Raw genomic sequence first — 56,449 nt, forward strand, 5'->3', positions numbered from 1 at the left:
TTTTCTCCCCGTGTTGTTTTCTTTTTTGCCCCCGGTGCCCCCGCTTTGTTTCGCGGCGGTCCCCCCCCCCGGGGGGGGGGCCCCCGCCCCGGCGCGGCGCCCGGCCCCCACCGGGATCCTGAAGGCGGTTTCCCGCCCGTCCTCATACACCCACGGGGCCGGTCCCGCCGAACAACGCCGACGCGGTCCGGAGCGGAGTGGGAACACCCACGCCCACGGGCGCGGCCTCGGGGCAGTCGTGGCAGGTGAAGCCGAGGCGCGCCATGGCCCGGGTGACTTCGCCGACCGTGAAGTCACGGCGGTCCTGTCGCGTGATGACCTGGCCCACCTGCTTGACGGGGTAGCGGCGGCGGCCGATGGTTACGGACTCACCCGTGACGAGCTCGGGTCTGACGCCCTTCATTGAGGCCAGCACCCCGGCCTTGGTCAGGTCGAACGGGTACCGGGCGATGACACAGCGCATGATGCCTCACAGGAGAGAAGTCACGGAGAGAAGGAGAACGGGCTGTCCGGGGCGAGGCGGATCAGCGGAAGAGGGCGAGGAGACGCCCGGAACTCGGCCGTACTTCACCGGCGCCGCCGGGGCGGGCGACGGGCGAGGGCAGCGATCCGCCGAGGACGTCCCGCAGACGGATCCGGTCCGTGTACGTGGAACTGTCGCGGAGAACGGTGAGCCGGACCAGGGTGATCAAGCCCGTGCTCTGGTCGTCCCTGTCGCACACGGTCAGGTACTCGACACGGGCACCCGCCATGACGGCCAGAGCCACCTCGACGGTCATGTCGTCACAAACCCGAGGCCCGTACGCTTCGATGTCGTCGACCACGGTCACGGGGGCGGGGTCCGGCATGCGGTACTGCGTCTGAGCTGGCGTCAAGGGTGCCTCCTGCGGTAGGGGTTGATCGGCTTGGTGGCCATTGCGGCTCCAGGGAGACCACGGCGGCCCCGGGGACCGCGCCGGGCCTAGGCAGCCGAGTTGTCGCCGGGCTGCCGCTGTGCCCTGCGGCGCACCCCCGCGCCGACGGATCGGCCCTTGCCGGTGCGGCCCCGGCGGTCCCAGGACGGCGAAGACGCGCGGCGGGGGCGTTCCACGACCGGCGCGGCGATGACCACCGGGACGCCGGAGGGCGCCTGGGCACCTGTGATGCGGCTCAGCTCCGCCTCGCCCGAGCGGACCGGGGTGATGTGCGGGGTAATTCCGGCCGAAGCCATCAGCCGGCTCATGGCGCGGCGCTGGCCGGGGGTCACGAGGGTGACGACACTGCCGGACTCGCCGGCGCGGGCCGTACGACCGCCACGGTGCAGGTAGTCCTTGTGGTCGCTGGGCGGATCCACGTTGACGACCAGGTCGAGGCTGTCGACGTGGATGCCGCGGGCCGCGACGTTGGTGGCCACCAGGACCGTGACGTGACCGTCCTTGAACTGCGCCAGGGTCCGCGTGCGCTGCGGCTGGGACCTGCCACCGTGCAGGGCCGCGGCGCGGACACCGCTGTTCAGCAGGTGCTTGGCCAGCCGGTCCACGGCGTGCTTGGTGTCCAGGAACATGATGACCCGGCCGTCCCGGGCCGCGATTTCGGTGGTCGTGCGGTGCTTGTCCGCGTCATGCACGTGGAGTACGTGGTGCTCCATCGTGGTGACGGCACCGGCCGACAGGTCGACGGAGTGGACCACCGGGTCGGTCAGGTAGCGGCGGACCAGCAGGTCGACGTTGCGGTCCAGGGTGGCCGAGAAGAGCATCCGCTGACCCTCGGGGCGCGCCTGGTCGAGCAGGGCGGTGACCTGGGGCATGAAGCCCATGTCGGTCATCTGGTCGGCCTCGTCGAGAACCGTGATGCCGACGTCGACGAGCCGGCAGTCGCCCCGGTCGATGAGGTCCTTGAGCCGACCGGGCGTCGCGACGACCACCTCCGCGCCGGCGCGCAGCGCCCCGGCCTGCCTGCCGATGGACATTCCGCCGACGACGGTGGCGAGCCGCAGACTCACGGAGCGGGCGTAGGGAGCGAGCGCGTCGGTGACCTGCTGGGCCAGCTCACGGGTGGGGACGAGGACCAGCGCCAGTGGCCGGCGCGGCTCGGCGCGCCGACCCGCCGTACGGGCCAGTACCGCGAGGCCGAAGGCGAGGGTCTTGCCCGACCCGGTGCGGCCGCGACCGAGTACGTCACGGCCGGCCAGGGAGTTCGGCAGGGTCGCCGCCTGGATCGGGAACGGTACGGTCACGCCTTCCCGTCCGAGCGTGGACAGCAACGGCGCCGGCATGACGAGATCGGCGAACGACTCGACGGCGGGCAACGCGGGCGTGACCGTCTTCGGCAGCGCGAACTCGCCCTGCGCGGCCTGTCGGTTTCCGTAACCGTTGGAACGGCGCGGAACGCCGGAGCGACCTGCGGCAGCACTTCCTCCGAAGCGGCCATATGTGCGAGTGGTACGGGTGCGGTTCATGCGGGACCTTCCTCGACGTGGGCACGTATCAAGGAATTTCCGCAGCAAACCGAGCGGCGCAGAGAATCGCGAGAACGAGCCGGAAATGACAGGGTCGAATCACCCTCAAAATAAAGCGAGCTGGGGCCCGCACCCCAAGGTGCGGGCCCCAACTGCGAAGTATGCGTCAGTGCCGGTGCGTCAGGCGGGAACGATGTTCTCAGCCGTCGGGCCCTTCTGGCCCTGCGCGATGTCGAATGACACCTTCTGGCCTTCCTGCAGCTCACGGAAGCCCTGGGCGGCGATGTTCGAGTAGTGGGCGAAGACGTCGGCGCCGCCGCCGTCCTGCTCGATGAAGCCGAAGCCCTTTTCCGCGTTGAACCACTTCACAGTGCCAGTAGCCATTTGTTTCTCCTTCGGAGGCGGTGTCAGAAATACGCACCCTGTGCGGATTCCGTGTCGCCGTGATGATCAGCCGTCGGAAAAATCTTCTGGCAACCACACCTGCAACTGATGCCGACAGTAGCACGTCGACATCGGCCCTGCGTAGTGAACAATTCCGCACCGCCTGCCGCCTCAGGAATATTTCTCGCGCGCCGCGTCGATTTCTTACTTCGCGACCACAGATATTGTTCTCCGGGGTGGCGGTGTTGCCGTCGAGCGTTTCCGCTCACAGCGCTGTGACCTCCTTCGACGGCTTGTACGCGCCGCTGTCGTCATCGGCGGACGAGAGGCCGACGAACGCGCCGAGACCCCAGAAGCGAGACGAAGGCCACATGGCGATTCCGGCGGATACGGCGTACGCGTTCTCGAACTGGACCCGCCCCGGCGGCGGGTGCGTTTCCGCGTCTTTGTCGTCTACTACAACGACCCCGGTGATCTCCTGCCGGATGATCCGAGTTTCTTCTTCCGGGTGCGGTGGGAGGGCGCGTACGGGGGCGGCGGCGATCAAGACGCTTTCACCGCCGTCTGGGAACGGGCAATCCCGCACGAGGAGTACTCGATCCGCTGACACTTCTGCCGCTCCGGGACCGCCGCCTTCATGAACGCCTCGCCCTCGTCCTCAGCCCAGGCCGCCCGCGCATCCGTCGCCGCCCGCCTGGTGGACATGAAGAGGGCCCACGGTCAGGATCGCGGATGTGGCCAGCCAGGCACGCCGGGGTCTCGCCCAGCACCGTCAGCTACGCCCTGAGCGGCAAACGGCCCATCTCCACGCCACCCGGCGCCGCATCCACGCCAGCATCCGCGAACTCGGCTACCGCCCACACGCCGGAGCCCGCGCCCTGGCCAGCAGCCGCACCCGGGTCCTGGCGCTGGTGACCCCACTGCGCGAAGGCGGCGACGTCACGACCGCGATGCGGTTCGCCGCCCACATCGTCGCCGCCGCCCGCCGCCACGACCACGACGTTCTGCTGCTCACCCAGGAGGAGGGCGAGGAGGGGCTGCGCCGCGTCGCGGACAGCGCCATGGCGGACGGCATCATCATCGTGGCCACCCACCCGCACGACGCCCGCCTGCCGCTGCTGCGCAGGCTGGGCCGGCCCTGCGTCCTCGTCGGCTCCCTGAGCGGCGCCACCGGCCCGGCCGAGCCCGCCTGCGCCGGCCCCCCTCATCCCGGGGATCCCGTCGACCCGGACGACGGCCGCCCCGGGGCCTGACTCGGGTCGCCCGAGCCGGGTGACCTCGCCGAGCGGTGCGTAGCGCTTCTGATGGCGAGGCTGGGCGCATTCCCACAGCGCGACAAGGGCCCTTCGGTCGGCCGACAGCCCTCGCCATTTGCGCGGCCACCCCGCGGTCAGCCATATCATCACCCGCGCTGCTCCGATCGGAGCAATCCGGGCAGCTGAGGACGTGTCGCCCGGCCGACCGTGCCCGTCGCAGGAAAGCTACCGGCGCAACATGTCCACTGGTGTGGCAGACGGGCGAGGAGCATCGTGGAGCAGCAGTCTGATCGTGCCCCGGCGGTGCGGCATCGTTCGTCCCTGGCCGCGCTGGGGGTGTTCGGAGCCGTCCTGCTCGGCGCTGTGGGCTGGCACTTTGCCACGATGGTCCTGGCCACCGTGCCCCCGAACCACGTCAGCCACCGCTACGCGCCGCTGGTCAGCAGTTACGTCGATCCTGAGCTGGACCAGAACTGGAAGCTTTTTGCCCCCGACCCGCCCCAGGCGACCATCCGGGTCCAAGCCCGCGTACGGACGACCGGAGGCAAAGGCTTTGCCCGAACGGGACGGTGGCTGGACCTCACCGCCTCCGACCTGGCGGCGATGAGGGGCACGCTGCCGAGCCACGCGTACGAGGACGTCCTTCCGATGGCATGGTCCTTCTACCAGGTGTGGCACACCCCGCACGAGAAGCCCTTGGGCTCGGAAGGCCGACTGTCGACCGCACATCTCAAACGGGCGGTGCTGCAACGCCTGATGGGGCGGTACAAGGGAGAGCACATCACCGGCCTCCAGGTCCGGTGCCGCACCGACCAGGTGCCATCGCCGCCGTGGGACAGGGGGCCGGTCACGGCTCACCGCCCCGACTACCGGGTACTTCCCTGGTGGCCGGTGCGGGGCCGGGACTACGAGCGGTTGTGAGCCCAGGGAGCCACCAGGGAGCCACCCGGCCCCATGCCGCCGTCCGGGTGAACGCACCGCCGCCTCAGGTGTCGTTCCCCCGTCTGGCCGCCTGCCAAGTGGACGCTACGACGGCAGAGATCCCCCTTTCCCGACAAAAGGCTGTCCCATGAAGAAGTGCTTCCGCGTGCTGAGCGCACTCGTCGTAGCCGTAGGAGCGCTGGCGTACGGAGGCGTCGCCAGCCACGCCGAGACATACCGGTGGCCCTTCTCCGGGGCGGGCACCGTCTTCTCCCCCTTCCCCACCCACGACCCCGCCGACGGTGTCGGCTCACGTTGCGTCAACCTCGGCTCCGGCGAGGCGCGTCAGCGCAACGACTGCGACAGCCGCAGCAGCGTTCCCGCACCGGCACCCGCGCCCGCACCGGCGCCCGCACCCGCAGGGCAAAAAATCCCGGTGCCGAAGCCGGTCTGAAGCAGCGAGCAGAGATTTCAAGGAGCAGGGTGAAGCAGCAGGACAACCGCGCCCTGGGGGCGTGGTCCCGTTCCTCGACGGCCGTGCTCGCGGCCGTCGCCATCGCGCTGTTCGGCGCGGCCGCGTGGCACTTGGGAACGGTCGCGCTGAGCGTCGCGCCGCCGAACACGCTCAGCAGGCACTATCCGCGGTGGATCGCCGACCACATACACCCGGAGCTGGAGCAGAACTGGAAGTTGTTCGCCCCGGATCCACCCCAGGGGAACGGGCAGATCGAGGCCCGGGTGAGGACGGTCAACGGCACAGGTGCCCGCCACACCGCCGGCTGGACCGACCTCTCGGCCTCCGACATCGCCGCCGTCCGAAGCAACCTGCTGCCCAGCCGCACGGACCAGGATCTCCTCCTCTACGCCTGGGACTACTACGCGCTGTGGCACGACCAGTTGCCCGGCCACCCCCGGGAGGCCCGGCTGATGGCCGCGAACCTGAAGCGCACCGCTCTACAACGCCTCATGCCGCAGTATCAAGGGCAGCGGATCACCGGTCTGCAGTTCCGGTTCCGGTTCGACCGCGTGCCGCCGCCCTCATGGGCTTCCCCGACCACCACCGACCGGCCCGTGAACCAGGTGTTGCCCTGGTGGCGGGTACAGAACAAGGATTGTCAAGGGCTCTGACGTGCACCCCGAGACCACTGAGCGGGCTTCGGCCCTCCCCGCGCCCTCCGGCCCGGCCCGGGTCCCCGGCCCCGCCGCCCCCGCGGCCCCGCCCGGGAATGCCACCGCCCCGCCCGACACGGGTCTCCCCGGACGGCCGGCGGCACTCATCGCCTGGGCCGCCCGGGTCCACGTGCCCCATCAGGCCGCGGTGCTGCGGATCGGGCTTGCCTTCGTCGTCGCCGCCGGGCTGCTCCGCGAGTGGCCCCACCGCCGGGTGCTGTTCGGCGACCGCAGCCCCTGGTCGTGGGACATGGCCGGCTCGGTGCTCGCCGAGAACCACGCCTTCTCCGTGCTGATCTGGTGGGACGGGCGGTGGTGGTTCGAACTGGTCTACCACGCCACGATCATCGTGGCCGTGCTGCTCATGCTCGGCTGGCACACCCGCGGGACATCCGTGCTGTTCATGGTCGGCGTCCTCTCCATTCACGCACGCAACCCCTTCGTCATGGACGGCGGCGACAACGCCGTCCACCTCCTGGCGATCTACCTGGTGTTCGTCCGCTGCGGGGCGGTCTGGTCACTCGACGCGCGCCGCGACCGGCGATACGGACCTCAGGCCCGCTGCCGGCGGGCAGGCGTGGCGATGTGGCAGCTGCTCGGACTGCTGCTGCTCTGGGTGTACGGAACCCGAGTGGAAGCCTGGTCCGTGTTCTTCTGGACGCTCTGGGGCGCCCAGGGACTGTGGTACGCGGCGAACCGCTGGTTCCCCTGGCACCGGACCCGCGCCCTGCTGAACGGTGCCACCGCCATGGTGCACAACTGCGCCATGCTGGTGGTGGCCGGCCAGATCTGCCTGATCTACCTGACGTCGAGCTGGTACAAGATCCAGGGTTCCCGCTGGCAGGACGGCACCGCCGTCTACTACGCGCTGCACCTGGACTATTACCGCCCATGGCCCTGGCTCAGCGACCTGCTCTCGTCCAACATGCTGGTGGTCTTCCTGCTCACCTACGGCACGGTGCTGGCGCAGGCGTCCTTCCCCTTCACCCTGCTCAACCGCAGAGCCAAGAACATCATGCTGGTGCTCCTGACGCTGGAGCACGCGGGGATCGGGATCCTCATCGGCATCCCCTTCATGTCGCTGACCATCATCGTCTGCGACGCCGTCTTCCTGCCCACCTCTTTCCTGGCCCGCGTCGGCGACGGCTGCGCCCGTGCCACGCACAAGCTGCGCGGATCCCTCACCGGGGCTGCCAAACGGCCGACGAGGCGGAAACCGGTGGCGGCGGCTGACTGACGCCGCTGCGCGGCGGTGACCACCTCGCGCTTCGCCTCCCCAGCCCCAGTCCGCCCATGAGAGCCGAGCCCTGGGGCTGGGGCTGGGGAGCGATCTCAGAACCGCGTGAAGCGGTCCGGGTTGTTACGGTCGCGGTGGCGGGGGCACTGGCACGGCGGCCAGGCTTGCCCCACCGAGTAGGGGTCGCTCTTCTCCCCGGCGAGGACGGCCACGATCGCGCGCCGTGCGGTGACGATCCCGCCGTGCGCCACGGTGTAGACGCGCATCGTCATCTTCGGCCGCTCGCCCCGGTCCGGCCGGCTGTCGGCCATCAACGGCCTCCCTCTCCCCCGACCGGGGCGTAGAGCTGGAGCAGGCTGCACAGGCTCCGCTTCACCGCGCCCAGGTGGTAGGCCAGCTCTTCCGGCGCGGCGTCGGCAAGGTCGAGGGCTTCGGCTCCGGCGAGAGTCTGTCCGGCGACGATCACCACCGCGCACTCCAGACCTTCGCGGGTGGGCTTCGCGGCCGTGACACACGCGGGGCACAGCCCCGAGCGCGGCACGGCGTGGTCGTGGGGCCCGAAGTCGCCAGGGGCGGCGCACAGAGCGCACCCGGGGGACGGGACGGGCCTGATCCGGCCGTCGGCGGTCACCGGATCACCACCATCCCGTGTGGCGCACACACCAACTCCACCCGCGGGCGGCGCTTGCTCCGCTGCTCGTCGGCCACGGCGTAGGGCCGCACCATGGCGGCACTGTGACCGTCCGGCGGACCGGAGACCGGGCTGAACGCCGCGGCGGAGGCGTTCACGTGCTCCGCCGCCCTGGGTCGGGCAGGTGCGTCGGGCACGCGTGCTGTGCGTGTCGTTGACGCGTGCTGGTGCTGCACTGAGGGTCGGCCGCCCGCAGTACGGGCCGCGCGGTGACGACCCGACGGCGGTAACAACAGCCGTAGCAGTGCTTCGAAGATCCACGCGATAGCGTGTGTCATGTCGTCAACCTCCGTGGGGTTGATGGCCACCACCCCCGGACGCACCCTCCCAAGTCGCGTCGCGGGGGTCCTGCATGTGGCCGGTGGTTGTGTGGTCAGTGCCTGACGCGCGGTTCAGGGACCCGTACGAGATGCGATAGGGCCTGGGCATCCGTCACCGCCGCTCCTTCGCATCTCGCCCTGATTGCGCTCCAGGGCTCAACCACCGTGCCCGCGTGGCAGAGTTGAGCGCAACAGAATCTGCTCGAAATCAGCCTTGGCAGCAGAAATGGCACATGCCAAAGCATGCGTATGGCTTCTGCCGTATGCACAACGGATGCCAGGCTGAACACAAGGCAGCCGACGGCGCGCACGTGCGCCAGGATGGAGGGCACATGGCCGCAAAACCGCAGCCAACCGCAAGGCGTATCGGGCTCGGGCACGAACTGCGTCAGCTACGGAAGGAGGCCGGTCTCACCATCGCGCAGGCGGTCGAGGGCCTGCACTTCGACGAGAGCACGCTGCAGCGCGTCGAGACCGGCTGGAAGTCTTTCCGGCAGGCCGGACACCTGCGAGAGCTGCTGGAGCGCTACGGCATCAGTGACGAAGAGCAGGTGGACCGGCTGGTCGCCCTCCAGCGCGAGGCATCCAGCCGGGAGTGGTGGACCGGTCCCAGCACCGCCATGCTGTCGGGCATGCCGCGATTCCTCGGCGTTGAGTCCGCAGCCCGGGAAGTCCGCATCTTCCACCCGGTCCTCGTTCCGGGCCTGCTGCAGACCATGGCGTACGCGCAGGCCGTGCACGAACTGCACAAGCCCATTGACGAGATCACCACCGAGTTCATGCAGCGGAGCGTGCAGCTTCGCATGAAGAGACAGGAGGCCCTGACCCGCGACGATGACCCGCTAAAGGTTTGGGCGGTCCTGTACGAGCCGGCGCTGCGCTACGCCATCGCTGACGCGGACACCATGCGCGAGCAGTATGCCGCCCTCGCCGAACTGGCCGCCCTGGAGAACGTGACCCTACAAGTTCTCCCCCAGGCGAGCAGCGGTTACGTTGCCCTCCATCATGTCAACATCATGATCCTCGGCGACGGCCTGCCGACAACGGTTCAGACCGATACCGCCTGGAGCACCGTCGCCGTCACGGACAAGCCGCGCGATGTCGGGCGGTTCTCCCGCATGTTCGAGGCCATGGCGGCAGCCGCTCTGTCTCCTCAAGACACTCCGAAGTTTCTGCACCAACTATCGAGAGAGATCACACAATGAACACTCGCCCTGCCACGGTGATGGCATCGGATCTGAAGGGCGCCAACTGGTTCACGTCGTCCTACAGCAATGCCGGGGGCGAATGCGTCGAGGTCGCCGACCTGTCGATGTCCGCCCACAGCGGGATAGCGATCCGCGACTCCAAGGACCCCAACGGCCCGGCGCTCCTGGTGTCGCCGGACGGTTGGGCGTCCTTCATCACTGCCGTGACCGATGGAGAGTTGCCCGCCGCCTGACCCACACAAGTAACGCCCATGACGGCGGCCCCTGCGATCACAGGGGCCGCCACGTGGGTACGCCGCCGCGCCCCGTGATGTCGTCCCCAAACCCCGACGGCCGCGCCCGGTGATTCGCCGAGGGCCCCGCAGGACTACTGCGGGGGTGGCCGAAACCATCCGTGTTTGTCGCCTTGACTCGAACCCGTATGTCACGGAACGTGGTTGGCTGGGTAGATCCGAGTGTAATGGGTGCGCAACATAGCGCAACCCACTCGACGCTGGAGGCGGTCATGGATCTACAGTTCGTCGGGATCGACCCGGAGACCGGCGCAGGCAACTGCCCGGCGGTCTGGGTCGACACCGATACGAAGTCCGAACCCGAAATCGTGCTTCAGGGCTGGGTCGCGGACGAGGCCACCGAGGCCGAGTGCGCGAAGCGGAGCCCGAAGCCCGACACCGAGGCCGTCATCCGCATCCCGGCGCGGATGGTGCCGCTGATCAGGGAGGCGTGCGATGCCGCAGAACGTGCCCAGCTTTGACGAACTCCTGGACTCGGCCCAGTATTCGGCGCTCCACCTGGAGATGCGCGACCACTACGGTGTGGACGAGGAGCGGTACGTCGTAGAGGCGTGGCGGAAGGAAGGCGCCCTGCCCGCCTACGGCTCGGACTACTGGCGCCCCTGGGTTTCGTTGGTTGAGCGGACCGTGGCGCGAGGTGTGTCCGTCCGCCGCGCCCGGATCGTCTCGGAGCCCGTGACCGACTACATCCGCTTCGAGCACGCGATCACCCCGGCCAACATCCGAGCCGGCGAGCACGTACGGTGGCTTCCACGGCGTCGTGCGTCAGATCTCGCCCTCCCCGGCAACGACTTCTGGCTGATCGACGACCGGATCGTGCGGTTCAACCTGTTCTCCGGCAACGGCGCCGCCATCGAGCCCGACGCATCGGAGGACCCGGCAGTCATCAAGCTGTGCGCTGACGCGTTCACCGCAATCTGGGAACGGGCAACCCCGCACGAGGAGTACTCGATCCGCTGACACCTCTGCTGCCCCGGGACCGCCGCCTTCATGAACGCCTCGCCCTCGTCCTCAGCCCAGGCTGCTCGCGAAGCCGTCGCCGCCCGCCTGGTGGACATCCGCAAGACAGCAGGGCTCAAGGCCCATGAGGTGGCGGCTCGGTGCGGCTGGCACAAATCCAAAGTCTCTCGGCTGGAGAACGGTCATACACCGCCCTCGGACGACGACATCCGCAAGTGGTGCCAGGCATGTGACGCGCCCCGGCACGCCCCCGACCTGATCGCGGCCAGCCGGGACGCGGACCAGATGTATGTCGAGTGGAAGCGGATCCACCGGACAGGCATCCGACGCCGCCAAGAGGTTGACGTCCCGTTGTACGACCGCACCAGCCTGTTCCGCGTCTACTGTTCCAACGTCGTGCCCGGCCTCCTCCAGACGCACGGCTACGCCGAAGCGCTGCTGTCCACCATCAGCCAGTTCCAGGGAACCCCCAACGACGCCGCCGACGCCGCGACCGCCCGCCTGGACCGCTCCCGCGTCATCCACGAAGGTCGCCATCGCTTCGTGCTCCTGGTCGAAGAGACGACGCTGCGCTATCGCATCGGGTCCCCTTCCGTCATGGCCGGACAGCTCGGATACCTCCTGGAGGTGCTGTCGATCCCGTCGGTGGCCTTTGGAGTGATCCCGTTCACCGCGCAGCGCCGCATATGGCCCGTCGAGACATTCATGATCTTCGACGATGAGCGGGTACAGGTGGAGACCTTGTCGGCGGAGATCAACATCACCTCGCCCGGTGAGATCGACGTGTACGTGAAAGCGTTCGCCCGGCTGCAACGCATGGCCGTCTACGGCACGAAGGCCCAGTCGCTCATCACGGCGGCCATTGACACTCTCAGGTGATGTCGCGCAACTTCATAGAACTTTCTTGAGGCTCAAATCTCGCCGACCGTACGGTCGTTGGCACCCGACTCCACCCTCCCCCGAACGGAGAAGCCATGACCACGTGCACCGCTCCTCGCCAGCTCGCCTCGGTCCGCCCCTGGGGTCTGCGCCGACTCGGCCCGTACCCCACATCGGCGCACATGCCGTTCACCACCGTCACCATCGACCCGGACACCCAGACCGGCGTGTTCCGCGATGGTGATGGCCTAATCGTCGAGATGGACAAGCACGGCACCAGCTCCGCCACCTCGACATCGACCGTGACGAACCTGGACTCCCGCAACGACGCGGGCCACGACCAGGACTCCCAGCAGGACTGACCCCGATGGCCGACACGAGCCCCGTCCTGGTGGTCACGGAACTGCTGGACATCACCGCCGACATGGTGATCACTCACCTCAACGAGCGCGGTATTCCGGTGGTCCGCTTCAACCCCGAGGACCTCCCGGCCGGGGAACTGACGGTCTCGGCTCGGTTCGGTGACCGCCCGGCTTCCGCCCCGGTGGCCGGGCGGTTCCGTACCCCGTCGAGGACCGCCGACGTGGAGCACGTACGGGCGGTGTACTGGCGTCGCCCCGTCTGGCCCACCTTCGAGGACCTGGGCCCGGACGACGCGCGCTATGCCGCAGCGCAGGTCCGCTACGGACTCGCGGGCGCCCTCTATGCACTCGACGGCCCTCTGTGGATCAACCATCCAGCCCGCAACACGGCAGCCGACTACAAACCCGCTCAACTCGCCGTAGCCGTACGTTTAGGTCTCACCGTGCCCGCGACGCTGGTCACCAACGACCCCGACGAGGTACGACGGTTCATCACCGCGCACGGCCAGGTGATCGCCAAGACGCTGCGGGGGACGCCGTACGAGCGAGACGGCATCGGCCTCACGAGCTGGGCCGAGCCGGTCACCGCCGACGAGGTGGACGACAGCGTGGCCGTGGCTCCGCACCTGTTCCAGGCCCGTGTGGACAAGGTGGCGGACCTGCGGGTGCTGGTCGTCGGCCGGCAGTCGTTCGCCGTGCGCATCGACTCCGGCCTGTTGGACTGGCGCAAGGACTACTCCGCCCTGTCGTACAGCGTGATGGACCTGCCGGGTCGACTGGAGAAGGCGCTGTTCGACTACCTCGACCACTTCGGCCTCTCCTCGGGGAGCTTTGCTCTCGCCCTCGACCGCGACGGTGAACCCCACTGGCTGGAGCTGAACCCGAACGGCCAATGGGGGTGGCTGGAAGAGAAGACCGGCCTGCCGATGGCCGCCGCCTTCGCTGACCTACTCGCCCAGGGAGACAACCCCGGATGACGCCCGAAACCGCCCCTGAACGGCGCGCCCTCGCAGACCGGCTCCAGGAGGCCGGAGTCCTCACCCACCCGAAGTGGCGGGCGGCGGTCGAGGCCGTGCCGCGTGAGCTGTTCCTCCAGCCCGGCGTGTTCCTGCCCGCCGACGGCGGGCGCTGGCGGCCCGTGACGGCGCTCGGCACCGACCCCGGGGAATGGCCGGGATCGCCTACCGCGACGAGTCCCTGGTGACGCAGCTGGACGGACACCTCACCGCCGACCAGACCGCCGAACCCGTCCCCGGCGTGCCCACGTCGTCGTCCACCACGCCCGTCACGGTCGTCAGCATGGTCGAAGCCCTGGACGTCGAGGACGGTCACACCGTGCTGGAGATCGGCACCGGCACCGGCTACTCCACCGCCCTGATGTGCCACCGGCTCGGCGAGGACAACGTCACCACGGTCGAGGTGGACCCGGGCGTGGCCACCCGTGCGGACGCCGCCCTGGAGGCCGCCGGATACTCGACATGGACCCTGACCGGTGACGGACTCCTGGGCCACCCCCGCCGCGCCCCCTACGACCGCACCATCGCCACATGCGCGGTACGCCGCATCCCGCACACCTGGGTACGCCAGACCAAACCGGGCGGCATCATCCTCACCACCCTCGCCCCCGGCTCATGGGCGTACGGCAGCGGTCTCGCCAAGGTCACCGTGAACGACGACGGCACGACCGAGGGACTGATCATCGGGGAGTCATCGTTCATGCAGGCCCGCTCCCAGGCCGCCACACCGCTCGCGGGGGACCTGTCGGCGCGCACCGCCTACGCCGACAGCGAGCGCGAGACGAAGGTCTCGCCGACGCTGCTGGAGGAGTGGATGCCCGCCTTCCTCGCCCAACTCGCCGCGCCCGGCGCCCAGCTCGTACGCGCCGCCCGGAGCGATGGCAGCCAGCAGCTCTACGTGTTCGACGCCGACCGTGAATCCTTCGCCGCGTTCATCGAGGACGGCTCCGGCTGGACCGTACGGCAGGGCGGGCCGATGGCACTGTGGGACGCCATCGAACAGGCGCTCATCGCCTGGCAAGACGCCGGATGCCCGGACATCAGCACCGTGCGGCTCCGCGTCACCGCCCGCTCCCACACGTACTGGATCGGTGGCCAGAAAGTCAGCTCCGCGTTGCACTGGGAACACCGCCTTGTCTGAGCTCAGCGAGACAAGGCCGGCCGAGTGTCCGGTCATGTCACGGCCAGGTGGCTGCGGTGGTGCCGTGGGGTCTCGGCCTCGTCGAGCAGGACGAGGGCGAAGTCCGCGTAGGAGATGCGCGCCGCGAGGTCACCGTGTTCGCGGATCTCATATTGGCCGGTGCGCTCCCCCTCATGGTCGAAGTCGCCGACTGGGCTGACATACACCCAGTCCAGCGCGGCGCCTTCGGCCCGAAGCGCCTCGAGTCCGTCGGCGTGGGCCAGGCAGAAGGGCCGGAACTCGGCGGGGAAGCCGGGCATGTCGAGCAGGCGGGTCCCGTCGGGGCCGGGCAGTAGCGTTGCGATCCCGACCGCGACGAGCCGGTCCACCCCGGCCTGCCGCAGGCCCTTGATGAGGGCGTGTGCGGCGCTGGTGAAGAATGCCCTCGCGTCGATTACCGCCGCCACGTTGATCGCGGCGTCATGCCCGGCCGCGAGGGCGGCGACATCCGCCGCGTCGGTGACATCCCCGGCGGCGATCCGTACGCCGCCGTCCGCCAGGCCGCCGTAGCGGGACGGGTCGCGGACCACCGCGGTGACCTGGTGACCACGCCGACGCGCTTCAGCGACGGCCTGCCGGCCGGCCCGGCCACCGGCTCCGAAAATCACGAACCTGCCCATCGTCGGAATACCTCCCGTTGAGTCGATGCTCCGGAAGGTATCCGCAAGGGCAGTTACCTCCTGGATACCGAGACCGGAAGCCGAGACCGGCTAACGACCCCAGCCCACAGGCAGGAGAGAGAGCATGACACGCCGCCAGCCGCTGCCCCCGGACATGTTCGACGAACTGTGTCCGTCCTCGCTGTTGCCATTCCGCTTCGGCGACAAGTGGGCAGCTCTGGTCATTCGCTGTCTGGAAGACGGTCCCCGCCGATTCTCCGAGCTGCGTGTGCCACTGCACCGCGTCACCCCGAAGGTGCTCACACAGTCACTACGTGGCCTGGAGCGGAACGGGCTCGTCTCACGCACGGTGCACACCGACCCGAAACTCGGGGTGGAGTACGCGCTGACGCAGCTGGGTCGCAGCATGTTGGAGCCGCTGTATTTCGCATGCGCGTGGGCAGCGGAGCACTGGGACGAGCTGCTTGACGCACGGGACAGGTCCTAGCGGCCGTGCGCCCGAGCCCGAACGCGACGAGGGCCCCGCGGTCTGCTGACCGCGGGGCCCTCGTCGTACATGGGATGAGTGGAGATGGCGGGAATCGAACCCGCGTCCAACGGTGTGGAACCAGGACTTCTCCGAGCGCAGTCCGCTGTGATTTTCTCGGCCCCGGAGATCACGCGGACAAGTCTCCGACGGGCTCAGTCACTGTTTGATTTCCCACCAGGCCCCGTGACCGGGTCTAGTGGTTTAGTCCCCTAGCTGATGCCAGGATCCGGGTCGGGAACAGCCCCGGGCTGACACTTCGCAAGTCGCTACTTAGGCAGCGAGGGCGAAGGAATCGCGCTTGGTGTTGGCGATTATAGGTTTCGGCATATGGTTTACGAGATCATTGCCGCTTCCTCGGCTCGCTTCCCCTGCTTCGACAGCCGCTGTCGAAACCGATCATCCCCATGTGGTGTTATCAAGGTGGTGCCGCACCCCTCTGCGGGGGTGCAGCCCTTATCGTACGTGAACAACGCACGATAGTGCCAGCGTATTCCCGCCGGTCAGGCCAGCGCGACGGTACGGCCCACCCAGTCAGGCCCCAGTCAGGCCCGCTGCCGCCGCCGCGCCGCGGAGATCGCCCGCTCGGACTCGCGGCGGTCCTGCTTCTCGCGCAGGGTCTGCCGCTTGTCGTACTCCTTCTTGCCCTTGGCGAGGGCGACCTCGACCTTGGCCCGGCCGTCCTTGAAGTACAGCGCCAGCGGGACCAGGGTGTGGCCGGTCTCCTGGGTCTTGACGACCAGCTTGTCGATCTCCGCGCGGTGGAGCAACATCTTCCGCTTGCGCCGGGCGGAGTGGTTGGTCCACGTCCCCTGGCTGTACTCCGGAATGTGCACGTTGTGCAGCCACGCCTCGCCGCCGTCGAGCTGTGCGAAGCCGTCCACCAGCGAGGCCCGACCCTGCCGCAGCGACTTGACCTCGGTACCGGTCAGCACCAGACCGGCCTCGTAGGTGTCGAGGATGTGGTAGTCGTGCCGCGCCTTCTTGTTCTGCGCGATCAGCTTGCGCCCCGTCTCTTTTGCCATAGCGCTGTCATTCTCGCACTATGACCCGCCCCCGAGGCCACTCAATACTGTCCGCGCGCGCGTTTCGGCGCTCTTCTCGTCGTCGCCGCGTACGGACAGGTCGGGGGTGATCCCCTTGCCGTCGACGCCGCGCCCGGTGGGGGTGCGGTAGTGGCCGACGGTGAGCTCGGCGACCGAGCCGTCGGGGAGCTCGCTGGGCATCTGGACGGAGCCCTTGCCGAAGGTGCGGGAGCCGACGACCACGGCGCGGCGGCGGTCCTGGAGGGCGCCGGTGAGCATTTCGGCGGCGCTCATGGTGCCGCCGTCGACGAGGACGACGAGCGGGGAGTCGGTGTCACCGCCGCGCCGGGCCTCAAGCACCCGCTGCTCCCCCCGTACGTCGTACGTGGCGACCAGCCCGCCGTCGAGGAAGGTGGAGGCGGTGGTGACGGCCTCGGAGACCAGGCCGCCGGAGTTGCCGCGCAGATCGAGCAGGATGCCCTGGCCCTCGGGGATGGCCCGCACCGCGCGGCGGACCTGGTCGCCCGAGCCCCGGGTGAATGCCTCGATCTTGATCCGGACGGCGGCGGGGTGCTGATCGGTGAGGCGGTCGACGGTGACCGGCTCGGTGGCCAGCCGCGCCCGCCGCAGGGTCTGCCGCCAGCTGTGGTCGCCGCGCTGCAGGCCGACCTCGACCTGGCTGCCCACGGCCTCGCCCGCGCCGCCGCGCAGCCAGGACACCACCTGGGTGACGGGGCGGCCGGTCGTCGTCCGGCCGTCGACGGTGCGCAGCCGGTCACCGGCGCGGATGCCGGCCTTCGCGGCGGGGCTGCCGGGCTGGACGCGGTCCACCGCGATCCGGCCGCCGGTGCTCAGGCGGGCGGAGATCCCCACGCCCACGTACTCGCCGTCGAGATTGCGGCGGAAGCCCTCGTACTCGCGGGCGCTGTACACCGCGCCCCATCGGTCACCGCTGCGGCTGACCACTTCGCGGGCGGCCTTGGAGCCGGACTTGCCGTCCTCCTCGGCCTGTGCGGCGGCCGCTTTGACCTCGTCGCTCTCGACGGTGCTCGATACCGAACGGGACGCTATCCGGGCATCGGCCGGGTCCCGGCCGTCCTCGGCCTCGGCGCCCCAGGAGCCGACGGCGGCTCCCGTGGCCAGCACGCTCACGAAGACCACCGTCAGGGCGGCCCCACGGCGAATGCGGCGGGGCGGGACGAACAAACACGGGCCCGACATGCCGGTGAGTGTAGGGCAACACAGGGCGCCGTACCGGTGGTTGTGAGGTACGGCGCCCTGGACGAATGTCACACCTTGAGGTACTTGCGGAGCGCGAAGAACGCCGCGAAGGCGGGCATCAGCAGCCCGATCGCCAGCACCAGCGGCAGCTTGGACAGCACCGCGTCCCAGCCGATGAAGTTGATCACGTCGATCCGGTCCACCAGCCAGTTGTTGACCAGGAAGTACTGTCCGCTCACGAGCAGCACACAGGCGAAGCCCGCGCCCAGCAGACCCGCGATGGCGGCCTCCATGATGAACGGAATCTGGATATAGAAGCTGGACGCGCCGACCAGCCGCATGATCCCGGTCTCCCGGCGGCGGGAGAACGCCGACACCCGCACCGTGTTGACGATCAGCATCAGCGCGACGACCAGCATGAGCGACATCACCCCCCACGCCGCGTATTTCATGCCGTTGAGGAGGTTGAAGAGGTCGTCGACCAGCTTCTGCTGGTCCTGGACCTCCTGCACCCCGGGGCGGCCGGCGAAGGCGGTGGTGATCACCTTGTACTTCTCGGGGTCCTTGAGCTTGACCCGGAAGGACTCCTGCATCTGGTCCGGGGTCAGCGAGTTGGCCAGCGGCGAGTCGCCGAACTGCTCCTTGTAGTGCTTGTACGCCTCCTCCGAGGTCTCGAACTCGACGCTCTCCACGATGCTCATCTGCTTGAGCTCGGAGCGGATCTCGTTCCTCTGCGCGTCGGTGACGGCGCCCTTGGAGCAGTTGGGCGAGGTCTCCTTGTCCTGCTTGTTGCACAGGAAGACGGAGACGTTGACCTTGTCGTACCAGTAACCCTTCATCGTGCTCACCTGCTCGCTCATGAGCAGGGACCCGCCGAACAGGGCGAGCGAAAGGGCGACGGAGACGATCACCGCGAAGGTCATGGTCAGATTGCGGCGGAGACCGACGCCGATCTCCGACAGGACGAACTGGGCGCGCATGGCGTCCTTTCAGTGCTGGTAGCCGTAAACGCCGCGGGACTGGTCGCGTACGAGACGGCCCTTTTCAAGTTCGATCACGCGCTTGCGCATCTGGTCGACGATCTGCTGGTCGTGAGTGGCCATCACGACCGTGGTCCCGGTCCGGTTGATCCGGTCCAGCAGCTTCATGATGCCGACGGAGGTCTGCGGGTCCAGGTTTCCGGTCGGCTCGTCGGCGATCAGCAGCAGCGGCCGGTTGACGAACGCGCGGGCGATGGCGACGCGCTGCTGCTCACCACCGGAGAGCTCGCCGGGCATACGGTCTTCTTTTCCGCCCAGTCCCACCAGGTCGAGCACTTCGGGGACGGTCTTGCGGATCGCGCCGCGCGGCTTGCCGATCACCTCCAGCGCGAAGGCCACATTCTCCCCGACCGTCTTGTTGGGGAGCAGCCGGAAGTCCTGGAAAACCGTGCCCAGCTGGCGGCGCATCTGCGGCACCTTCCAGTTGGACAGCCGCGCCAGGTCCTTGCCCAGCACATGGACCGCGCCATGGCTGGCGCGCTCCTCGCGCAGCAACAGACGGAGAAAGGTGGATTTGCCCGACCCCGAGGAGCCCACCAAAAAGACGAACTCCCCCTTCTCGATCTCGAGCGAAACATCCCGGAGTGCGGGACGGTTCTGCTTGGGGTAGGTCTTGGATACGTTGTCGAATCGGATCACTGAAGCACCACGGTCGACCTGGGTAGGGGTACGGGTGGCCGCGAGGGCTCCCGTCGGTGTGCGTGACCATACGCGAACCGCGCGCGACCTCGCAGTCGCCGTTCGGGGTTGGTGCGCTTATTCACGGCACTATTGGGGGCAAACGGTTGACAACCTGCCCCGCCGAGCTGTCCGAAACAGCCACGGAACCGGTACGGATGCGGTACGGAATCGTGCGGGGCGCGCCGAACCGGGCGGAAGCTGGCACAGTGGAAGGGGAACCAACACATTTCCCAGAGCGTTGGCCCCGTGTCTACTGCGGCATCGCCGCGCGGGAGGAGAAGAGCGCATGACGTATGACAGGCTTGTCTGCGCCAACTGCGCGAGCCCCGTCAGCGAGGGCCGGTGCCCGGTCTGCCGGGCCAGCAGGGAGCGTCTGCAGCAGGCCGGCGGCTTCGGCGGGCTGACGCCGACCGCCCTGATAGCGCTGCTGGTGGCGCTGATCGCGGTGGCCCTGCTCGCTCACCAGGTCGCCACGGTGTAACGGACCGTAGCGGCTCATAGCGACCCATGGCGCTATGTCGAGCGGCGCCGTACGCACGGTGACGGTCGACTCGCGATCCACGCGATGTGTTTCATTTCTCACAAGCACAGCACAAGCACGCACGAACACGCACGAGGGGCCCGGAGTGACGCCGCACTCCGGGCCCCTTCGCGTCGCTGCGCCGCACCCGGTCCGGCCGGGTGCGTGATCAGGCCGCGGTGTTGCGGTTGACCAGACGCGGCATGAGGCGGAAGCCAATGCCGCCCGCGATCATCGTCGCGGCGCCGACCAGCAGGAAGGTCGTCTCGGAGGCACCGGTCTCGGCCAGCTCCTCCTTCGGCTTGGCCAGCTCTTCCTTGGGCTTGCTCTGCTCGACCGGCTTGGTGCCGGCGCTGTCGGTGTCGGTGTTGTCCTGGCACTCGGTGCCGTCGAGCTCCACCGTGCAGGTGTTGGAGTCGTCGCTGCCGCCGCCACCGCCGGTGCCGGGCGACTTGGTCGGCTCGGCGGTCGGCTTGCCGGTGGGCTTGCCCGTCGGCTTGCCGGTCGGCGGCTTGGTCGGGTCGTCCGTCGGCGGGTTGGTCGTCGGCGGGTTCGTGGTCGGGTCGTCCGTCGGCGGGTTCGTCGTCGGCGGGTTGGTCGTCGGGTCGTCCGTCGGCGGGTTCGTCGTGGGCCCGGTCGGGATCGTCGTCGGGTCGTCGGTCGGGTCGTCGACACCGACGCCGACGGCCACGCCCTTGTCGTCCGCCTTGACCGAGGCCTCCACGCCGCCGATGCCGACGTCGATACCCACGGCCGATGCGGCACCCGCCGCCGTCAGCGAGGCGCCGGCGGCGATCACGGCGCTCGCCGCGATCCGTGCGACGCGCAGCCGCGTCTTCTTCGTCATCTGCCTGCTACCCCCAGTAGCTGTACTCGTCAATGGAGCAGCTATGCACGAGGCAACGGTCTGCGGGGAGTTCTGATCCGCGGGACCGGCCACACAAGGCGGCCCGCGAGCCCCCGTTCACACGCGCCCCAGTCATACGCATGCCGCGCGTCAGCTTTCCCATTTTTCATATGACCGTCAAGGTCATTGCGCACGACATGTCCGCTATGGCGGTGGTTGGCGGATGCATGGGTACAGGACTGTGACCAACTGGCCGTCAAGTCATGGGCAGGCGGCCGTCGGGCCGCGGGCAGGGCCTTGCCTTACTTCTGCTGCTCCCGCTGCTTGCGCCAGCGGATTCCCGCCTCCAAGAAGCCGTCCAACTCGCCGTCGAGCACCGACTGCGGGTTGCCGACCTCGAACTCCGTCCGCAGGTCCTTGACCATCTGGTACGGGTGCAGGACGTACGAACGCATCTGGTTGCCCCAGGAATTGCCGCCGTCGCCCTTGAGCGCGTCCATCTTGGCCTGCTCCTCCTGGCGGCGCCGCTCGAGCAGCTTGGCCTGGAGGACGTTCATCGCGGTCGCCTTGTTCTGGATCTGCGAGCGCTCGTTCTGGCAGGAGACCACGATGCCGGTCGGGATGTGGGTCAAGCGCACCGCGGAGTCCGTGGTGTTGACGCCCTGGCCGCCGGGGCCCGAGGAGCGGTAGACGTCGACGCGCAGCTCGGACTCGTCGATCTCGATGTGGTCGGTCTGCTCGACCACGGGCAGCACCTCGACGCCCGCGAAGGACGTCTGGCGGCGACCCTGGTTGTCGAACGGCGAGATACGCACCAGGCGGTGGGTGCCCTGCTCGACGGAGAGGGTGCCGTAGGCGTACGGGACCTGGACGGCGAAGGTGGTCGACTTGATGCCGGCCTCTTCTGCGTACGAGGTCTCGTAAACCTCGGTCTTGTAGCCATGGCGCTCGGCCCAGCGCAGATACATCCGCTGCAGCTGCTCGGCGAAGTCGGCGGCGTCCACGCCACCCGCCTCGGCCCGGATGTTGACGAGCGCCTCACGGGCGTCGTACTCGCCGGACAGGAGGGTGCGCACCTCCATCTCGTCGACCGCCTTGCGCACCGAGTCCAGCTCGGCGACCGCCTCGGCGCGGGCGTCGGCGTCGTCCTCGGCGTCGGCGAGCTCGAAGAGCACTTCGAGATCGTCGATGCGGCCGCGGAGCTCCTCCGCCTTGCGCAGCTGGCCCTGCAGATAGGACAGCCGGCTGGTGATCTTCTGCGCGTTCTCCGGGTCGTCCCAGAGGGAGGGGGCCGCCGCCTGCTCCTCGAGCACGGCGATGTCGGCCCTCATCTTGTCGAGGTCCAGGACGGCCTCGATCGACCCCATGGTCGAGGAGAGGGACTTCAGCTCTTCGGATACATCGACGACTGCCACGGCACCAGCGTAACCGGCCGGACGGGCGACCGGGCGCACGGGCGGCCGGCCGCCCGGCCGGGCGCGCGGCCGGGGGCCCACACCCCCGGCCGGGGGCCGTACCTCCGGCCGGGGGCCGTACCTCCGGCCGGGGTCACGGGCAGGCGGGCCGGGCGAGTGAGCCGAAGGGGCGCGGTCGCCCGCGCCGGAGGCGCTGATGTCACTGTGAAAGGGAGAGCGCGCGGAGGCCCTGAGGCTGCAATCGATATGCGGCTCCGCCGCGTGGAGGGCCGAGCACGGTCGACCGTCGACAGGGGCTGTAGCGCCCCCCGGGGGCACCTCCCAGCGGTAGCTGGGGGAGAACCGAGCCCTCAAAAAAAGGGGGCCGCTCAGCGATCGCTGGGGTCTGCTGGGGCCGAGTGTTCGCCGCCCGTGGGGGGCTCGCCGTCGTCGTCGCCGCCCGATGCGAGCCAGCCGCCGATCCCCACCGCGGCCAGCAGCGCGCCCGCGACCACCGCGAGCCTGACCCGGCGGCGGCGCACCGCCTCCGAGACCGGGCGGTTACGGGCCGAGCCCGCGCGGCGCTGGCCGCTGACCCGGGGGGCGCGGGCGGTGCCGTGCGGGCCGCCGGCGAGCTCGTCCGCGCTGGGCACCCGCATGCTGGTGTGCGTCTCCCGGCTGGAGTCGGGCACCGCCCCGGGCACCAGCGGCACCGCGCCGCGGCGCCGCGGCGGCTCCTCGGCGGCGGGGGCGCCGCGGTGCGGCGTCGGCGCCTCGTCGTACCGGCCCTCCGCCTCGGCCCCGGGCTCGTCGGGCTCGTCGATGTCCAGCGGCGGGTAGCCGGTCAGCGACGGCAGCAGCTCGCGCAGCCGGGCCGCCAGCTCGGAGGCGCGCAGCCGGGAGGCGGGCGCCTTGGCGAGGCACTGGAGCAGCAGCTGCCACAGCTCGTCGGGGATGCCGGGCAGCGGCGCCACGGTCTCCGTCACATGGCGGCGCAGGATCGCGCCGGGGTGGCCGCCGCCGAAGGGGGTGAAGCCCGCCAGGAGCTCGTACAGGACGGTGGCGAGGGCGTATACGTCCACGCTGGCCCGCGGCGGCAGCCCCTCGACGATCTCGGGGGCGAGATAGTCCGGGGTGCCGATGACGCTGCGCGGGTTCTGGACCCGGCCCTGGGCGGTGCCCTGCGGGCGCACCCGGCGCGGCGCGTCGACGAGCCGGGCCACACCGAAGTCGGTGAGCAGGGCCGGGTGGGAGCCGCCGGGGCCGAGCGGGCCCTGCATGTCCAGCAGGACGTTCTCCGGCTTGACGTCGCGGTGCACGATCCCGGCCGCGTGGGCCGCGGCCAGGGCGTCGGCGATGTCCGCGGCGATGGCGACCGCCGCCTCGGGGGCCAGCCGCCGCTCGCGGTCGAGCCGGGTGCGCAGATCGGTGCCGCGCACCAGGTCCATGACCAGGGCCAGGTCGTTTCCGTCGACGACGAGGTCGCGTACGCCCACCACCCGGGGGTGGTCCAGGCTCAGCAGCGCGGTGCGCTCCTGTACGAAGCGGCCGACGAGCTCCTGGTCGGAGGAGAGCTCCTCGTGCAGGAGCTTGATGGCGACCGGGCCCTCGGGACCCTCGCCCAGCCACACCGTGCCGGCACTGCCGCGGCCCAGGACCTGGTTGGCGGTGTACCGGCTGCCGATCTTCCGTGACAAGACTGCTCCGACTCCTCCGACAGGGGCACGTTGGCGACAAAGCTACGCGGCTACCGGCAGGTTGGGGGTCTCGGACAGCGCCAACTGTCCGCTTCTGCGCGGAAAACACCCTTCAGATGTCGACAAATCCCCTTAGCGGCGGGGCCCTTGGCCGCGGGCCCCGCGCCGTACACGGGGCTGGGTCAGCTGGGCCCGCCGAGCTTGGAGATCCAGTCCTTCACCTCGGTGATCCAGTCGGTGACCGCGTCCCAGTAGCTCTTGCCCTCGGCGACCCAGTCCTTGAGCGGGGTCAGCTCCCAGATCAGCCAGGAACCCACGATCAGGATCACGATCACGAACAGACAGCCCTTGAGGCACCCCATACCGGGGATCTTCATCGGGCTGGAGCTGCGCTGCCGGGGCTGGCGCGGCTCGGGCTGCTGCGGCTGCGGGGGCGGCGGCGCGTAGCGCTGGGGCTGCGGCTGCTGGGGGTGGTGCGGCGCCGGGGCGTAGTTCTGGGGCTGCTGCTGGGCGTACGGGGGCGGCTGCTGGCGCCTCTGCTGCCTGCGCGGCGGCTGCTGGGGCTGCTGCGGCTGGTACTGCTGGGGCTGCTGGTACTGCGGCGGCTGCTGCGGGGCGGGGCGGCGCTGGGGGCGGCGGCGCAGCGGGTCCTGGCTCGGGTCGAGGTACTGGACCTGCGTCTGCTCGTTTCGGTCGCGGGCCGCGCGCAGCTGGTTCTGCCAGGGGTGCGGATCGTCCGGACCCTGGCCGGGCGGCACGGGCGGCATCGCGCGGGTCGGGTCGGCGCCGGAGGCCGGGCCGGAGCCGGCGGGCAGCACCTGCGTGGGGTCGGCGTTCGCACCGCCGCCGGGGCCGCCGGTCTGGGGCAGCACGCTGGTGGCCGCGGCGGGGTCGAAGGCGCCCGACGCGTTGGACGGGAGCACCTGGGTCGGGTCGGCGGCGCCCCCGGGGTCGGCGTCCGGCACCGGGGCGGGCGCCGGGTCCGGGGCGAGCAGCGCGCCGACGCCGAGCGCGGCCTCGGCCTGCGCGGGCGTGGCGTGCACCCCGACGCCCGCGGCGACCACGCGCAGCCCGCGGGCCAGGCTCTCGGCGCTGGGCCGGTCCTCCGGGCTCTTGCGCAGACAGCGCTCTATGACCGTCCACAGGGGCTCGGGCACGGTGGTGGGGCGGCGCGGCTCCTCGCTCAGATGCCGGTGCAGCACCTCGAGCGCCGTGTTGCCCGCGAACGGCGGACGGCCGGTGACCAGCTCGTACAGCATGATCCCGGCGCCGTAGATGTCCACCGCGGAGGTCTGCGGGCGGCCCTCGGCGGACTCCGGCGCCACATAGGCGGGCGTGCCGACGAACTCATGGGTGCGGGTGAGGCCCGGCGAGTCCGCGAGGCGCGCGATGCCGAAGTCGGTCAGCATCGGGTGCATCTCCTCGCCCTCGCCCGTGCCGGCCAGCAGCACGTTGGCGGGTTTGAGGTCGCGGTGCACGACGCCGTCCGCGTGGCTCGCGGCGAGCGCGTCGGCGATCTGGGCCATCAGCAGGGCGGCGGCCACGGGGGTGAACGGGCCGTTGCTACGCAGGTAGTTGTGCAGGTCCGGACCGTCGATCAGGTCCATGACCAGGGCGAGCAGATCGCCCTCGACGACCAGGTCGCGGGTGCGGACGATGTTGGGGTGGGTGAGCCGCAGCAGCACGGAACGCTCGCGCAGGAAGCGCATCACGATCTCCGCGTCGTTTGCCAGCTCCTCCTTGAGGACCTTGATCGCGACGGTCTCGCCGGGCTGCCCGGCCACGGCGGCCTCGGAGCCCGCCGCCTCCCGCTGGCGGGCTCGCCAGACGGTGCCCGTGGCTCCGCGTCCGAGCGGCTCCTCGAGCAGGTACTTGCTGCCTACCGGCCGCACGTCATGCGCTCCCTGGTCGTGGTCCATGTTGTCTGCGTTGTCTGCGTTGACTGCGTCCTGCCGACGGCTGGTTGTTCATGTCGCCGACATCGCCTGCGTCGGCCCCACTGTAGTGGGGCCGTACGACATGCCGTACTGATCTCCGTACGAGCCGCGGATGAGCCGCGCAGAGCACGGCTTGCGGGGAAGACGCACGATCCGGACAGATGGTTGCCAACGTCGGGCGGATCCGTGGCATTCGACGCCATCCGATGCCACAAAGGACAACCGGCAGACAGCCACCCCAGTCACAATCAACCACTTTCGGCCAGTCAGCCAACCAATCAAGATCATGAAGCGACGGTCGGCGGGCGGAATGTCAGTGGCAGGTGCGAGGATGCAGGCAGCATGGATGCGGTGGGGAGCCGGGGGGGACCCGCGCGCCGTGCCCGTACGTGCGTGCCCGTGCGCCCGTACGGAGCTTGTACGTGCCGACGCGCCTGGGGGCGGTGGGGGGAAACGGCGCCCCTGCCCGGCCCCCCGGACAGAAGGGACCGTTGACGGCTATGCAGATTCGGCTGACCGTCCTCGGGCCGCGCAGCGCCCACCCGAGCCGTCCGGGCCAGGCCGCGCCCGGCCACGCTCACACCGGACCCTGCACCGTGGATGTGCTGGTGACCGCCCCGGCCGGCACCGCCCTCGCTTCGGTGGCCAGCGGGCTGGCCGCCGCCCTCGCCGCCTCCGGCTGCGACGCGGGCGGCAGCGGCGGCGCCGTGCTGTACGCGGGGGCCGAGCGGCTTGACGCGCAGCGCTGCGCGGTCGGCGAGCCGCCTCTGGTGGACGGCGCGGTCCTCGCGCTGAACGGCCCGGCGGACCCCGACCGCTATCCCGGTTACCCGGGGTACCCGGGCCTGCCCGAGGCCGCGGCGCCGGACGCGGCCGTCCGGCTCGACGTGGTGGCGGGGCCCGACGCGGGCGGCGTCCATCTGCTGCACGGCGGCCAGGTCCGCATCGGCCGCTCCGCCGACGCGGACGTCCCCCTCGACGACCCCGATGTGTCCCGGCTGCACTGCGCGGTGACCGTGGCCGACGACGGCCGGGTCACCATCACCGACCTCGGCTCGACGAACGGCACGGCGGTCGACGGCGCACCCGTCGGCCCCCACGCCGTCCCGCTGCCTCCGGGCGCCCTGCTGCGCATCGGCGAATCCGCCCTGCGGCTGCACACCCCGTCCCCCTCCCCCGCCCCGCCCGAGCGCCTTCCGGCCCACCCGGACGGCGAGGGCCACCTACGGGTCGTCCCGGGGGCGCACCCGGGCGCGGCCCCCGAAGCCCCGTCCCATGCCCCCGCGGCCACCACGACGGGCCAGGGCGACTGGCTCCCCGCCGAGCGGGGCTCCTCCGGGCACGGCGGGATGTCCGGCCACCCCACGACGGCCGGGGACGCGTTCGAGCCATACGCGGCCCAGGACGGCCGCGACCGCGCCGGGCGCCCCGTGCCGGGCGCGGGCCCGGCCGGGCAGCGCGGCGGCGAGCGGGCCCCGGCGGGGCCCGGCCGCATGACGGGCCACCCCGCGCCCGGCGGCAACCCGCCCGGCCGACCCGGCGGCGGCCCGGCCGCGCCCGGGGGCCGCGGTACGGCGCCGGCGCAAGGCGAGCCGTACGCCGGTGCCAACCCGGGTGGGGCCCGAAGCCAAGGACACGGCTCGGCCGCGCGCAGCGACGGCGGGTGGCAGCCTGCCGACGACCGCGCCCTGCCGGGGACGGACGAGAGCCCGACGCACTTCGGCGCCGCCGGAATGAGCCAGGGGCCGTGGGCCGCCACCGGCGGGGGCGCGGCCTGGGCGGAGTCCGCTCCGGGACACGACCGGGCCGACGGCGCGGCGTCGCGACCGGGCGCGGGGGCGCCCGGCGGCGCGGCCCGTTCGCACACGGCACCGCACCATCCACCAGCAGACGGCGGCGCCCAAGTCCCCCGGCAGGCCGGGGCACCAGGCGGGGCGTCGGCCACGGGCGGCGCAGCCCAGGACGACCGGGGCGCCGGAGCGCGTGGCGGCCGGCCGGGCGCGTATGACATCGCTGACGTCGCCGGGGCGCAGGTGCGGCGGCGCGGCGGCATAGGGGCCTGGGCGCGGCGGCTCGCCTCCGGGCTCGGCGCGGGCGAGCGGGACGAGGCGTGCGGCGACGGGCCGGGCGGAGGCGCCGTGGGGCAGGCGGCCGCCGAGGCCGCCGCGCTGCACCGGCGGTGGCCGGACCCCGCCGCCGTACTGATGACGGCGCTCGGTCCGGGCCCGCGCCTGTGGGAGCGCGGCCCGGGGCACCCGGACGCGCTGAGCGTGCGGCTGGGGTCGGCCGACCGGCCCGCCGCGGGCGGCGGGCTGCTGCCCGCCGCACCCGTGACCGTCGATCTGCGGGAGGCCGGTTCGCTGGGCCTGGCGGGCCCGCGCGCCCGGCTGGCCGGGCTCGCCCGCTCCGTCGTGGCGCAGCTGGCGGCCCTCCACTCGCCCACCGAGCTGGAGATCATCCTGGTCAGCACGGACAGCCGGCGCCCCATCGGCGAACGGCTCGCGCAGTGGTCCTGGCTCGGCTGGCTGCCCCACCTCCAGCCGCTGCGCGGGCAGGACTGCCGACTGCTGCTGGCGTACGACCCGGAGCAGGCCACGGCCCGTACGAACGAGCTGGTGCGGAGGCTGGAGGACGGGCGGCCGGGCCCGGGCTGGGCGACCGCGTCCCCGGCGGCCGTGGCCGCCGCCGCGGCCCGCCACTCCGGCCCGCGCACCGTGGTCGTCGTGGACGGCGACCCCGGCCCCGCGGCACTGCGCGAAACGCTCGCGGCGCTGGCGCTGGGCGGCCCGGCGGCCGGAATTCATCTCCTGTCCCTGGTGGAGGCGCCCGCCACGTCCCCCGCGTCTCCGCTGTCGGCGAGCTATGGGGCCGCCCGTGCCGCGTCTCCGGTGTTCGCCGCCTGCGGGATGGCGGCGCTGCTCAGCGGCGATGTGGCGACGGGGCTGCAGATCGTGCGCCGCGGCGGCCACGACGCGGCGGCGGGCGCGGCCGCGACCGTGGACGCGGTGTCGGTGGCCTGGGCCGAGCGGTTCGCACGGGCCCTGGCGCCCCTGCGCCCGGCCGACTCCGCCCTGGAGGGCGGCGCCCCCGGCTCCGGCCGCCCGGCGGCTGCCCCACTGCCGCGCGCGTCGCGGCTGCTGGACGAGCTGGGTCTGGCGCGGGCCACCCCCGCCTCGCTACTGGCCCGCTGGGCGGCCGCCGCGGACGAGGTCCCGGCCGGCGGCCGGGCCCTGGCCGTGCTGGGCGCGGGCCCGCGCGGCCCGCTCGCCGTCGACCTGGTGGCCGACGGCCCGCATCTGCTGATCGGCGGCGGCCCCGGCACCGGCAAAACAGAGCTGCTGCGTTCCATTGCCGCCTCCCTCGCGGCCGCCGAGCGCCCGGACCGGCTCGGCCTCGTGCTCGTCGACGGCGGCGGCGCGGAGCGCGGCGAGGGACTGCGGGTGTGTACGGACCTGCCGCAGGTCTCGACGTATCTGGCGGCCTCCGACCCGGTACGGATGCGGGAGTTCGCCCAGGCGCTGAGCTCGGAGCTCAAGCACCGCGCCGAACTGCTGGGCGACCGGGACTTCACCACCTGGCACGCCCAGCGCTCCAGCGCGCCCGCCGCCCACGCGACGGGCGGCTCCGGCGCCGCCCCGGCGCGGGGTACCGGCGGCGTCAGCGGGCACCTGACCGGGGGTGCGCGCTCCGGCGGCGCCGACAGCACCACGGCTCGCCATCTCGACGACCCAGCCCGTGGCACGGGCGGGTACCCGGGCGGCACCGCCGGTGGCGTCCCGGCCGGGGCCATGGGCGCGGGCGGCGACGGCGGGGCGCGGGTGGTCGCGCCGCGGCGGGCCGGTGACCTCGACTCCGCCTCCAGCGGCACCTTGCGGCTGCGCACCCAGCCCGGCGGCGAGCACACGGAGGAAGCGGCGGCAGGGGCCCCGCTGCCCCGGCTCGTCGTCCTCGTCGACGACTTCGACGCGCTGGTCGCTCCCTCCCTGGGCAGCACCGGTCGGCCGGCGGCCGGGTCCGTCGTCCGGGCGCTGGAGGCCGTCGCCCGCGACGGTGCGCGCCTCGGGGTGCATCTGGTCGCGGCGTCCGGCCGCCCGGACCGTACGGCGGACACGGCGGCGGCCGAGCGCGCCGGGCTGTGGATCACGCTGGAGGCCCGCCCCCTGTCCGCCACGGCCTCCGGAGCGCCCACCGGCTCCGCCGGCTCACCCACCGGCTCCGGGGCGGCGGAAGCGGCCATCGGCCGCGGGCAGCTGTACCGGCGGCGCGACGGCATGTCCAACCCCTCCACGCCGTTCCAGGCGGGCCGGGTGACCGGGCGCATACCGCGTACGGCGACGCAGCGTCCCACCGTCGTGGCGGTCGACTGGGAGCGTACGGGCGACCCGCCCACCCGGCGCCCGGTACGGGAGCTGGGCAACGGGCCGACGGACCTGGCCCTGCTCGCCAGCGCGCTGCAGCGCGCGGCGCAGTCGGCTGGCGCGCCGACCGCGCCCGCTCTGATCTGACCGCTACCGTCCAAGTCTCACCGCAACCACAACCCGCGACCGCGAACAGCGACCACAAACCGCAGCCGCAAACCGCGACCACAACCCGCGACCACGGCCTCAACCGCTCAAGCGCGGCGACCAGAACGCCCCTCCCCCATCCGACCCGTCCGACTTTCGGAATCGATCGTCCGATCCTCCTGTCTGACCGCCCTGCCCCGTTCCTTCCTGACTGTTCATCACGGCCCGGTCACAATCGGAGAGTTACCGCAGAAAACGGTATTGCGACGGACCGTGACCGGGCGTAGGACTGTCGGCACGGGATACGGCCGCGACGGGGGACGGCCGATTTGGGAGGAAAACGGGGATGCTCACACCGCTTCGCAGGAAGCGCCAGCAGCGCCGGCCGGGCCAGACTCGCCAGCAGCGCACGAGGCGTTCGGCGCGAGCCGCGCTCGCCCTCTGTTCGGCGGGGGCGCTGATGCTCACCGCCGCGGGCTGCGGCACCGATGACGGGGAGGCCGACAGCGGCAGCCCACCGCCCGTGACCGTCAAGCTGCCCAACCTCAAGGGCAAGCATCTTGAGGTCACGGCCGTATGGACGGGCACCGAACAGAAGAACTTCACCAAGGTGCTGAAGGAGTTCGAGAAGCGCACCGGCGCCAAGGTGTCGTTCGTGCCCAGCGGCGACGACATGGCGGGCTTCGTCGGCTCGAAGATGGCGGGCGGTCAGCCGCCCGATGTCGCGCTGGTCGGGCAGGTCGGCGTGTTGCGCAAGTTCGCGCAGAAGGGCTGGGCCAAGCCGGTCAACGCCGCCACCAAGGCGCAGCTGTCCAAGAACTTCTCGAAGGGCTGGCAGGAGCTCGGCGCGTACAAGGGCAAGCAGTACGGCGTGTATTTCAAGGTCAGCAACAAGTCGCTGATCTGGTACAACACCTCCGCGTTCGAGTACGCGGGGGCCAGGGAGGCGAAGACCTGGAAGGACTTTCTCGCCCAGGCGCAGCTGATCTCCGACTCCGGCACCGACCCGGTTTCGGTCGGCGGTGCGGACGGCTGGACGCTCACCGACTGGTTCGAGAACGTCTATCTCTCCCAGGCGGGGCCGGAGAAGTACGATCAGCTGGCCCAGCACAAGATCAAGTGGACCGATCCCTCGGTGACGCGGGCGCTCAAGACGCTGGCCGAGCTGTGGGGCGCCAAGGGGCTGCTCGCGGGGGGCAGGTCCGGCGCGCTGCAGACGGCGTTCCCGGATTCGGTCGTCAAGGCTTTCGCCGACGCCGCCCAGCCGGACGCCGCGATGGTCTTCGAGGGGGACTTCGCCGCGGCCAATGTCTCCGACGCGGGGGCCAAGCTGGGCTCGGAGGCGAAGGTCTTCCCGTTCCCGAAGGTGGGTGCGACCGCCCCGGTGGTCACCGGCGGCGATGTGGCCGTGGCGCTCAAGGACAGCGAGGCCTCGCAGGCGCTGCTGACCTTCCTGGCCTCGCCCGACGCCGCCCACATCTGGGCCCAGGCGGGCGGCTTCATCTCGGCGAACAAGAAGCTCAGCCTGAGCGTCTACCCCAATGAACCGCTGCGCAAGATCGCCAAAGCGGTGATAGACGCGGGCGACAACTTCCGCTTCGACATGTCCGACCAGGCCCCGGCCTCGTTCGGCGGCAAGCCGGCCCAGGGCGAGTGGAAAGCGCTCCAGGACTTCCTGAAGAACCCCAAGGATGTCGAGGGCATCCAGCGCCAGCTGGAGCGCGATGCCGCCAAGGCGTACGGGAACTGACGACGCGACCGGGAGATCCACATCATGTCGACCGCGACAGCGGGCGGCGCGGCAGCACCTGGCCGCGTAGCGCCTGCGCAGGACAAGAACAAGAAGAGGAAAAGCATTACGGGCACCCGGCTGTGGGTGGCGGGGATCTTCCTGCTGCCCGCGCTGGTGCTGCTCGGCGCGCTCGTCGTCTACCCGATCGGCTACTCCGTCTACCGCAGTCTCTTCGACGCGTCGGGCGACGGCTTTGTCGGTCTTGACAACTACCGCGAGATGTTCAGCGACGACGCGACGATGACGGCGATCAAGAACAACATCGTCTGGGTCATCGTCGCCCCGTCCGTGGCCACCGCACTCGGCCTGATCTTCGCCGTGCTCACCGAGCGAGTGCGCTGGGGCACGGCCTTCAAACTGGTCGTCTTCATGCCGATGGCGATCTCGATGCTGGCGGCGGGCATCATCTTCCGGCTGGTGTACGAGGCCGATCCGGACCGGGGCGTGGCCAACGCCATCTGGGTGAGCGTGCATGACACCTTCAAGGAGTCGCCGCCCTTCCCCGGCGCCCATCCACGGCCCGACGCCGGGTTGACCGAGTCGTCGAACGGGTCGTTCACCACCGATGCGACGGCGAAGGCGGGCACCCCCGTCTCGCTGCCGCTGGTCGCCGCCAAGCGCGACGATGTGAGCGGCGCGCAGGAGGCCAAGGCCGCGAAACCGGAGGCCGGGAAGGTCACCGGCACGGTCTGGTTCGACTTCACCAAGGGCGACCGCGGTCAGCACAATGTGCTCGACAAGGGCGAGAAGGCGCTCGCCGACGTCAAGATCGAGGCGGTCAAGGACGGCAAGGTCGTCGCCACGACCACGTCCCGCGCCGACGGTACGTACACCCTGCCGGCCAAGGCGGACGGCGCCGAGCTGCGGCTGCCCGCCTGGAACTTCGGCCAGCCGTACAACGGGGTGGACTGGCTCGGCCCGTCGCTGGTCACCCCGGCCATCATCGGCTCGTACGTCTGGATCTGGGCCGGTTTCGCGATGGTGCTGATCGCGGCGGGGCTCGCGGGCGTGCCGCGCGAGCTGCTGGAGGCTGCGCGGATGGACGGCGCCAATGAGTGGCAGGTCTTCCGGCGGGTGACGGTGCCGCTGCTGGCGCCGGTGCTGTCGGTGGTCGTCGTCACGCTCATGATCAACGTCTTGAAGATCTTCGACCTGGTGTACATCATCGCGCCGCAGACCAGTCAGGACGAGGCCAATGTGCTCGCCCTCCAGCTGTATCAGTCGTCCTTCGGGACCGACGTCAACCAGGGCCTCGGCAGCGCGATCGCCGTGTTCCTGCTGGTGTTCGTGATGCCCGTCATGTTCTTCAACATCCGCCGGATCCGAAGGGAGCGCCGCCGATGACCAGCGCGGACACGGTCGTACAAGCCAAGCAGTCGCTTGCCGCGCGGATCGCGGCCCGGGCCGGCGGCGGGGTGATGCGGGTCGTCCTCATCCTGATCGGGCTGTTCTGGCTGATGCCCACGGTCGGGCTGCTGCTCTCCTCGCTGCGCGACCCCTCCGAGGTGGCCGTCTCGGGCTGGTGGAAGGTCTTCACCGACCCGGGGCAGCTCACCTTCAGCGCGTACGACGATCTGCTGTCCAACCAGCAGATCACCGACTCGCTGTGGACCACCCTCGCGATCACCATCCCGGCCACGGTCCTGGTGGTGGTGCTCGGCGCGCTGGCCGGCTACGCCTTCGCGTGGATGGACTTCCCCGGCCGCGACTGGTGGTTCCTGGTCGTCGTCGGCCTCCTCGTCGTCCCGGTGCAGGTCGCGCTGATCCCCGTCGCCAAGCTCTTCGGCGAGATCGGCATCTTCCAGACGACGACGGGCGTGGTGCTCTTCCACACCGCCTTCGGCCTGCCCTTCGCGATATTCCTGCTGCGCAACTTCTTCGCGGAGATCCCGCGTGAGCTGCTGGAGGCGGCGCGGCTGGACGGGGCGGGCGAGCTGCGGCTGTTCGTACGGGTCGTGATGCCGCTGGGCGGGCCGGCCATCGCCTCGCTCGGCATCTTCCAGTTCCTGTGGGTCTGGAACGACATGCTGATCGCGCTGATCTTCGCGGACAGCGGCAACCCGCCCATCACGGTGGCGCTGCAGCAGCAGGTGCGGCAGTTCGGCAACAACATCGACATCCTGGGGCCTGGCGCCTTCATCTCGATGGTGATCCCGCTGGCCGTCTTCTTCGCCTTCCAGCGGCAGTTCGTCGCCGGGGTGATGGCGGGCGCGGTGAAGTGACCAGAGCCCGCTGAACCACAAGCGCCACAAGTACTGAGCCGGGCGGCCCGTCGAGGGCCGGCCGGCTCAGTGCTGTGCGACGGGGTGGGTGATGGCCCGTTCGAGCAGCTGGTGCAGGGTGCGCTGCTCGTCTTGGGTGAGGCCCGCGAGCGGGGAGTCCGCGCCCAGGAGTTCGAGGAGCCGGTCCCGGAGCGCGGCGCCCTGTGGGGTGAGCACCAGCTGCTTGGCCCGGCGGTCGGTCGGGTGCGGGCGGCGTTCGATCAGGCCCTGCTTTTCGAGCTTGTCGACGACGAAGGTGGCGTTGGAGGGCTCACAGCTCATGCGGTCAGCGAGCTCTCGCATGGTCATCGGCCCGCTCAGCTCGCGCAGCGCGGTCGCCTGGGGCGCGGTGAGCCCCAGCGTGGCCGCGCGCTGCCGCAGATGGTCGGCGATCCGGTCGGCCATCCCGTTCACCAGGCCGCACAGCTGCCGTTCCGCCATGGTCCGCGCTTCCAGGTCGGTCATACCCCCCATCCTAGCAAGTACACAAAGCTTGGATATTGCAAGTTTTAATAGTTCTAGCTTGATGCTTATGGTTGCGGCAACGACCCACTCCGCCACAGGGGAAGGAACGCACAACCATGAGCGAGAACGAGCGGCTGCGCCGACCGGCGGGCATCCGGTCACTGCAACTCGGCGAGACCAAGGTGACGTACGTACCGGACGGGGCGGTACAGCTCACGCCGCGCGGCTGGCTCCCGGGCACCACCGACGCGGTGTGGGCCGCCCACCCCGAGTACCTGGACGACTCCGGCCACCTCGTGGCGAGCATCGGCGGCCTCCTGGTGGAGACCGGCGACCGCGCCCTGCTGATCGACACCGGCTTCGGACCGCAGTCGTTCCCGGCCGAGCCCGGCAGCGCGATCGGCGCCATCCACGGCGGCGAGCTCCTGGACAACCTGGCCCGACTCGGCCGCGCACCAAAGGACATTGAAGCGGTGGCCTTCACCCATCTGCACCCCGACCACCTCGGCTGGGCCTGGCACCCCGCCCCGGGCGACGATCGCCCCGCCTTCGCCCACGCCGACTACCTGGCGGCCGAGCCCGAGTGGTCCCAGCGCCACCTCCTCGAGGCGCACGGCACCAGCAAGGAGACGCTTGTCGCACTGGAGCCGTACGTCCGGACCACCTCCGACAGCCAGGAGATCTTCCCCGGCGTGCGCGTGCGGTTCATCCCCGGCCATACGCCCGGTCACGCCGCCTACGTCATCACCGCGGGCGGAAAGCGGCTGATCGCCTTCGGCGACGCCCTGCACTCGCCGATCCAGGTCGCCCACCCGGAATGGTCCTCGGTCGTCGACCACGACACCACCCAGTCCACCGCCTTCCGCCGCCGACTCGTCGCCGAGCTCCAGGAGCCCGACACCATCGGCTTCGGCATCCACTTCGCCGATGTGGTATTCGGCCAGGTCCGCCCCGGCGGGGACGGCCCCGTGTGGCGTCCCGTCGACGCGTGACCCTTGCCGCGAACTGGCACACAGCGGTAAGCGGCTGGCGCTCTCCGCTAACGATTTCTGGTCGCGCCAGGGCTAGCGTCTCGCACTGGACCCGGGCACGCATCGCCCGCATCGGCGAGCGGAGCCGCGTCCGTACACCCAATCCGACCGACCAACGGGGAGAGACGTGAGGACAATACGGCACGGATTATGGCGGGCACCTCTGGCGGTGACAGCGGCTCTGTTCGGGGTCCTCGGGACCTCGGCGGTGGCGACCGCCGCTCCGGCCTCGAGTGGTGAGGCCCCCGCAGTGGCCGCCGCTACAGGACGCAGCGACGCCTGTGGCGCAAAGGGCTGCGGCAGCGCCACGGTGACCTGGGGCGAGAAGAAACTTCCCAACATCACCATGTCGGTGAACGACACCAAGTGCAATGGGAAGACCGTCGGCATCCAACTACAGATCGAGGGCTTCGGCGAGAACCACTGGGGCGGACCGGTCCACTGGCTGCCGAGCGGCTGGACCTGCCACGACGGCTACAAGACCTTCCCCAACCTGCACTTCGAGGCCCCTTGGAAGATCCGGTCGGTCCGGGCTGTTGTCTACGCCAAGAACGGCGGGGGCAACAACCCCACGCTGTACGGTGGCAACCTGGCCGACAACCCCTACACCTGAGGGCTCTGTCCCGCGTGCCGCAACGCTGAGGCAGCGCTGCGTCCGCCTCCGCGGTAGCCGGGGCACCGTTGCGAGGGTCGGCCGGCTACCCGGTCGGCCCTCGCAACGGGTTGCCGTCGCGGCTTGGACAGCTCCTGGCCGGAGCCCGCGAGACCAGGCCGTGTCCACAAAGCCTCGCCACACTGCGCCGAACGGGTTGCTCCTGCGCCGAACGGGTTGCTTTCCGCGCCTCCCCGGCACGCGTCGCCCGGCATTGTGCGTACGTTCCGATGATGCTGATAAACCACATCCGCACCGCCTCAACCGATGGGATGCGCTTTGCCCCGGTTCAGCGTCATCGTGCCCGCGTATCAGGTCCAGCCCTACCTCCATGACTGCCTGCGCTCGGTACTCACGCAGGACTTCACCGACCTCGAGCTGATCGCGGTCGACGACCGCTCCCCCGACGCCTGCGGCTCGATCATCGACGACGCCGCGGCCCGCGATCCGCGGGTGCGGCCCGTGCATCTCAGCGACAACATGGGGCTCGGCCCGGCCCGTAACGTCGGGATGGGGCAGGCCACCGGGGACTATGTGCTGTTCCTCGACGGGGATGACACGCTCGTGCCCGGGGCGCTGCGGGCGATCGCCGAGCGGCTGGCGGCCACCGGGGATCCGGAGGTGCTGCTGTTCGACTACGCGCGGGTGTACTGGACGGGCCGGGCGGAGCGGAACGTACGGGCGGACCTGCTGCGCCAGAGCGGGCCCCGGACGTTCCGGCTGGACGACCGGCCCGAGCTGCTGCGGCTGCTGATGGTGGCATGGAACAAGGCGTACCGGAGGGACTTCCTGGAGCGGGAGGGGTTCACCTTCCCGCCGGGGTTCTACGAGGACACGCCCTGGACCTACCCCGTGCTGCTGACCGCCCGTTCGCTGGCCGTACTGGACCGGGTGTGCGTGCACTACCGGCAGCGGCGGCGCGGTGGCATCCTGCGCACGCCCAGCCGCCGCCATCTGGACGTCTTCGACCAGTACGACCGGGTCTTCCTGTTCCTGGACAGCCGCCCGGACCTGGCGCACTGGCGACCCGCGCTGTTCCAGCGGATGCTCGACCACCTCGCCGCCGTCTTCACCGCGCCCGGGCGGCTGCCACGCGGGGCGCGCGCCGAGTTCTTCCGCCGGGCCGGGGCGCACCACCGGCGCTACCGGCCAGGCGGCGCGGCCAGCCCGCCGGGGCGCGCCTGGTGGCGGGGGCTGCTGGTGCGCATCGGGGCCCGCCGGGCGTTCCAGTTCCTGCGCGGCGCCGACCGGATGCGGCGGCGGGTGGGGGACCTGGGGGCGGCCGGGTATGTCCGGGCGCGCGCGGTGGCGCTGCGGGCGCACTACCGGTTGCAGCGACTGCGCCCGATCGACCGCCGGCTCGCGGTGTTCGCGGCGTACTGGCACAAGGGCTACGCCTGCAATCCGGCGGCGATCGAGGCGAAGGTCCGCGAACTCGCCCCGCATATCCGCACCGCCTGGATCACCACCCGCGAATACGCGCACACCCTGCCGCCCGGCGTGCGCCGGCTGCACCCCGGCTCGCCCGCGTACTGGACCGCGCTCGCCCGCGCCGCGTACCTGGTCAACAACGTCAACTTCACGCCCCGGCTGCGCAAGCGGCCCGGCCAGATCCACCTCCAGACCCACCACGGCACCCCGCTCAAGCACATGGGCCTGGATCTGCTCGACCGCCCGGCCGCCGCCCGCTCCACTGATTTCCATGAGCTGCTGGAGCGGGTGGACAACTGGGACTACAGCCTCTCCGCCAACCGCCACTCCACCCTGGTGTGGGAGCGGGTCTATCCGTCCGGCTACGCCACGCTCGAGTTCGGCTTTCCGCGCAACGACGTCTTCCACCGCGCCACCGCCGAGGACGTGGCGCGGCTGCGGAAGCGGCTCGGCGTCCCGGAAGGCAGTGCGGCGGTGCTGTACGCGCCCACGCACCGCGACTACCAGCGCGGCTATCTGCCACGCCTTGACCTGGAGCGGATGGCCCGCGCGCTGGGGCCCGGCTTCACCTTCCTGGTGCGGCCGCACTACTTCTACGAGGCACACGGCGGCCAGGACGAGGCGCGGAGCGGCCAGGTCATCGACGTTTCGGGGCACGCGAGCGTCGAGGAGCTGTGCCTGGCCGCCGACGCGCTGCTCACCGACTACTCGTCGATCATGTTCGACTACGCCAACCTCGACCGCCCCATCGTCGTCCACGCCGACGACTGGGACGTCTACCGCGCCGCCCGCGGCACCTACTTCGACATCACCGCCGCCCCGCCAGGACCGGTCTCCCGCTCCGAGGACGAGTTGATCGACGTCTTCGCCACCTCCGCCTGGTGCGACCCCCGCTACGACGCCCAGCGCGCCGCCTTCCGGGCGCGCTTCTGCCCGCACGACGACGGGCGGGCCGCCGAGCGCGTGGTGCGGCGGGTCTTCCTCGGCGCGGCCGCAGGCGACCTGCCGCCCATCCTCCCGCTCGCCGACCGCCGCCCCGCCCCCGCCGCGCACCGCCCGGCGCCGGCACCGGCCGCCTCCTCGGCCCAGGTGCCCTCGTAGCCCGCCCGGCGGCCCCCAACCCCGCCCCCGCCAACGACTCACTCCCCCGCCGACTCCCCCGCAACCTTCCCCGCAGCCTTCCCTGACGCAAGAAGCAGCACCGACGCAAGAACCAGGACCCAGGATGCCCCGTACCGCACCACCCGCCCCCCACCTGCCCTGGCGCTCCGACGTCCCGCCCCTGGTGCGCCGCTACCGGCGCCGGGTCCCGTACCGCATCCGCCGCGCCGTCGTCGCGGTGACCGGCGCCGGGCTGCGCCGGGCGGCCATGCGGGGCCTGGACCGCCTCTCGGCGGCGTCCGGCGCGCTGCGGCTGCGGTGGGGGCGGCGCCGGCTGCGCCGGGCGGGGCTGCTGTCCGAACCGGACCGGATCGTGGTCGTCGACCGGCACGGGCCGCGGGTCGCCCAGGTCGCCACCGTGCCCACCCCGCTGCACGCGCGCGCCGAGAATCTGCGGCTGGTGTGCGAAGCGCTGGAGCAGGCGGGGATCGACCACTTCGTGGTCCGCGCGTACGGCAATGTGTCCTCGGCCGTCGGGGTGCCCGCCGATGAGCGTCCCCGGGTGGTCGCGGCGCTCAGCGAACTGTGCGCCCGGGAGGCGGGCTATGTGTCACTGCCCGGGCGTGGCAAGCGCCCCGGGACGGTGCCCCGGGACGGCCGGACCGCGCGGGCCTGGCGGCGGCTGTCCACCGCCCCCGTCGTCCGCTTCACCCGCTTCTACGCAAGTCCTGGCGCAGGCACCGGCGCGAGCACCGGCGCGGGTCTGGTGCTCGGTGTGGCGCACGGCTGCGATATCGAGTTCTGGCGGCGGGGCAGGGCCGAGGATGAGGACCAGGGCGGAGGCGGTGACCTGCTCATCGCGCCCCGCCCCAACCGCACAACCGCTTTCGTGCCCGCCGCCTGCACCGCCGTACACGCTCCGGGCCATCTCTTCACCCGACTGGCCCCCGCCGAGGGGTGGCAGCCCGGCCCGCTGGTGCGTACCCGCCCCGAGTTCACCACCCGCCTGCCCGACGAGATCCGCTTCCCCATCGACGTCGTCTACACCTGGGTCGACGGCTCCGACCCCGCATGGCGCAGCCGCCGCGCCGAATGGACGGCCGAAGGCGACGACGCGGCCGGTCCCTACCACGAGCAGGCGGCCAACGAGGCCCGCTACGCCAACCGGGACGAGCTGCGCTACTCCCTGCGCTCCCTGCATATGTACGCCCCCTGGGTGCGCCATATCTATCTGGTGACCGACGACCAGGTGCCGCCGTGGCTGGCGAGCGCGCACCCCGGGATCACCGTCGTCGACCACCGCGACATCTTCGACGACCCGCGGGCCCTGCCCACCTTCAACTCCCAGGCCATCGAGACCCGGCTGCACCATATCGACGGGCTGGCCGAGCACTTCCTGTACTTCAACGACGATGTGTTCCTCGGCTCGCCAGTGACCCCTCAGGACTTCTTCCTGGCCAACGGCATGACGAAGTTCTTCCTCTCCCGCGCGCTGATCCCGCTCGGCCCCACCCACCCCGGCGACGTCCCGGTCTCGGCGGCCGGGAAGAACAACCGGGCGCTGCTGGAAGGGAGGTTTGGAACGACGGTGACGCAGAAGCTCAAGCACACCCCGCACGCGCTGCGCAGAAGCGTCCTCGCCGAGATCGAGTGCGAGTTCCCCGGCCCGTACCGCACCACCATGGCCAGCCGGGTGCGCAGCGTCTCGGACATCTCGCTACCCTCCGCGCTCCACCACTACTACGCCTTCCTGACCGGCCGGGCCGTGCCCGCGCCGCTGCGCTACGACTACTTCGACCTGGCCCAGCCCGGTATCCCGGCCCGGCTGGCCAGGCTGCTGCGGTTGCGGCACCGCCAGGCGTTCTGCCTCAACGACACGGTCTCGTGCGAGCGGGATCTCGCGGACCAGCTGGCGCTGCTCCGCCCCTTCCTCGACGCCTACTTCCCGGTCCCCAGCCCGCTGGAGCGGGCCATCGCCCGTCAGGAGGCCCGTCAGCCATGCCCCTCGCCATCACCCTCCCGCTGAATCCGGACGTCATCGCCGCCGAGGGCCCCTATCCAAGGGCGCTGAACGTGCTCAGCCGCAAACAGACGGCAGTGCAGCGGCAGTTGCGCCGGGCGGGGCTCGCCGGATACGAGCCGACCACGCAGGCCACCCTGCTGGCCCTGGCCCAGCGGGCGCCGACGGGCAGCGCGGTGTACGACATCGGCGCGCATATCGGGCTGTACTCGGCGCTGATCAGCGCGGTCTACGGGCGCGGCAGCAGGCTGCGGACGTACGCGTTCGAGCCGACACCGGACACCGCGGGGCTCTGCCGTCGCATCCGCGCGTCCAACCGGCTGTCCTACGAGGTGGTGGAGTCCGCGGTGTCCTCGGCGCCCGGGACCGCCGAGCTCTATCTGTCGGAGAAGACGGAGTCCTCGAACTCGCTGAACAGCGCGCACCGCAGACACAGCGGCTCGGTACGGGTCCCGGTCACCACCGTCGACGCGTTCACGGCGGAGCGGGACGCCGCCCCGTACCTCGTCAAGATCGATGTGGAGACCTTCGAGGCGGCCGTGCTGGAGGGCGCGCTGCGCACCGTCGACCGCCACCGCCCCTGGATCGTCTGCGAACTGCTGCCCAGCGCCGACCACGACGCGCTGCGCCGGGCCCTGGCCCCGCTGGTCGCGCGCGGATACGGGCTGCACCCCATCACCCCCGAGGCGCCCTGGCTGCGCTACGACGAGAGCGGCTACCGGCGCGCCGTCAGCGGCCAGTGCCGCGACTGGCTGCTCGCCCCGGCCCCGCTGACCCCGGACTTCCACCGGGCCGTAAGGCGGTGGCTGATCGCGATCCTGGCGTGCGACGAGACGACGAACCTCCTCACCCCCGGCGGCTCGCCCTTCCCCGACGACTGGAACGCCCCGTACCTCCCGTCCGCCCGCGCCCCGGCCCCCCGCCGGCCGTACGCCCCTCGCGGGCTGCGGGCGGGCCTGGCCGCCCTGGCGGCCCTGGCCCGGCGCGCGCCTGGGCCGTAGGTGTTCATCGGTCGGCACTGCCGGGCGGAACGACCCATTCGGTGGGTTGGCCGGTGAGGGAGGCGATCATGTCGAAGTCTCCGTCGTAGTGGAGGACCGTCCGCCGGTTCAGTTCCGCCGTGGCGGCGATCAGCAGGTCGGGGAGGGACAGAGCGCGGTGGAAGCCTGCGTTGAGGGCATGGCGCTGAATCTCGAGAGCGCGCGTGAAGATGTCGTCGTCGGTGTCGAGGTAGTCGAAGGCGTGGAGCCAGGTGCTGATCCGTGTTGCTTCCGAGCTGTCCCGTGCGGAGTGGATCATCTCAAACTCGGTGGGCCGGCACACGGCGAGAAGGTAGCGCTCATGCAGAGGCTTGAGCACTTCCTTGACACTCGGCTTCGTCCAGCGGGCGAGGGCGGACTTGTCGATCAGGTAGCGGTCCTGCATCAGGCGGCTCGGCCTCCGCCGCGGTCGCCGTCGCGCTTAAGGGAACCGTCCGCGTTGCGGGGCCCGGTGTTCTCGACGATCTCACTGAAGTCGAGCTCGCCGGCCTCCATGGCGTCGAAGCCCTCCTGCCGCAGGTGCCTCTTGACGGCGTCTTCCATGGCGAGGCGGACGGCTTTGGCCTTCGTTTTCGTCCCGAAGATGCGCATGGCCTCGGTGACCATGTCGTCATCGAGGTCGATGACGGTTCTGCTCATGTGGATGATCCCTTCGCAGATGCCCTTGTCAGTAAAACGATACCACTTGCTGACGATGCTAGATATCGTTTCGATCAAAGACCTAGTTGAAGCTTCCCCGGTCGGCCCCACAAGGCCCATACCACCGGCCTGAAGCCAGGCGGTGCGGAGCAGAGCGCCGCCCTGTACCTCGCCAAGATCGACGTGGAGACACTGATGAAGGCGGCCGTGCTGCCGCTCCCATCCAGCGGCACGGACCTCCCACGCCTGGGCCCACTGGTTGCCGTGTCCCAGGATCGTGCGGGTGTTGTTCTCCCACTTGTGATACTCGGGCAGCATGTCGTGACGGGGCATGCCGAGGGCGAGCTCAGGGCGAAGCGCCTTCTCACTGGGTTGGCGGCTTCTCCCGCGCCACGTCCACGAATACCCCTCAATCACCTGACCGGATCCAGTACCGCGGCGCCAACTTCCCGCCTCGTTGAGGCGGGTTCACCGTCCTTGGGCCACCTATCCTGGAACTCCTGCGACGGCGAGCCGGACCCCCGGTTGAGGAGTGGCGCGTGGCAAAGGTGAGGGTCTACGAACTAGCCAAGGAGCTGGGGGTTGAGAGCAAAGTCGTTATGGCCAAGCTCCAGGAGCTCGGCGAGTTCGTACGAGCTTGTGGAGTCCTTTCTGGCGCCGCCGCCCGACCGGGGCGGTGACCTGAGGGTTCTGCTCGCGCGTCTGGACCAGGCCGCCGATTGCGCTCTGGAGACGGCCGGGCCGGGCCACCTGGCGTACATCCCGGGCAGCGGCCTGTACTCGGCCGCGCTCGCCGAGTTCTACAACCGTGCCGTCAACCGCTACGGCGGCCTGTCGCAGAGCTGGAGGTCCCGCAGCGCCCGGACCTGTCCACCGTGATCTTCCGCGTCCGCCCCGCCGACGGCAGCCGGGCCGCCGCCGAGCGAGCCGACGAGGCGAGTTGCCGTCTGCTGGAACGGATCAACGGCCACCGGCGCATCGTGCTCTCCAGCACGGTTGTCGACAGCCGCTACACCTTGCGCGTCTGCGTCGTCTCCCACCGCACCCACCACGACCGCATCGCCGCGGCGCTGAAGATCATCACTGCCGAGGCCAGAGCACCGGCGCTATAGCTCCGATGCCGTAATTCCATACCCCTCCAGAGCCATGCAAAAGGTATAGAAGCGATCATTCACCTAATGTTTGCGTAAGTACGTTGATCAACAGCGAAGGGCACACATCATGGAGCGCCTTGGCATACGAAGCACCCTCGGCCTCGCGGCCTTCGTCCTGATGGCCGGCTGCCTGGCGGCCACCCCCTTCACCGCCCTGTGCGGCGCGGGCTGGCCCTTCGCCGCGGCAGCGCTGCTCGGCGTGGTGTGCGACCTGTTCCTGCACCGCACCGAACCGGGGCTGATGGACCGGCTGAGCCGGCTGCACGTCGGCGAGACCCACCGCTTCGAGGTGCGCAGCGTCATTCTGCTGTTGCTGCTCGCCCGGCTGGACCTGGCGGGCCATACGGGTCTGACCGCCGCCATCACACTGGTCATGTGTCTGCTGGGCGGCCAGGCGCTGCACTCCGCGATGCGCACGATGATTCGCAGACGGCTCCGCTTTCCGCTCGCGGCCTGCGATGTCGCGCCGCGCCTTCCGGGCATCGCCGACCGGCCGCTGCGGTCGCTCACCGAATGGCCGGGGCAGCGGATGCTCGTATACGAGCTGACCGCGCTGCTCGGCCTCACCGGGACGCTGGCCACCGGCGACGCCCGGTGGGTGGTGGCGGGGCTGACGGCCGCCACCGGGGCCTGTCTGCTCACCCTGCTGGCGCTCGCCCCGTACCTCGTACGGGCGATCCACCTGTCCCGCCTGTCCCGGGCCGCGCAATACCCCGCCGCGGCGCGCGGCGCCGCACGGCGCGGGAAGGACGGAGCCGCCGCAGTCGCCGCCGCGCGGCCGTGGCGACCCTGACCGGCGCCACCTCGAAGGCGAGCGCCATGGCCGGGCCCCAGCCCAGCGGTTTGGCGTAGTACGGGCGGCCGAAGCGGAACCAGCGGGTCCCGGCCAGGCCGCCGAAGCGGGGCACGGCCATGGCGCGGAACGGCTCGGGGCCGTCGCCGCCCGTCACCAGGGTCAGCGTCCACAGGCCCCGGGTGAGCCTTCTGACGGGCAGCAGGACCGTGAAATCACCCGACGGCTCGTCATGCCACCGCACCGGTATCTCGCGCACCTCGCCGCTTCCGCTTTCCGCACGCAGCAGCAGCCTCCCGCCGCCCTCCCCCGCGTCCGCGGCGGTCAGCCGCCCGCTGACGGCCAGGACGCCGCTCCTGCCCCCGTGCCAGGACGCCTCGGTGACCTGGCACGGGGCGTCGAGGTGGTGGGCGACCTGGCCGACGTCGAGGGAGAAGTTGCCGTACGGGGTGAAGTACGGCGTGACGACGGTGGTCCGCCCGTCGGGCCCCGCCGTGACGCTGACGCTGACGCTCCGTGGCTGCGGATGGGTGGCCTCGCCGCCCTCGCGGGTGCCGCCGAACCGTACGGTCCGGCTGACACCCTGCGCGCGCACGTCCAGGTAGACGTTCCACAGGCCGCGCTCCAGCGGTGCCCCGCCGTCGGCGGTGGCCGGGTCGATGTCGGCGGTGAAGCCCGCGTCCTCGTACGCGCCGTCGCCGGGCAGACCGGCGACGGCGCGGGGGGTGGCGGGCACCCGGACCTCGGGACGGTCGGACTGGTATTTGCGCAGGACCACTTCGGTGCACGGCTCGAGGGCCGCGACATGCTCGACGTACGCGTGGCCGGTCAGCCGGAGCACGCCGGCACCAGTGCCGCCGTCGTGCCAGCGTGCCGCGTCGAGGCGGTGGTGGACCGGCAGCCGGTCGGTGACGTCGAAGCAGTCGTCGGGGACGGCGGCATCCGGGTCGCGGAAGAAGGGGTGCGCCCAGTAGACGCGGCCCTTGTCGATGACATGGCCGCGCCGCGCGTCCTCCTTGGCGTTCCGCGCGACCGTCAGGACGTCCGCGAAGCGGTCGGCGCGCAGCAGATGGATCAGAAGCCGGTCGGGCGCGTCGATCTGCCGGCAGATCGCGTCGCTCGCCCAGGTCCGCGCCCAGTGCCGGAACCGCGGATAGAAGCGCTCGCGCGCGTCCTGTTCGCTCTCGCGGGGCAGCAGTCCGCGCAGCGGTCCGCACAGCTCCCATTCGACGTGGCGGCGCATGACGCGGTCGCGGCGCGGACCGGGTTCCAGATAGCGGGCCACGGTCTCGAAGCACAGCCCGATGCCGTCCATGCGGTGGACGAGGTCGCCGGCGGTGAGGGTGAGGTTGCTGCGGTCCTCGCGGTAGCGGACGTAGTAGCAGTCGTAGTCGGCGACCACGGAGATACCGGCGGCGTTGAGATAGGCGGCCACGGTGAACGGCTTGTCCTCGCAGTTGCGGAAGAGCGGAAAGCGCAGCCGCAGCCGTTCGATGAGGGAGCGGCGGAACAGTTTCCACGGGCCCAAGGTCAGATAGGCGGCGGAGGAGAAGACGTCGGTGCGGGGCTGGTTGTGGCTGAAGACGGCCCGGGGGACGGCGCGCCCGCCGACCGAGGCGATCCTGCCCAGGACGACGTCGGTGCCGTTCTCGTCGGCCATGGCGACCATCCGGCGCAGCGCGTCAGGACCCAGGTAGTCGTCGGCGTCGAGGAAGAAGACGAAGTCGCCGCGCGCGAGGTCGAGGCCGGTGTTGCGCGGACCGCCCGCGCAGCCGGAGTTGTCCTGGTGGACGACGCGGAGCGCGGGCCGCCCGTGGGCGAGGCGCTCCAGCTCCGCGCCGGTGCCGTCGGTCGAGCCGTCGTTCACCGCGATGATCTCGATGTGGTCCGGGCCGAGCGTCTGGTCGAGCGCGGAGGTGATGGCGCGGGTCAGCTCCGGCATGGCGTTGTAGGCCGGGACGATCACGCTGACGCGGGGAGGGGGCGCAGAGGGCATGGGTGCTCCGGTCTCCGGGTTCAGGTTCACGGCATGGGCGCGGCAGGGTCGGCCGCAGGGTCAGTTGTGGTCGGGCGACAGCGGTGTGGGCCGCGCCGCGTGCGGCGGCACGCCGGTGATCAGGCCCCGTTTGACGGGGAGGTCATGACGCTGGAACACCGACGGCTGGGCTGCGCTGTCAGCGACCTCGGCCGCGTCCTGGCCCAGCATCAGGGTCCGTACCACCCGCTCGGCCGCGTGACCGTCGTCGAACTGGCAGAAGCGGGCCCGGAAGGCGGTGCGCAGCGCGGTCGCGTCGTCGTCGCGCCAGCGGTCGTCGCGGAAGACGGCGATCAGTTCGTCCTCCGTACGGGCGACGGACCCCGGCGTATCCCCCGGCAGCCCCGAGAGCAGGTCGAAGTAGACGCCGCGGGTGGCCTGGTAGATGTCCCAGTCGTCCGCGTACACGACGATGGGGCGGTCCAGGTTGGCGTAGTCGAACATGATCGACGAGTAGTCCGTGACCAGCACATCGGCGGCCAGGCACAGCTCCTCCACCGACGGGTGGCGCGAGACGTCGACCACAAGACCCGCCTCCTGGAGCTGCCGGAGCCCGGCCTGCGGCTGGTACGAGTAGTGGGCCCGCACCAGCAGCACCGTCTCCGGGCCCAGGGCGCGGCTGAAGCGCTCGAGGTCCAGGCGGGGCGTGAAGCCCTTCTGGTAGTCGCGGATCGTGGGGGCGTAGAGGACCGTACGGGCTCCGTCCGGGATTTCCAGCTCCTTGCGGATGCGCCGGACGTCCGCGGCCGAGGCCGAGAAGAAGACGTCGTTGCGCGGATATCCGTACTCCAGCAGCCGGTACGAGGCGGGATAGACGCGCTCCCACACCTCGCTCGAATGCCGGTTGGAGGAGAGCGCGTAGTCCCAGCGGTCGACGCGTTTGAGGAGATTGCCGAAGCTCATCCCCGACGCGGCGGCCGGATAGCGCTGCTGGTCGAGGCCCATGCATTTGAGCGGCGTGCCGTGGAAGGTCTGCAGATGCACCGTGCCCGGCCGCTTGACCACGTCATTGGCGAAATTGACGTTGTTGATGAAGTACTTGGCGCGGGCCATCGCCCAATAGAAGTCCCGGGTTCCGGAGATGACGTAGTCGACGCCTTCCGGGAGCGAGTCGACCGCCGCCTTGCGCACCACCCACAGGCCGTGCACCTCCGGGGCCAGCTCCTTGGCCTTGTAGTAGATCGCCCCCGGGTTGCACAGCACTCCACGGCCCCAGTACGCGGAGTACACGGCCAGGTTGGGGTCGACCGACCGGCGCCGGTGGGCCCGGTACAGGCTCCGCTTGGCGCGGGCGGCCAGGGGCCGCCGGGTCATCCGCTTGAGCTTGCGGGCCCCGGCCGCCGCCCGCTCCGTCAGCTCGTGCTCCCGGTAGCGGACGAAGGAGCCGCGCGCCAGCGCCTCGAAGCGCCATTCGGCGTCGGCGGGCGGGTTGAATCCGTCGGGCACATGGCTGCGGTACCACGCGGCGGCCCGGTCGAAGAAGCGGGGCCGGTCCTGGGCCGCCACCCGGGAGCGGCGGCCCAGACAGAACAGGAAGTGCGAGACCGCCCGTTCGAAGAGCATCGGGCGCAGCGGCTCAAGCTGCGGTTTGCCGTCGAGGAATTCGAAGAGGCGGGCGTACTGCTTGAAGATGGCGAAGTGTTTCTCGCCGGGGGTGTTGGTGCTGGCGCCGGCGCGCCGCTGGCGGTATTCCAGGCCCACCAGGTCCACGCAGGCTATTCGTTCGGCGGTCAGCATCGTCTTGTACGAGAGCAGGGCGTCCTCGTAGATGCCCTCGCTGAACGCGAAGCCGTGGCGGGTGTAGAAGGCGCGGTTGTAGACGCGATTGGACGACATCGCGAATATCCGCAGGAATTCCGGGCGCTCCTGGATGGAGAAGACGTCGGTCCCGGCCGAGGCCAGCAGCCCGCCGAAGAGGCTGGGTTCCTTGCGGTCCCACCAGTAGGTGCGGACGTGGTTGAAGTAGAGGATGTCCGGGTCCTCGCAGAGGGCAAGCCGGTCGGCGAGGCCCTGGAGGGTGCCAGGGGCGAGGGTGTCGTCGCCGTCCAGGAAGAGCAGATAGTCGCCGGTGGCCTGGTCGACCCCGGCGTTACGGGCGTGGCCGGGCCCGGAGTTGACCTGCTGGTGGACGGGGACGACCCGGCTGTCCCGGGCCGCGTACTCGTCGACGATCGTGCCGCAGTGGTCCGGAGAGCAGTCGTCGACCGCCACCACCTCGATGTCCTCGAACGACTGGGTCAGCGCCGAGTCCAGGCAGCTGCTCAGAAAACCCTGCACTCGATAGGCGGCGATGACGATGCTGAATCGGGGCATGGGACACCTCCGGACAGGAGAGAACAGCGCTCACCGTCTGCCCACTATAGGGTGACGCGTCCGGATAGGCCCGATAAGGCGATGTATGGGGTGAAAAGATCGCGAAGCGCTGGCGGGAGCGCCCTGATGAACGCACCGCGCCGCCCGGGGCGGGCCCCGGGCGGCGCGGCAAATGGGTCAACGCTCGTCAGCGCTCGTTCAGCGCTCGGCGGCACCGATCAGCGCTCTACAGCGAGCGCTGATCGGCAGCCCCCTCAGCGCTGGGTGCGCAGCAGCGTGCGCATGGTGCGCATGGCGACGGACAGATTCGCCAGGTCGAAGGTCTCCGACCCCTGGATCTCGTCCAGCGTGGTGCGCGCCCGCTGCAGGATCGACGCGTTCTTCTCCTCCCACGCCTTGAACCGCTGCTCGGGTGTGGCACCCCCGTCGCCCGCCGACAGCACATCGGAGGTGAGGGCGGCGTGCGCCGCGTACAGCTCCTCGCGGATGGAGGCGCGGGCCATGGACTGCCACCGGTCGGCGCGCGGCAGATCGATGATCCGGTCCATCAGCTGGCTGATCCGCAGCCGGTCGGCGAGGTCGTAGTACACCTCGGCGACGGACAGCGGGTCCTTGCCCAGCCGGTCGGCGATGGCCACGATGTCCAGCGTCGGGAAGGCCGAGGAGAAGCCCGCCACCCGCGAGGCCAGGTCGTCCGGCACCCCGGCGGCGGTCAGCTCGTCGTGGATCTTCTGGTACCACTCCACGTCCGCGCCGCGCAGCAGCTTGGACAGCTGGGAGCGGACCGCCGCGACCCGCTCACCGAAGAACTCGATGGTCTCGGCGAGCTCCAGCGGCTGCGGGCGGTTGCCGAGCAGCCAGCGGGTGCCGCGCTCGACCAGGCGCCGGGAGTGCAGCCGCATCCGGGTCTGGACATCGGCCGGGACCTTGTTGTCGAGGGATTCGACCTCGTCCCACACCTCCCCGAGCTCGAAGATCGCGCGCGCCGCGGTCTGGGCGCGCACCACCTCTTCGGTCGAGGCGCCGGTTTCCTCGCGCATCCGGTGCAGGAAGGTCGCGCCGGCGGTGTTGACCGTGTCGTTGACCAGCACCGTGGTGACGATCTCGCGGCGCAGCGCATGGCCGTCGACGTGCTCGGAGAACTTCTGGCGCAGCGCCTGCGGGAAGTACGCGTGCAGCAGCCGCTGCAGATACGCGTCGTCCGGCAGGTTGGTGGTGATCAGCTCCTCGGCCACCGTGATCTTGATGTAGGCGAGCAGCACGGCCAGTTCGGGCTGGGTCAGCCCGCGCCCGGCGGCCAGCCGCTCCCGGATCTGGCGGTCGGTGGGCAGGAACTCCAGCGAGCGGTCCAGACGCCCCTCGCGCCCCAGCCGGCGCATCACCCGCTGGTGGGCGTGGAGCAGGCTGGGGGCCTGGGCGACGGAGTTGGCGAGCGCGACGTTCTGGGCGTAGTTGTTGCGCAGCACCAGCGCGCCGACCTCGTCGGTCATCTCGGCCAGCAGCTTGTTGCGCTGCTTGACCGTCATATCGCCCTCGCGGACCAGCTCATTGAGCAGGATCTTGATGTTCACCTCGTGGTCGGAGGTGTCCACACCGGCGCTGTTGTCGATCGCGTCGGTGTTGATCCGCCCGCCGTTGAGCGCGAACTCGATCCGGCCCAGCTGGGTCAGGCCCAGGTTGCCGCCCTCGCCGACGGCCTTGACCCGCAGGTCCTGTCCGTCCACCCGGATGGCGTCGTTCGCCTTGTCGCCCACATCGGCGTGCGACTCGGTGGACGCCTTGACGTAGGTGCCGATACCGCCGTTCCACAGCAGGTCGACCGGGGCCTTGAGGATGGCCTTCATCAGGTCGGCCGGGGTCATCTTGGCGACCCGCGACTCGATGCCGAGGGCCTTCCGCACCTGCGCGGTGATCGGGATGGCCTTGGCGGTACGCGGGTGGATGCCGCCGCCCTGCGAGAGCAGGGAGGTGTCGTAGTCGGCCCACGAGGAGCGCGGCAGCTCGAACATGCGGCGGCGCTCGGCGTACGAGACCGCGCTGTCCGGGTTGGGGTCGAGGAAGATATGCCGGTGGTCGAAGGCCGCGACCAGCCGGATGTGCTCGCTGAGCAGCATGCCGTTGCCGAACACATCGCCGGACATGTCGCCGACGCCGACCACGGTGAAGTCCTCGGTCTGGGTGTCGTGGCCGAGCTCGCGGAAGTGCCGCTTGACGGACTCCCAGGCGCCGCGGGCCGTGATGCCCATGCCCTTGTGGTCGTAGCCGGCCGAACCGCCGGAGGCGAAGGCGTCGCCGAGCCAGAACCCGTACGACTGGGCGACCTCATTGGCGATGTCGGAGAAGGTCGCGGTGCCCTTGTCTGCGGCGACGACCAGATAGGTGTCGTCGCCGTCGTGGCGGACGACGTCCTTGGGCGGCTGGACCTGCCCGCCGACATTGTTGTCGGTGATGTCGAGCAGACCGGAGATGAAGGTCTTGTAGCTGGCGATGCCCTCGGCCAGCCAGGCGTCCCGGTCGACGGCCGGGTCGGGCAGCCGCTTGCCGACGAAGCCGCCCTTGGCGCCCACCGGCACGATGACGGTGTTCTTCACCATCTGCGCCTTGACCAGGCCCAGGATCTCGGTACGGAAGTCCTCACGCCGGTCGGACCAGCGCAGACCGCCGCGCGCGACCTTGCCGAAGCGCAGATGCACACCCTCCACCCGCGGGGAGTAGACCCAGATCTCGTACGCCGGGCGCGGCGCGGGCAGATCCGGGATGGCCTGCGGGTCCAGCTTCATGGACAGGTAGGCGTGCGGCTGCCCGTTTTCGTTCTTCTGGAAGTGGTTGGTGCGCAGGGTGGCCTTGATGAGGGTGAGGAAGGACCGCAGGATGCGGTCCTCGTCCAGCGAGGCCACCTGGTCCAGCGCCGCGTCCAGCTCCTCCAGCAGGGCGTCCGTCAGCTCGGTGCCGGCCCGCTGCCGCTCGGGCGACATCCGGGCCTCGAACAGGCTCACCAGCAGCCGGGTGGTGTGCACATTCGTCCGGAGGGTGTCCTCCATGTACGACTGGCTGAAGGTGGACCCGGCCTGGCGCAGGTACTTCGCGTACGCGCGCAGCACCATCGCCTGCCGCCAGGTCAGCCCGGCGCCCAGTACCAGCTCGTTGAAGTTGTCGTTCTCCGCCTGCCCGGTCCACACCGCGGCGAACGCGTTCTGGAAGCGCTCGCGGGCGTCATCGGCGAGGCCGTCGCCGTCGTGGCGCGGCAGCCGCAGCCCGAAGTCGTAGATCCAGGCGCTGGTCCGGTCCGAGCAGCGCAGCTCGTACGGGCGCTCGTCGACGACCTCGACGCCGAGCCGGGTGAGCACCGGCAGCACCGCGGACAGCGAGACCTGCTCGCCGACGCGGTAGATCTTGAAGCGGCGCTCGGCGGGCGCCGCCCCCACCGGTTCGTACAGGCTGACCGCGAAGTTCCGGTCGCTGTCCTGCAGCCGCTCCAGATGCTGAAGGTCGGCGACCGCGCCGCGCGGCGAGTGGTCGGCCTTGTAGCCCTCGGGGAAGGCGTGCTGGTAGCGGCGGAGCAGTTCGGCGGCGCGCTCCTCGCCGACCTCGGAGGTCAGCGCCTCGGCGAAGCCGTCGGCCCAGGAGCGGGCGGCCTCCACCAGCCGGGCCTCGATGCGCTCGACATCGGCGTCGGTCAGGTCCGGCAGCTCGGTGCCGGGCTGGACGCGGACCACGAAGTGCAGCCGGGAGAGCACCGATTCGGTGTGCAGGGCGGTGAAGTCGACCGGCACCCGGCCGTTCAGCTCCTCCAGCAGGATGTCGGTCAGCCGCAGCCGCACCTCGGTGGTGAAGCGGTCACGCGGCAGGTAGACCAGGGCCGAGTAGTAGCGCCCGTACTCGTCCTGACGCAGGAACAGCCGCAGCCGGCGGCGCTCCTGGAGGTAGAGCACGCTGGTCACGATGGACCGCAGCTGGTCGACCGGGGTCTGGAACAGCTCGTCGCGCGGGTACGTCTCCAGGATCTGCAGCAGATCCCGGCCGTCGTGGCTGTTGGGCTGGAACCCGGCGCCCTCCAGAACCTCCTCGACCTTGCGGCGGATCACCGGGACCCGGCGCACGGACTCGGTGTACGCGGCGGAGGAGAACAGGCCCAGGAAGCGCCGCTCGCCGATCACATTGCCCTTGGCGTCGAACTTCTTGACGCCGATGTAGTCCAGGTACGAGGGGCGGTGGACGGTGGCGCGGCTGTTGGCCTTGGTGAGGACCAGCAGCGTGTGCTCGCGCGCCTTGGCGCGGGCGTCGGCCGGCAGCCGGTTGAACGACGGCGAGACGGGGCGCCCGTCGGCGGCCGCCGGCAGCCCGGCGTGCGCGCTCTCGTCCGTGTCCCGGTGGTGCGGGTCGGAGCGCAGGATACCGAGGCCGGTGCCGGGCACGGCGCTCAGCACGTCCTCCTCGCCACCGGACTCCGCGGGCGCCTGCGTCAGCTCGTACTCGCGGAAGCCGATGAAGGTGAAGTGATCGTCGGCCAGCCAGCGCAGCAGCTCGCGGGCCTCCTCGATCTCCTGGGGGCGCACCTCGCCGGCCGTGGGCTCCTCGGGCAGGCCCTCGGCGATGCGCAGCGCCGCCTCACGCATCTTCTCCCAGTCCTCGACCGTCTCGCGGACGTCGGAGAGCACGCGCAGCAGATCGGCGGTGATCTGCTTCAGGTCGCCGCGGTCGGTCTCGCGGTCGATCTCGACATGGATCCAGGACTCGATCACCGCGTCGTGCGGCAGCTTCTCGGGCCGGCCCTCCGGGGCGACGTCCAGGACCTCGATCAGCTTCCCGGTGAGGTCGCGGCGGACCAGGATCTGCGGGTGGATGACGACGTGGATGCCGCGGCCCTGGCGCGTCAGCTCATTGGTGACGGAGTCGACCAGGAACGGCATGTCGTCGGTGACCACCTCGACCACGGAGTGGCTGCAGGTCCAGCCGTGCTCCTCGACGGTCGGGGTGTGCACCCGGACGTTCGCGGTACCCTGCGGGCGCGACTCGGCCAGGCGGTAGTGGGAGAGCGCGGCGCCGAAGACATCGACCGGGTCGCGGCCCGCGAGGTCTTCGGGTGGCGTGTGCTGGTAGTAGTGCTGAAGGTAGGCGGTCAGGGTCTCGGGGCCTGGTCCCTGTACCGGTTGCTGTCCCCCGGCAGGACTGCTCTCAGCTACCCGGGCGGCCCGTGTGAGCAGCTCGGCCTTGGCTTCGTCCAGCTTGGTCTGCATGTCCTCTGGCTCCTGTCGCGCGCCGTTGCGTGACATCGATAGCGGTGGCATGACGTCGCGACGCGGGATATCCGGTCTGGGACGACGATATGCCCGTGCGGGGGATGGCCGGGGCGGACTCGGCCGAAAGTGACCAAGGCCCCAGGCGGCACCGGTCAGCGGAGGCCCGAGCCCGGTGGAAGTCCGGGATCGGTGCGGGGGCCTCATCGCCCCCACGGCCTATCGCGCTGATCACGCAGTAAGGCTATCGCCCCACCCCAGGGGAGCGTCATGAGCCGTTCGTGTACAAAACCGGGCCTTGAAGTTTGACGTAATGGACAGCGACGCAGGTCCGGCGGGGCCTCTTGGCAAAGCCCGGCCACGGGGGCACTGTGGCCGTATGCGGTGATTGGTGTGGCTTGTTCGACCGTCGGCGTGTCGGGTCCGGCACGCGGTGTGCCCGGTGTGTGCTCGGCGTGTCGCGTCCGGCGGTCGACGTGACCTGTTGACCTGTGGAGGTGGACGGCTTGCCTGCGAAGATCCTGCTCGTGACCGGCGACGCGGCCGAATCCCTGGAAGTGCTCTACCCACTCCAGCGGCTGCGCGAGGAGGGCTACGAGGTCCATGTGGCGGCCCCGACCCGCAAGACGCTGCGGTTCGTCGTGCACGACTTCGAGGAGGGCTTCGACACATACACCGAGAAACCCGGCTACACCTGGCCCGCCGACCTCGCCTTCTCCGAGGTCGACCCCGGAGAGTACGCCGCCTTGGTGATCCCCGGCGGGCGGGCTCCTGAGTATCTGCGCAACGACCCCGAGCTCCGCAAGATCCTCAAGGCATTCTTCGACGCGGACAAGCCGGTGGCCCAGATCTGCCACGGACCGCTGCTGACGGCGGCGATCGGGGGGCTCGGCGGGCGCCGGGTCACCGCGTATCCGGCGCTGGAGCCGGACATGCAGTCGGCGGGGGCGGACTTCCAGGACGCGGAAGTGGTGGTCGACGGGACGCTGGTGTCCTCGCGGGCGTGGCCGGACCATCCGGCGTGGATGCGGGAGTTTCTGGCGGTGCTGCGGGCGAAGGCGTAGGGGAGCCGGGGCGTCCGTACGGCCGACCGGCGGGGGCTGAACGGAGCGAGGCGGCTGAACCACGGACCGACGGACCGACCGGCCGGCCGACCGCTCAGTCGACCAGCTGCCCGGCCTCGGCGACGGCCTCCTCCAGGCTGTCCACGACCGGCACGCCCGCGGCCAGCAGGCTGGCACGGCTGTGCGAGCCCCCCGTGTACAGCACGGCACGGGCGCCCGCGTGCCGCGCCGCGACGGCGTCGTCGACCGCGTCCCCGATCACCACGACGCGGTCCGGCGGCACGCCCTCCAGCGCGGCCACATGGCGCACCATCTGCTCCGCCTTGCCCGTATCGCTCTGGCCGGTACGCCCGTCCACGCGCATGAAGTGCGGCTCGATGCCGTGCGTACGCACCAGGGGGATCAGCCGCTCGTGCTCGGCCAGCGAGCACAGCGACTGGGTGAGCCCGGCCGCCTGCCAGTCGGCGAGCAGCTGCTTGGCCCCGAGCGCCAGACCGGCCTCCTCGGCCAGGACCCAGTAGTGACGGTGGAACGCGTCGTCCATGGCCTGCCACTCGTCGTCGGTGGGCAGCCGCCCCATCAGCCGCTCGTAGAAGCGCGGCACGGGGACGCAGTACAGCTCGCGGTAGCGCTCCATGGTGATCGGGGGCAGACCGATCTCGGCGAACGAGGCGTTCGTGGCCGAGATCACGGCGTCGATGTCGTGAAAGAGGGTGCCGTTCCAGTCCCAGACGATGTGCGTCACGTTCTTCCCCATCTCACGAACGTACCCAAGGGGCCTGACAGGGATGACGGTCCCCCTTTGCTTCACCCGACGAGATCGGGGATCTCCTTGGCGTCGTACCAGAGCAGTTCGTGATCCTCCGCGCCGTCCACCGTGAACTGCGCGTCGTCGTCCCCGATGTCCGCCGCGCCCAGGGCCTCGGCCGCGGCGGCGACGTCCCGCTCGGCGTCGTCGGAGTCGACGTGCACGGCGGCGGCCTTGGCCAGCGGCACGGGGAGCGCGATCCGCACCTCCCCCAGGGAGGAGTGGTCAAATCCGCGGTCCGGGTCCGCGACCGCGTCCGCGTCGGGCACGTCCACCGCCACCACGA

51 protein-coding genes, 1 other RNA gene and 2 pseudogenes (1 of these 54 cut by a window edge) are annotated in these 56,449 nt (G+C 70.7%); 28 read left to right on the forward strand and 26 right to left on the reverse strand.

The window, feature by feature from the left end; genetic code table 11:
- Positions 1-142: 142 nt before the first annotated feature.
- The 5 genes from ACFV2X_RS33430 to ACFV2X_RS33450 form a co-directional block, all read right to left on the reverse strand.
- Entirely contained in the window at positions 143-463 is a 321-nt protein-coding gene (locus tag ACFV2X_RS33430) for an SCO5918 family protein (RefSeq protein ID WP_358640967.1), read from the reverse strand.
- A gap of 61 nt (positions 464-524) precedes the next feature.
- A complete protein-coding gene (locus tag ACFV2X_RS33435) occupies positions 525-875 on the reverse strand; it encodes a CBS domain-containing protein (protein WP_385623809.1) in 351 nt (116 codons plus the stop codon).
- 86 nt (positions 876-961) lie between these two features.
- Positions 962-2,437 (reverse strand): DEAD/DEAH box helicase, encoded by a 1,476-nt coding sequence (locus ACFV2X_RS33440; RefSeq protein WP_385623811.1) that lies wholly within the window; start codon positions 2,435-2,437, stop codon positions 962-964.
- A gap of 180 nt (positions 2,438-2,617) precedes the next feature.
- On the reverse strand, positions 2,618-2,821 hold the full coding sequence (locus tag ACFV2X_RS33445) for a cold-shock protein (RefSeq protein ID WP_030224351.1): 204 nt from the start codon (positions 2,819-2,821) through the stop codon (positions 2,618-2,620).
- 265 nt (positions 2,822-3,086) lie between these two features.
- A complete protein-coding gene (locus ACFV2X_RS33450; RefSeq protein WP_385623813.1) occupies positions 3,087-3,368 on the reverse strand; it encodes a hypothetical protein in 282 nt (93 codons plus the stop codon).
- A gap of 185 nt (positions 3,369-3,553) precedes the next feature.
- On the opposite strand from ACFV2X_RS33450, the pseudogene ACFV2X_RS33455 reads away from it, so the two are divergent.
- The 5 genes and pseudogenes from ACFV2X_RS33455 to ACFV2X_RS33475 all read left to right on the forward strand — a co-directional run.
- Positions 3,554-4,011: pseudogene (locus ACFV2X_RS33455) on the forward strand (LacI family DNA-binding transcriptional regulator); the annotation flags it as partial.
- A gap of 339 nt (positions 4,012-4,350) precedes the next feature.
- The gene (locus ACFV2X_RS33460; protein ID WP_385623816.1) at positions 4,351-4,998 is read left to right on the forward strand and encodes a DUF5819 family protein; all 648 of its coding nucleotides are present in this window, start codon (positions 4,351-4,353) and stop codon (positions 4,996-4,998) included.
- A gap of 166 nt (positions 4,999-5,164) precedes the next feature.
- Positions 5,165-5,452: a hypothetical protein gene (locus ACFV2X_RS33465; RefSeq protein ID WP_385623818.1), complete on the forward strand. Its 288-nt coding sequence runs from the start codon at positions 5,165-5,167 to the stop codon at positions 5,450-5,452.
- A 29-nt stretch (positions 5,453-5,481) separates the two neighbouring features.
- Positions 5,482-6,126 carry a DUF5819 family protein gene (locus tag ACFV2X_RS33470; RefSeq protein WP_385623821.1) on the forward strand — a complete coding sequence of 215 codons (645 nt, stop codon included), beginning with the start codon at positions 5,482-5,484 and terminating at the stop codon, positions 6,124-6,126.
- A 1-nt stretch (position 6,127) separates the two neighbouring features.
- Entirely contained in the window at positions 6,128-7,405 is a 1,278-nt protein-coding gene (locus ACFV2X_RS33475) for an HTTM domain-containing protein (RefSeq protein ID WP_385623823.1), read from the forward strand.
- A 95-nt stretch (positions 7,406-7,500) separates the two neighbouring features.
- On the opposite strand, the gene ACFV2X_RS33480 is transcribed toward ACFV2X_RS33475, so the two are convergent.
- Genes ACFV2X_RS33480 through ACFV2X_RS33490 form a run of 3 tightly spaced genes read right to left on the reverse strand, consistent with a single transcriptional unit; the run spans position 7,501 to position 8,194 of the window.
- Positions 7,501-7,716, reverse strand: a complete 216-nt coding sequence (locus ACFV2X_RS33480; protein WP_385623825.1) for a hypothetical protein — start codon at positions 7,714-7,716, stop codon at positions 7,501-7,503.
- Complete coding sequence (locus tag ACFV2X_RS33485; protein WP_385623826.1) at positions 7,716-8,036, reverse strand: hypothetical protein; 321 nt, start codon at positions 8,034-8,036, stop codon at positions 7,716-7,718. Before ACFV2X_RS33485 ends, ACFV2X_RS33480 begins: the two co-directional genes overlap by 1 nt.
- On the reverse strand, positions 8,033-8,194 hold the full coding sequence (locus ACFV2X_RS33490) for a hypothetical protein (RefSeq protein WP_385623828.1): 162 nt from the start codon (positions 8,192-8,194) through the stop codon (positions 8,033-8,035). The genes ACFV2X_RS33485 and ACFV2X_RS33490 overlap by 4 nt, the downstream gene beginning before the upstream one ends.
- Before the next feature lie 395 nt (positions 8,195-8,589).
- On the opposite strand from ACFV2X_RS33490, the gene ACFV2X_RS33495 reads away from it, so the two are divergent.
- The 8 genes and pseudogenes from ACFV2X_RS33495 to tgmC all read left to right on the forward strand — a co-directional run bounded on the left by ACFV2X_RS33495 (position 8,590) and on the right by tgmC (position 14,275).
- Complete coding sequence (locus ACFV2X_RS33495) at positions 8,590-9,621, forward strand: helix-turn-helix domain-containing protein (protein WP_385623830.1); 1,032 nt, start codon at positions 8,590-8,592, stop codon at positions 9,619-9,621.
- A complete protein-coding gene (locus tag ACFV2X_RS33500; RefSeq protein WP_385623832.1) occupies positions 9,618-9,857 on the forward strand; it encodes a DUF397 domain-containing protein in 240 nt (79 codons plus the stop codon). The genes ACFV2X_RS33495 and ACFV2X_RS33500 overlap by 4 nt, the downstream gene beginning before the upstream one ends.
- Before the next feature lie 272 nt (positions 9,858-10,129).
- Entirely contained in the window at positions 10,130-10,378 is a 249-nt protein-coding gene (locus ACFV2X_RS33505; RefSeq protein WP_385623834.1) for a hypothetical protein, read from the forward strand.
- Positions 10,353-10,877, forward strand: a complete 525-nt coding sequence (locus tag ACFV2X_RS33510) for a DUF6879 family protein (protein WP_385623835.1) — start codon at positions 10,353-10,355, stop codon at positions 10,875-10,877. The genes ACFV2X_RS33505 and ACFV2X_RS33510 overlap by 26 nt, the downstream gene beginning before the upstream one ends.
- A gap of 30 nt (positions 10,878-10,907) precedes the next feature.
- Positions 10,908-11,756, forward strand: coding sequence for a helix-turn-helix domain-containing protein (locus ACFV2X_RS33515; RefSeq protein WP_385623837.1), 849 nt, complete (start codon positions 10,908-10,910; stop codon positions 11,754-11,756).
- A 95-nt stretch (positions 11,757-11,851) separates the two neighbouring features.
- Positions 11,852-12,118 carry a putative ATP-grasp-modified RiPP gene (gene tgmA / locus ACFV2X_RS33520; protein ID WP_385623840.1) on the forward strand — a complete coding sequence of 89 codons (267 nt, stop codon included), beginning with the start codon at positions 11,852-11,854 and terminating at the stop codon, positions 12,116-12,118.
- A gap of 5 nt (positions 12,119-12,123) precedes the next feature.
- Positions 12,124-13,095 (forward strand): ATP-grasp ribosomal peptide maturase, encoded by a 972-nt coding sequence (tgmB, locus tag ACFV2X_RS33525; RefSeq protein WP_385623842.1) that lies wholly within the window; start codon positions 12,124-12,126, stop codon positions 13,093-13,095.
- Positions 13,092-14,275 (forward strand): annotated as a pseudogene (gene tgmC / locus ACFV2X_RS33530) (ATP-grasp peptide maturase system methyltransferase). The gene tgmB and the pseudogene tgmC overlap by 4 nt, the downstream one beginning before the upstream one ends.
- A 32-nt stretch (positions 14,276-14,307) precedes the next feature.
- On the opposite strand, the gene ACFV2X_RS33535 reads toward tgmC, so the two are convergent.
- Positions 14,308-14,934, reverse strand: coding sequence for an NAD(P)-dependent oxidoreductase (locus ACFV2X_RS33535; RefSeq protein WP_385623844.1), 627 nt, complete (start codon positions 14,932-14,934; stop codon positions 14,308-14,310).
- Positions 14,935-15,058: 124 nt separating this feature from the next.
- Between ACFV2X_RS33535 and ACFV2X_RS33540 the strand changes: the two genes are divergently transcribed.
- Positions 15,059-15,421 carry a winged helix-turn-helix transcriptional regulator gene (locus ACFV2X_RS33540; RefSeq protein WP_385623847.1) on the forward strand — a complete coding sequence of 121 codons (363 nt, stop codon included), beginning with the start codon at positions 15,059-15,061 and terminating at the stop codon, positions 15,419-15,421.
- A gap of 76 nt (positions 15,422-15,497) precedes the next feature.
- Here ACFV2X_RS33540 and ssrA read toward each other — a convergent pair.
- From ssrA to ftsE, 5 genes are all read right to left on the reverse strand, one after another.
- Positions 15,498-15,867: a transfer-messenger RNA gene (ssrA, locus tag ACFV2X_RS33545) on the reverse strand.
- Between the two features lie 138 nt (positions 15,868-16,005).
- Positions 16,006-16,485, reverse strand: coding sequence for an SsrA-binding protein SmpB (smpB, locus tag ACFV2X_RS33550; protein ID WP_385623849.1), 480 nt, complete (start codon positions 16,483-16,485; stop codon positions 16,006-16,008).
- Positions 16,486-16,503: 18 nt separating this feature from the next.
- A complete protein-coding gene (locus ACFV2X_RS33555) occupies positions 16,504-17,706 on the reverse strand; it encodes a S41 family peptidase (RefSeq protein ID WP_385623851.1) in 1,203 nt (400 codons plus the stop codon).
- A 68-nt stretch (positions 17,707-17,774) separates the two neighbouring features.
- On the reverse strand, positions 17,775-18,686 hold the full coding sequence (ftsX, locus tag ACFV2X_RS33560) for a permease-like cell division protein FtsX (RefSeq protein WP_385623853.1): 912 nt from the start codon (positions 18,684-18,686) through the stop codon (positions 17,775-17,777).
- A gap of 9 nt (positions 18,687-18,695) precedes the next feature.
- Positions 18,696-19,385 carry a cell division ATP-binding protein FtsE gene (gene ftsE / locus ACFV2X_RS33565; protein ID WP_014179099.1) on the reverse strand — a complete coding sequence of 230 codons (690 nt, stop codon included), beginning with the start codon at positions 19,383-19,385 and terminating at the stop codon, positions 18,696-18,698.
- A 328-nt stretch (positions 19,386-19,713) separates the two neighbouring features.
- Between ftsE and ACFV2X_RS33570 the strand changes: the two genes are divergently transcribed.
- Positions 19,714-19,908, forward strand: coding sequence for a hypothetical protein (locus tag ACFV2X_RS33570; protein WP_014179098.1), 195 nt, complete (start codon positions 19,714-19,716; stop codon positions 19,906-19,908).
- A gap of 208 nt (positions 19,909-20,116) precedes the next feature.
- Here ACFV2X_RS33570 and ACFV2X_RS33575 read toward each other — a convergent pair whose 3' ends face one another.
- The 4 genes from ACFV2X_RS33575 to ACFV2X_RS33590 form a co-directional block, all read right to left on the reverse strand.
- The gene (locus ACFV2X_RS33575) at positions 20,117-20,794 is read right to left on the reverse strand and encodes a hypothetical protein (RefSeq protein ID WP_385623857.1); all 678 of its coding nucleotides are present in this window, start codon (positions 20,792-20,794) and stop codon (positions 20,117-20,119) included.
- A 302-nt stretch (positions 20,795-21,096) separates the two neighbouring features.
- Positions 21,097-22,209 carry a peptide chain release factor 2 gene (gene prfB, locus ACFV2X_RS33580; protein WP_385623860.1) on the reverse strand — a complete coding sequence of 371 codons (1,113 nt, stop codon included), beginning with the start codon at positions 22,207-22,209 and terminating at the stop codon, positions 21,097-21,099.
- 368 nt (positions 22,210-22,577) lie between these two features.
- The gene (locus tag ACFV2X_RS33585) at positions 22,578-23,885 is read right to left on the reverse strand and encodes a serine/threonine-protein kinase (RefSeq protein WP_385623863.1); all 1,308 of its coding nucleotides are present in this window, start codon (positions 23,883-23,885) and stop codon (positions 22,578-22,580) included.
- 182 nt (positions 23,886-24,067) lie between these two features.
- The gene (locus ACFV2X_RS33590; protein ID WP_385623865.1) at positions 24,068-25,804 is read right to left on the reverse strand and encodes a serine/threonine-protein kinase; all 1,737 of its coding nucleotides are present in this window, start codon (positions 25,802-25,804) and stop codon (positions 24,068-24,070) included.
- A 518-nt stretch (positions 25,805-26,322) separates the two neighbouring features.
- Between ACFV2X_RS33590 and ACFV2X_RS33595 the strand changes: the two genes are divergently transcribed.
- The 4 genes from ACFV2X_RS33595 to ACFV2X_RS33610 all read left to right on the forward strand — a co-directional run bounded on the left by ACFV2X_RS33595 (position 26,323) and on the right by ACFV2X_RS33610 (position 34,341).
- Entirely contained in the window at positions 26,323-30,327 is a 4,005-nt protein-coding gene (locus tag ACFV2X_RS33595) for an FHA domain-containing protein (RefSeq protein WP_385623867.1), read from the forward strand.
- Positions 30,328-30,673: 346 nt separating this feature from the next.
- Positions 30,674-32,077 carry an ABC transporter substrate-binding protein gene (locus ACFV2X_RS33600; RefSeq protein WP_385623869.1) on the forward strand — a complete coding sequence of 468 codons (1,404 nt, stop codon included), beginning with the start codon at positions 30,674-30,676 and terminating at the stop codon, positions 32,075-32,077.
- Between the two features lie 24 nt (positions 32,078-32,101).
- Entirely contained in the window at positions 32,102-33,463 is a 1,362-nt protein-coding gene (locus ACFV2X_RS33605; RefSeq protein ID WP_385623870.1) for a carbohydrate ABC transporter permease, read from the forward strand.
- Entirely contained in the window at positions 33,460-34,341 is an 882-nt protein-coding gene (locus ACFV2X_RS33610; RefSeq protein ID WP_358640933.1) for a carbohydrate ABC transporter permease, read from the forward strand. Before ACFV2X_RS33605 ends, ACFV2X_RS33610 begins: the two co-directional genes overlap by 4 nt.
- Before the next feature lie 66 nt (positions 34,342-34,407).
- Here ACFV2X_RS33610 and ACFV2X_RS33615 read toward each other — a convergent pair whose 3' ends face one another.
- Positions 34,408-34,845: a MarR family winged helix-turn-helix transcriptional regulator gene (locus ACFV2X_RS33615; RefSeq protein WP_385623873.1), complete on the reverse strand. Its 438-nt coding sequence runs from the start codon at positions 34,843-34,845 to the stop codon at positions 34,408-34,410.
- Between the two features lie 116 nt (positions 34,846-34,961).
- On the opposite strand from ACFV2X_RS33615, the gene ACFV2X_RS33620 reads away from it, so the two are divergent.
- From ACFV2X_RS33620 to ACFV2X_RS33640, 5 genes are all read left to right on the forward strand, one after another.
- Entirely contained in the window at positions 34,962-35,837 is an 876-nt protein-coding gene (locus ACFV2X_RS33620; RefSeq protein WP_385623876.1) for an MBL fold metallo-hydrolase, read from the forward strand.
- A gap of 208 nt (positions 35,838-36,045) precedes the next feature.
- Positions 36,046-36,489 carry a hypothetical protein gene (locus ACFV2X_RS33625; RefSeq protein WP_385623877.1) on the forward strand — a complete coding sequence of 148 codons (444 nt, stop codon included), beginning with the start codon at positions 36,046-36,048 and terminating at the stop codon, positions 36,487-36,489.
- A gap of 318 nt (positions 36,490-36,807) precedes the next feature.
- Positions 36,808-39,060 (forward strand): CDP-glycerol glycerophosphotransferase family protein, encoded by a 2,253-nt coding sequence (locus ACFV2X_RS33630; protein ID WP_385623880.1) that lies wholly within the window; start codon positions 36,808-36,810, stop codon positions 39,058-39,060.
- Positions 39,061-39,184: 124 nt separating this feature from the next.
- Positions 39,185-41,086: a stealth family protein gene (locus ACFV2X_RS33635; RefSeq protein WP_385623883.1), complete on the forward strand. Its 1,902-nt coding sequence runs from the start codon at positions 39,185-39,187 to the stop codon at positions 41,084-41,086.
- The gene (locus ACFV2X_RS33640) at positions 41,059-42,081 is read left to right on the forward strand and encodes an FkbM family methyltransferase (RefSeq protein WP_385623886.1); all 1,023 of its coding nucleotides are present in this window, start codon (positions 41,059-41,061) and stop codon (positions 42,079-42,081) included. Before ACFV2X_RS33635 ends, ACFV2X_RS33640 begins: the two co-directional genes overlap by 28 nt.
- 4 nt (positions 42,082-42,085) lie before the next feature.
- Here ACFV2X_RS33640 and ACFV2X_RS33645 read toward each other — a convergent pair whose 3' ends face one another.
- Together ACFV2X_RS33645 and ACFV2X_RS33650 are read right to left on the reverse strand one after the other, a co-directional pair.
- Positions 42,086-42,505, reverse strand: a complete 420-nt coding sequence (locus tag ACFV2X_RS33645; protein WP_385623889.1) for a PIN domain nuclease — start codon at positions 42,503-42,505, stop codon at positions 42,086-42,088.
- Positions 42,505-42,759 carry a type II toxin-antitoxin system VapB family antitoxin gene (locus ACFV2X_RS33650; RefSeq protein ID WP_385623941.1) on the reverse strand — a complete coding sequence of 85 codons (255 nt, stop codon included), beginning with the start codon at positions 42,757-42,759 and terminating at the stop codon, positions 42,505-42,507. The genes ACFV2X_RS33645 and ACFV2X_RS33650 overlap by 1 nt, the downstream gene beginning before the upstream one ends.
- A 548-nt stretch (positions 42,760-43,307) precedes the next feature.
- Between ACFV2X_RS33650 and ACFV2X_RS33655 the strand changes: the two genes are divergently transcribed.
- The 3 genes from ACFV2X_RS33655 to ACFV2X_RS33665 are packed head-to-tail and all read left to right on the forward strand — an operon-like array spanning position 43,308 to position 43,871.
- Entirely contained in the window at positions 43,308-43,439 is a 132-nt protein-coding gene (locus ACFV2X_RS33655) for a translation initiation factor IF-2 N-terminal domain-containing protein (RefSeq protein ID WP_385623943.1), read from the forward strand.
- Complete coding sequence (locus ACFV2X_RS33660) at positions 43,399-43,638, forward strand: hypothetical protein (RefSeq protein WP_385623891.1); 240 nt, start codon at positions 43,399-43,401, stop codon at positions 43,636-43,638. The genes ACFV2X_RS33655 and ACFV2X_RS33660 overlap by 41 nt, the downstream gene beginning before the upstream one ends.
- Positions 43,635-43,871, forward strand: a complete 237-nt coding sequence (locus ACFV2X_RS33665; protein WP_385623893.1) for a hypothetical protein — start codon at positions 43,635-43,637, stop codon at positions 43,869-43,871. Before ACFV2X_RS33660 ends, ACFV2X_RS33665 begins: the two co-directional genes overlap by 4 nt.
- Before the next feature lie 680 nt (positions 43,872-44,551).
- Here ACFV2X_RS33665 and ACFV2X_RS33670 read toward each other — a convergent pair.
- The 3 genes from ACFV2X_RS33670 to ACFV2X_RS33680 form a co-directional block, all read right to left on the reverse strand.
- Positions 44,552-46,702 carry a glycosyltransferase family 2 protein gene (locus ACFV2X_RS33670; protein WP_385623895.1) on the reverse strand — a complete coding sequence of 717 codons (2,151 nt, stop codon included), beginning with the start codon at positions 46,700-46,702 and terminating at the stop codon, positions 44,552-44,554.
- A gap of 60 nt (positions 46,703-46,762) precedes the next feature.
- Positions 46,763-49,054 (reverse strand): CDP-glycerol glycerophosphotransferase family protein, encoded by a 2,292-nt coding sequence (locus ACFV2X_RS33675; RefSeq protein ID WP_385623898.1) that lies wholly within the window; start codon positions 49,052-49,054, stop codon positions 46,763-46,765.
- Positions 49,055-49,308: 254 nt separating this feature from the next.
- Positions 49,309-54,291: an NAD-glutamate dehydrogenase gene (locus tag ACFV2X_RS33680; protein WP_385623901.1), complete on the reverse strand. Its 4,983-nt coding sequence runs from the start codon at positions 54,289-54,291 to the stop codon at positions 49,309-49,311.
- A gap of 506 nt (positions 54,292-54,797) precedes the next feature.
- Here ACFV2X_RS33680 and ACFV2X_RS33685 point away from each other — a divergent pair.
- Positions 54,798-55,355, forward strand: a complete 558-nt coding sequence (locus ACFV2X_RS33685) for a DJ-1/PfpI family protein (protein WP_089510743.1) — start codon at positions 54,798-54,800, stop codon at positions 55,353-55,355.
- A gap of 94 nt (positions 55,356-55,449) precedes the next feature.
- Here the strand turns inward: ACFV2X_RS33685 and ACFV2X_RS33690 are convergent, their stop codons facing one another.
- Together ACFV2X_RS33690 and ACFV2X_RS33695 are read right to left on the reverse strand one after the other, a co-directional pair.
- Positions 55,450-56,112, reverse strand: a complete 663-nt coding sequence (locus tag ACFV2X_RS33690) for an HAD family hydrolase (RefSeq protein ID WP_385623904.1) — start codon at positions 56,110-56,112, stop codon at positions 55,450-55,452.
- A gap of 50 nt (positions 56,113-56,162) precedes the next feature.
- On the reverse strand, positions 56,163-56,449 hold the 3' portion of the coding sequence (locus ACFV2X_RS33695; protein WP_385623907.1) for a DUF6912 family protein. The gene runs 220 nt beyond the window's last position; only the last 287 of its 507 coding nucleotides appear in the window; the start codon falls outside the window, past its right edge; it ends in the stop codon at positions 56,163-56,165.

It is taken from the genome of Streptomyces sp. NPDC059679 (assembly GCF_042734105.1).
GTDB lineage: Bacteria > Actinomycetota > Actinomycetes > Streptomycetales > Streptomycetaceae > Streptomyces.

What these genes read in the sequence shown, in the direction of transcription:
- ACFV2X_RS33430 (WP_358640967.1), bottom strand. Translation starts at nt 463, where the DNA reads ATGCGCTGTGTCATCGCCCGGTACCCGTTCGACCTGACCAAGGCCGGG.
- ACFV2X_RS33440 (WP_385623811.1), bottom strand. Translation starts at nt 2,437, where the DNA reads ATGAACCGCACCCGTACCACTCGCACATATGGCCGCTTCGGAGGAAGT.
- ACFV2X_RS33445 (WP_030224351.1), bottom strand. Translation starts at nt 2,821, where the DNA reads ATGGCTACTGGCACTGTGAAGTGGTTCAACGCGGAAAAGGGCTTCGGC.
- ACFV2X_RS33480 (WP_385623825.1), bottom strand. Translation starts at nt 7,716, where the DNA reads ATGGCCGACAGCCGGCCGGACCGGGGCGAGCGGCCGAAGATGACGATG.
- ACFV2X_RS33500 (WP_385623832.1), top strand. Translation starts at nt 9,618, where the DNA reads ATGAACACTCGCCCTGCCACGGTGATGGCATCGGATCTGAAGGGCGCC.
- ACFV2X_RS33505 (WP_385623834.1), top strand. Translation starts at nt 10,130, where the DNA reads ATGGATCTACAGTTCGTCGGGATCGACCCGGAGACCGGCGCAGGCAAC.
- ACFV2X_RS33510 (WP_385623835.1), top strand. Translation starts at nt 10,353, where the DNA reads ATGCCGCAGAACGTGCCCAGCTTTGACGAACTCCTGGACTCGGCCCAG.
- ACFV2X_RS33515 (WP_385623837.1), top strand. Translation starts at nt 10,908, where the DNA reads ATGAACGCCTCGCCCTCGTCCTCAGCCCAGGCTGCTCGCGAAGCCGTC.
- tgmA (WP_385623840.1), top strand. Translation starts at nt 11,852, where the DNA reads ATGACCACGTGCACCGCTCCTCGCCAGCTCGCCTCGGTCCGCCCCTGG.
- tgmB (WP_385623842.1), top strand. Translation starts at nt 12,124, where the DNA reads ATGGCCGACACGAGCCCCGTCCTGGTGGTCACGGAACTGCTGGACATC.
- ACFV2X_RS33535 (WP_385623844.1), bottom strand. Translation starts at nt 14,934, where the DNA reads ATGGGCAGGTTCGTGATTTTCGGAGCCGGTGGCCGGGCCGGCCGGCAG.
- ACFV2X_RS33540 (WP_385623847.1), top strand. Translation starts at nt 15,059, where the DNA reads ATGACACGCCGCCAGCCGCTGCCCCCGGACATGTTCGACGAACTGTGT.
- smpB (WP_385623849.1), bottom strand. Translation starts at nt 16,485, where the DNA reads ATGGCAAAAGAGACGGGGCGCAAGCTGATCGCGCAGAACAAGAAGGCG.
- ACFV2X_RS33555 (WP_385623851.1), bottom strand. Translation starts at nt 17,706, where the DNA reads ATGTCGGGCCCGTGTTTGTTCGTCCCGCCCCGCCGCATTCGCCGTGGG.
- ftsX (WP_385623853.1), bottom strand. Translation starts at nt 18,686, where the DNA reads ATGCGCGCCCAGTTCGTCCTGTCGGAGATCGGCGTCGGTCTCCGCCGC.
- ACFV2X_RS33570 (WP_014179098.1), top strand. Translation starts at nt 19,714, where the DNA reads ATGACGTATGACAGGCTTGTCTGCGCCAACTGCGCGAGCCCCGTCAGC.
- ACFV2X_RS33575 (WP_385623857.1), bottom strand. Translation starts at nt 20,794, where the DNA reads ATGACGAAGAAGACGCGGCTGCGCGTCGCACGGATCGCGGCGAGCGCC.
- ACFV2X_RS33590 (WP_385623865.1), bottom strand. Translation starts at nt 25,804, where the DNA reads ATGGACCACGACCAGGGAGCGCATGACGTGCGGCCGGTAGGCAGCAAG.
- ACFV2X_RS33595 (WP_385623867.1), top strand. Translation starts at nt 26,323, where the DNA reads ATGCAGATTCGGCTGACCGTCCTCGGGCCGCGCAGCGCCCACCCGAGC.
- ACFV2X_RS33600 (WP_385623869.1), top strand. Translation starts at nt 30,674, where the DNA reads ATGCTCACACCGCTTCGCAGGAAGCGCCAGCAGCGCCGGCCGGGCCAG.
- ACFV2X_RS33605 (WP_385623870.1), top strand. Translation starts at nt 32,102, where the DNA reads ATGTCGACCGCGACAGCGGGCGGCGCGGCAGCACCTGGCCGCGTAGCG.
- ACFV2X_RS33610 (WP_358640933.1), top strand. Translation starts at nt 33,460, where the DNA reads ATGACCAGCGCGGACACGGTCGTACAAGCCAAGCAGTCGCTTGCCGCG.
- ACFV2X_RS33615 (WP_385623873.1), bottom strand. Translation starts at nt 34,845, where the DNA reads ATGACCGACCTGGAAGCGCGGACCATGGCGGAACGGCAGCTGTGCGGC.
- ACFV2X_RS33620 (WP_385623876.1), top strand. Translation starts at nt 34,962, where the DNA reads ATGAGCGAGAACGAGCGGCTGCGCCGACCGGCGGGCATCCGGTCACTG.
- ACFV2X_RS33635 (WP_385623883.1), top strand. Translation starts at nt 39,185, where the DNA reads ATGCCCCGTACCGCACCACCCGCCCCCCACCTGCCCTGGCGCTCCGAC.
- ACFV2X_RS33640 (WP_385623886.1), top strand. Translation starts at nt 41,059, where the DNA reads ATGCCCCTCGCCATCACCCTCCCGCTGAATCCGGACGTCATCGCCGCC.
- ACFV2X_RS33645 (WP_385623889.1), bottom strand. Translation starts at nt 42,505, where the DNA reads ATGCAGGACCGCTACCTGATCGACAAGTCCGCCCTCGCCCGCTGGACG.
- ACFV2X_RS33650 (WP_385623941.1), bottom strand. Translation starts at nt 42,759, where the DNA reads ATGAGCAGAACCGTCATCGACCTCGATGACGACATGGTCACCGAGGCC.
- ACFV2X_RS33670 (WP_385623895.1), bottom strand. Translation starts at nt 46,702, where the DNA reads ATGCCCTCTGCGCCCCCTCCCCGCGTCAGCGTGATCGTCCCGGCCTAC.
- ACFV2X_RS33675 (WP_385623898.1), bottom strand. Translation starts at nt 49,054, where the DNA reads ATGCCCCGATTCAGCATCGTCATCGCCGCCTATCGAGTGCAGGGTTTT.
- ACFV2X_RS33680 (WP_385623901.1), bottom strand. Translation starts at nt 54,291, where the DNA reads ATGCAGACCAAGCTGGACGAAGCCAAGGCCGAGCTGCTCACACGGGCC.
- ACFV2X_RS33690 (WP_385623904.1), bottom strand. Translation starts at nt 56,112, where the DNA reads ATGGGGAAGAACGTGACGCACATCGTCTGGGACTGGAACGGCACCCTC.